Genomic DNA, 55,943 nt, shown 5'->3' on the forward strand with positions numbered 1-55,943 from the left:
GGCGCACGGCCGGGCTGTCGCCGCGGCTGCCGAGCAGGCGGTGCAGGGTGCGCGCCTCCTCCGGCAGCAGCGCCTTGAGGTGATCGGCCAGCGGCAGATCAGCCTTGGCGTTGCGGATGGCCTCGGCCATGCGTGCCGCCGCCTTGCCGGTCGGTGCAGCCAGGCCGATGGCCAGGCGCTCGCCACCAGGCTGCTCCAAGAGTGCGGCCAGCAGGCGCACCACGGTGGTGGTCTTGCCGGTGCCGGGGCCACCGGAGATCACTGCCAGGCGCCGACGTACCGCCTGCGCGGCAGCCAGGCGCTGCCAGTCCGGCTGCTGCCGGTTGAAGGCGAACAGGCGCGCCAGGCTCTCGCTCAGCAGCACCTCGTCCACTGCCGGGCGCTCGGCGGACAGCGCCAGCAGACGCTCGGCCAGGCGCTGCTCGTAGGCCTGGTAGCGCGCCAGGTACAGCCGCTCGCCGTCGAGGATCAGCGGGGCAAAGCGGCCGGGTGCGCCGACCAGCGCGGAGCCTGAAAGCAGGGTACACAACTCGGCCAGCGGCGGCAGGGCGAAGTCGAATTCCGCCCAGGGCCGGCGACCGGCCACCCGCGCCAGCGGCAGGCACACGTCACCCGCGGCCAGGGCCTCGCTGCACAGGGCGGCGCAGGCCAGTACGGCGGGCTCGGCCTGCGGCTCCAGGCGCTGCAGGCTCGCCAGCAGGGCGCGTTCCAGCGGGCCGAGGGGCAGCTTGCCTAGGCTCATCGGGCAGACTCCCTCAGCCAGGGCGCGTGGGGGTACTCGCTCGACGTCTCCATGGCAGACGTAGCCCGGATGCAATCCGGGAAGGCCCGCCCCCGGATTACATCCGGGCTACTGCCTGAGCGCATCACTTCCCCTCCGTGAACAGTTTATCCAGCGCATCCAGCAGCGCATCGCTGGGCCGGGCGAAGTACACCCCGGCCGTCGGCATGCCGCGCAGGAACAGGTACCAGGCGCCGCCCAGCTGCGCGTCGCTGAAATCGGCTAGGCGCGTGCGCAGGAAACGGCGCAGCGCCACCAGGTAGATCAGGTACTGCAGGTGGTAGTGCTCGGCGGCGATGGCCTGCTCCAGCCGCTCGGCGCCGTAGTGGGCGGCGGTCGGGCCGAGCCAGTTGGACTTGTAGTCGAGGATGTACCAGCGCCCGGCGTGCTCGAAGGTCAGGTCGATAAAGCCTTTCAGGTAGCCCTTCAGCTCGTCGAACTGCAGGCGCTCGGCGGCCTGGCGCATGGGTTCGGGCAAGCCAAAGACCGGATCGGCCAGCAGCGCACGCAGACGCTCTACATCGAGCCGTTCGACCGGGAAGGTGAAGCCCAGCTCGGGCAGCCGCCGATTGGCCTGCAGCGCCGACAGACGCAGGCCCTGGCCATCCAGGTCGGTGTCCAGCACCGCCTGCAGCTGGGCGATGGCGATCGCGCCCCACAGCTCGGCGTCGATGCCATGCTCCTGCAGGGCGAGCGGCACCAGCTGCTCCAGGCTGCCCTTGCCGCGCATCCAGTCTTCGAGGATGGCGTGTAGGCAGGTACCGGCGCGGGCGCCACGCGGGAAGGCGAAGAAGCCGGCGCCCGGCTCGCTGGCATCGACCAGGGCCAGGGCATCGCGGTCCGGCGCCTCCATGTGCAGGCCGGCGGCCAGCCCCGAGAAGCTGCCGATGCGCCAGGCGCTATGCAGGCTGCGCTCGAACAGCTGCTGGGCCTGGGGCGACTCGGCGCGGCCCGTGCCGGCGGCCTGGGCTTCCTCGGTGAGCGGGGCGAGGCGGGCGATCTGGCCGGCGCTGCTGCCGGCCAGCTCGTCCAGTTCGCCAGCCAGGGCCGGGCCTTCCTGGCCCGCCAGATAAGTGGCCAGCTCGCCCAGGGCATCCTCGCCGGGCAGCTCGCGGCCGTGCAGCAGCCAGGCCAGGGCGCTGCTGTGCAGGCCCTCGTCGGGCAGCGAACCGTCCTTCTTCGGCTTGGGCAGGGCGGCCGGGCACCAGTGCAGCCATAGGCGATGCTCAGCTCGCGTGAGAGCCACATAGGTCAGGCGCAGCTTTTCGGCGAAGCTTTCGCGCCGCGCCGCCTGCAGGCGCTGGTCCAGGCGTGCGCTACCCAGGTCGAGCAGCGGCTGGCCATCCTCGTCGTGGCAGCGCGCGCTGTCGGTATGCTGGCCGAGCAGGCGGCCGTCCCACAGGAAGGGGCAGAACACCAGCGGGTATTCCAGGCCCTTGGAGGTGTGGATGGTGACGATCTGCACCCGCTCGGCATCGCTTTCCAGGCGCAGCAAGGCGTCCTCGCCAGCGCCCTCGCTACCGCGCTGGGCGGCGAACCAGGCCAGCAGCGGCTCCAGCCCCGGGCGTTGCAGGCTCTCGGCCTGCAGCAGCTCGCCCAGGTGCAGCAGGTTGGTCAGCCGCCGCTCGCCGTCGATGCCGGCCAGCAGGCGCTCGGCCACCCGCTCCTGGTCCAGCCAGGCCCTGAACACGCGCATGAAGCCCTGCTGCTGCCACAGCTGGTGGTACTGCTCGGCAGCGGCGCGTTCGCGGTCCCATTCCTGCTCGACCTCCTGGCAGCGGGCGATCTGCGCCGCGTCGCGCCCCAGCAGGCGGGTGGCCAGGGCATAGCGCAGCACGCCCTCGCGGCCCGGCTCGGCATAGGCCGCCAGCACCGCCGCCAGCTCGGCGGCCTCTTCGCTGTGCCACACGCTGTCACGGCCACGGCGCACACTGGGCACGCCGCGCGCGGCCAGCTCGGCGGCAACGCTGGCGGCCTCGCGGTGGTTGCTGACCAGCACGGCGATATCGCCACCTTTCAGCGGCTTTCTGCCGCCATCGTCTTCGAAGTAGGCCTTGCCCTGGGCGCTGGCGGCGAGCAGCGAAGCGATCCTGCGCGCCGTATCCAACGCCGCCAGCTCGCCGGCATGGGCCTTGTTCAGGCCCTCATCACCGAGCCAGACCAGGCCCAGCGGCGCGCCGCAGTCCTGCTCGGGCAGCACCAGCGTGGCGCGCGCCTTCTGGCCGGCGCTGACCGGCGGGTAGCTCAGCCCATCCTCGGCGAACGGCTGCGGGCGGGCGAACAGCTGGTTCAGCGCCTTGATCAGCGCGGGCGTGGAGCGGTAGTTGAAGGGCAGGTCGTACTGCCGCTCGGCGTCGTCGCGGGCCTGCAGGTAGGTGGCCAGGTCGGCACCGCGGAAGGCATAGATGGCCTGCTTGGGGTCGCCGACAAAGCAAAGGTCTCCACCGTCGCGGTAGACCCGGTCGAAGATGGCGTACTGGATCGGGTCGGTGTCCTGGAACTCGTCGATCAGCGCCAGCGGGTACTGCTCGCGCAGGCGCGCGGCCAGGTCGTCGCCAGCCGCGCTGTGCAGGGCCTGGTCGAGGTTGTTGAGCAGGTCGTCGAAAGCCAGCAGGCGCTGCGCCGCCTTGCGCTGCGGCAGCTCAACGTTGAGGCGGTCGAGCAGTTCGACCTGCAGGGCGATCAGCTTCTGCCGGCCGGCCGGCAGGGCGCATTCCAGCGCCGCGCCGAGAGCATCCAGAGCCTCGGCGACAGCGCTGTGCGGTGCCTCGAAGTTCTTCTTGGTGGCCTTGAGCAGGGCGGCGGCGCCCAGCTTGGTCAGGCCGTCCGGCGCCTCGAACAGCGCCGCCGGGTCGGCGAAATAGGCGTCCAGCTCGGCCGACCACAGCGGCAGCTTGGCCGCCTTGTGCGTGCTCTGACTGAGGCCGCCGTGCTCGCGCAGCACCTCGACCCAGGCATAACCCTCGGCCCGCCACAGCTCGGCGGCTTCCTGCCAGGCGGCGCTGGCAGCCTGCAGCTCGGCCTCGCCCACGCGCTCGCGCGGCTCGACGCGCAGGTAGGGTTTGCCCAGGTGGCTGCGCAGGGCCTGGCGCAGGGTCGCGGGGGTGACTTTCTGCTTGGCCAGGTAGCGCGCCCAGGCCGGGTCGGCGCCGGCCAGCACATGGCGCCAGGCGTCGCCGAGCAGGGCGTCGAGCACCTCGCGGTCGTCCTGGGTCAGCTCGGCATCGAAGTCGCCGCCGGCCTCGAAGGCAGAGTCCTGCAGGGCGCGCTGGCAGAAGCCGTGAATGGTGAAAATGGCCGCCTCGTCGAAGCCGTGCACGGCCAGCAGCAGGCGCCGCCGTGCCGCTTCGCCGGGATGGCGGCGGTGCAGCTCGACGAGGAAGGCATCGGTGCTGCTGCCGCCCTCGTAGAGCGCCAGCAACTCGGCCAGACGGGCGCGGATACGTTCCCTCAATTCGGCAGTGGCGGCGGTGGTGTAGGTGACTACCAGGATCTGCCCGACCGACAGCTCGCGCTCCAGCAGCAGGCGTGCGTACAGCGCGGTCAGGGTCCAGGTCTTGCCGGTGCCGGCGCTGGCCTCGATCAGCGAGCGGCCATTGAACGGCGAGTCGTGCAGATTGAGGTCGTTCATTCGCCGTCCTCCTCGCCGCCAGCCAGGGCCTGCAGCGCCGGGCCCAGCAACTGCTCGGCCAGCTGCTCGAAGCGTTCGCCAAGCGGCTCGCGCTCTCGGAAGGCCAGGGCATACCAGGGGTCGAAGACTTCGCCGGCCAGCGGGCTGAACTCGGCGCCGAGCCAGGCGGCCTGGGCCTTGTCGCGGGCGGCGGCGATGGGTTCCTTGCGGCTCTTGGCGCTGGGCGTGACCAGCGCCTTGGCGAAGTCGTAGCTGCTGCGGGTGATGAACGGCAGCGGCTCGCACAGTGCCTCGCGGTAGGCGGCCAGCCAGGGTTCGAGCAGTGCTGCGGGGTTGTCCAGCGGGCCGAGCTGCCAGTCGCCGGCCGGCGAAACCAGCAGGCTCTCGCGGGCGATGTCCGGAGTGGCGGCGATGTTGAGCAGCAGGTGGCGCAGCCAGAAGCCGGGCAGGTCGCGCGAGTCCGGCGCGCGCAGGCGCCAGTCGAACAGGCCGCTGGAGGTCACCCCATCCAGCCAGCCGTGCAGGCGCACGCCGGCCAGCTGGATATCCACCAGCAGCGGCTCGGGGCTCTCTTCCGGACGCGCCTCGAACAGCCGTGGGGCGAAGGCACGCACCGGGCCGCGCTGCTTGCCCCACAGGGCATGGCCCAGCTCGCCGGGCGGCAGCCAGCCGGCGGCGCGGGCCACGCGGCGCTCCTGTTCCTCGCTCCAGCCGCGCTCCACCGCCTGCAGCGCCAGCTGGCGCAGGCCGAGGTAGGCCGAGCGCTCCAGGCTGAACGGTTCGTCGGCGGCGATGCCTTCCTCGGCATCGGCCAGGCGCAGGCCCAGGCGTTGTTCGAGGAGGAAGCGCGCCGGGTGCTTGAAGCAATAGAGCAGCTGGCTGGGCTCGAGGGTCAGCCAATCGTCATTAGCCTCCGGCAGGCGCTGGATAAAGGCCGGAGCCTCGGCCGGGGCTTCGGCCAGACGCTGGGCGGCGCGGAACCAGGCGCCGGCGAAGCCCTGGCGCGGGCCGCTGCGCTCGAAATTGCCGGGGGCGAAAGGCTGCAGCGGGTGTTCGACGGTGATGCGGGCGCTGGCCTTGTACTCACCCTCAGTCGCGGTCAGATCAACCGCCTCCAGCAGCTCGCTGACCAGCACCGAGGGCGGCAGCTCGGCGTTGTCGCGCGGGTCGCGGCCGACATAGCTCAAATACAAACCATCGCGGGCGCTAAGCAGCGTCTCGAGGAACAGGTAGCGGTCGTCCAGACGCCGCGCGCGGTCGCCACGGCGTGGGCGCTTGGCGATCAGGTCGAAGCCGGCGGCCGGGGTACGCCGGGGCAGGGCGCCATCGTCCAGGCCGAGCAGGCAGACCAGGCGGAACGGCAGGCTGCGCATCGGCACCATGGTGCAGAAGGTCACCGCGCCGGTGAGGAAGCCCGAAGCGCCGCTGCCGCTCTCCAGCGCCGCGCCGAGCTGCTGACGCACCAGCGCCAGTTCCACCGGGCGGACGATGCCGGCGTCCGTGGCCTGGCGGCCCAGCGCCGCGCAGGCCTGGCTAAGCAGCAATAAGGTATCTCCCGCCTCGCGCTCGTCGAACAGCGCATCGACCAGGCCCTGCAGGTCCAGCGCCCAGTCGGCCAGCGGGCGGGCGCGCTGCAGGCGCTCGGCCAGGCCGGCGAGCAGCTCGACAAAGGCACACAGGCGCCCGAGCAACTGCGCGCGCGCGCCTTCCAGGGCATCCAGCGGCCAGCTGTCACCCAGCAGCGGCAGGCCGTCGCCGGCCAGCTGTGGCGGTGCGGCAAAGCCCAGCAGCAGGCGATCCAGGCCCTGGCGCCAGGTGAAGGCATCGTCGGCCGGCAGGTCGAGCGCGGCGCGGTGCTGGCCGTCGCGGCCCCAGCGCACACCGGCCTGGCGCAGCCAGTCGCGCAGCAGCGGCAGGTCCTCGGGCTCGATGCCAGCGCGGCGGGCGATGGCCGGCTGTTCCAGCCAGGCAAGAATTTCCTCGGCGGCGAAGCGGCTTTCCGGCAGGCTGAGCAGGCCGAGGAAGGCCTCGATCAGCGGCGTCTCGGCGCGCAGGCTGCGGTCGGCCAGGCTGTAGGGCACGTAGGGGGCGCCTTCGCGGCGAGCGAAGACGGCCTCGATGAAGGGCGCATAGCGCTCGATGTCCGGGGTCAGCACCACCACCTGGTCCGGGCTCAGGCGCGGGTCGGCGGCAAAGCGTGCCAGCAGCTGGTCATGCAGGATTTCCACTTCGCGCAGCGGCGAGTGGGCGATGTGCAGCTCCAGCGAGCGGTCGTCGGCGCGCAGCACCAGGCGCTCATCGGGGGTGCGGGTGCGCAGGCGCAGGATGTCGTTCTGCAGCGCATGCAGCAGGCTGTCGTCAGCCAGCTCGGCGTCCTGCGGGTAGATGCCGTGCTCCTCGGCGATCTGCCCGAGCAGGCTGTCGAAGAAGTCGCGGCCCTGCTTGCCCAGGCTGGCCAGCAGCGGGTGGCCGACGTCGAGGTACCAATCGTCGGGGCTGACCTCGGAGTGGGCCAGCTCGCGCACATCGCGGATCTCGCCCCAGGCCTCGCGGCAGGGGTTGAGGGCACAGATCACCACGTCGGTGTGCCGCGCCAGCCCTTCCAGCACACGCAGGTGGTGCGGTGGCAGCGAGCTGATGCCGAACACCAGCAGGCGCTCGGGCAGGCCCTCGATGGGCGCATCGCCATGCAACCGCGCCAGCAGTTCGCCGAGCAGGCGCGCGCGGTGCGGGTGGCCGTCCTTGGTCAGCTCGGCCCAGAGCAGCGCCTGCCAGGCCTCGTCCGGGCCCAGGTCGCACAGCTCGCCGTGCTCCCAGGCGGCCAGCCAATCGTCGCGATAGAGCAGGTACTGGTCGAACACGTCGGCGATCTTCGCCGCCAGGGCCAGGCGGCGGCGCTCGTCAGCGCCTTGCAGATAACGCTCGAGGCGCTCGGCGCGGGCCAGGTTGGCCGGCTCGCACAGCCAGTCGTAGAGGCGCCAGGTCATCGCCTGCGGGTTGAACGCCGACTGCTCCGGCAAGGCGCCGAGCACCTGGCGCGCCAGGGCCCAGACGAAGCTGGACGGCAGCTGCACCTCCAGGTGCATGGCGATGCCCTGCTCGCGCGCCAGCTGCAGGGTCAGCCAGCGACCGATGCCCTGGCTCGGCACCACCACCCGCGCCGGCGCCAGCACATCGGCCTGCGGCTGGGCGAGCAGGCGGCAGGCGAGGGCGCCGAGGGTTTCCAGGTCGGGGGCGTGGTACAGGCTGAGCATGGGCGGGCTTCCGGACAATGGCCGCTAGGGTAGCAGGGTCGCGGAGCCGGGGCAGCCGGGGCTATCCTTGCCCGGCCAACCGATGCGGAGCCCGCCCATGTCCGAGCCCAGCCTGGATGTCTTCGACTACCTGCAGCGCATGCGCGAGCTGCAGGCCTCCGACCTGTTCCTCAGCGTCGGCGCGCCGGCCCACGCCAAGGTCGAAGGGCACAGCCAGGCCCTCGACGAACGCGTGCTGGGCCCCGGCGAGGTCAAGCAGATGGCCTACCAGCTGCTCAGCCAGAAGCAGATCGCCGAGTTCGAGCGCGACCTGGAGCTGGACCTGGCAGTGAGCATGAGCAATCAGGGGCGCTTTCGCGCCAACCTGTACTACCAGCGCGGCGAAGTGGCCATGGTGATTCGCCTGATCAAGAGCGAGATTCCCGACTTCGAGCACCTCGGCCTGCCGAAGATGCTGGAAAAACTGGCCATGCAGGACCGCGGCCTGATCCTGGTGGTCGGCGCCGCCGGCTCCGGCAAGTCGACCACGCTGGCGGCGATGATCGACTTCCGCAACCGCCACAAGGGCGGCCATATCCTGTGCATCGAGGACCCCATCGAGTTCCTCCACAGCCACCAGCTGTCCATCGTCGACCAGCGCGAGGTCGGCCTCGACACCCACAGTTTCGAGGAGGCCCTGCGCCACGTGCTGCGCGAAGCGCCGGACGTGATCATGCTCGGCGAGATCCGCGACGCCGCGACCATGCAGCACGCCCTGCACTACGCCGAGACCGGCCACCTGTGCCTGGCCACCCTGCACGCCACCAGCAGCAGCCACGCCATCGAGCGTATCGTGCGCTTCTTCCCCGACGGCGCGCGCAAGCAGGTGCTGGCCGACCTCGCGCACAACCTCCTGGCGGTGGTCGGCCAGCGTCTGGTGCCGGGCCTGGCGCAGAAGCGCGTGGCGGCGGTGGAGCTGATGCTCGGCACACCCTATATCCGCGACCTGATCCAGCGCGACGAACTGGAGCAGCTGCGCGAGGCCACCGCGCGCGCGGCCGAGCAGGGCCTGCAGACCTTCGACCAGCACCTGTTCGCCCTGGTCGAGGGCAAGCGCATCGGCCTGGCCGAGGCGCTCAAGTTCGCCGACTCGCGCACCGACCTGAGCCTGCGCTTCAAGCTGGAACGCGGCTTCGGCGCCGACGACAGCGAGCGCAAGGTGCTGCGCGACGGCTGATTGGCGTGCCGTTGACCCCGATCAATGGCCCTTCGCCAGCAGCGGCTATGGTGCGCGCTCCCTGGACCACATCGCCCACCGCCATGCCCTGCCCGACCGCGCGCATCGCCTGCAGCGACCCGCAACTGGCCACGCACCTGCGCCGCCTGTTCGGTGACTGCGAGGTGATCGAAGATCCCCGCCACTGCAGCCAGGCACCGCTGTGCCGTTGGCTGGACGATGCCCCGCTGGGCCCCGCCGGCGAAGTGCAGGCCGCCCTGGCGGAAGCCGTCGCTACCCTGGAACGTACCCGCCACGCCTTCCGCTCGCCCGAGCTGGGCCAGCTGCGCCGGCGCCTGGAGCAGCTGCTGGTCGAATTGTCAGCGCCCACCGAATAAGGTAGAAACGGCACAGATCGAGGTTCCGCCACAGGCGGGAACCGGCTTTGCCGGGCAGGACGAACGGGCCTGCAAGACGAAGCGCCGCGACGTCGCATTCAGCCGAATGCGCCGTGCGGCGCTTTTTTTGTGCCCGCAGAAAAACAACAACGCAAAAAGGGAATGTCATGGATTCAGCGCAAGTACTGCGCCAGCTGATGCGCCGCATCGGCCTGGACCGCGAGGAAGTCGACGAGCGCTGCCGCCTGCTCGACTGGCAGGCGCGCGATGGCGAGCGGCTGAACCAGGCCGCGGCGGCCATGGACGGGGCGCACCGGCAGTTCGTCGAGCGCCTCTACCAGCACCTCGGGACCTTCCCCGGGCCGGCCGGCCTGCTCGCCGCCGAACAGGTGCTGACGCGCCTCAAGCACCGCCAGCTCGACTACTACCAGCGCCTGTGGCACGGCCCCTACGACCGCGACTACCTGACCGGGCGCCTGCATGTCGGCCTGATCCACCAGCGCGCCGGGGTCGAGCCCAAGTGGTACCTGGCCGCCTACCGCCTGTACCTGGAGCAGATGAGCCACGCGCTGTTCGCCGCCCACCCGCAGCAGGCGCTGTTCGCCAGCCTGCTCAAGGCGGTGTTCTTCGACATGACCCTGGCCATCGACACCTACGGCGCCGCCCAGCGTCAGGCCCTGGAAGACAGCGAGGCGCGCTTTGCCCGCGCCCTGCGCGGCGCCCACGACGGTCTGTGGGACTGGCACCTGGAACATGACCGGCTGTACGTCTCGGAGCGCTGGGCCGGCATGCTCGGCCTCAGCCGCGACAGCCTCGGCGAGGGCAGCGCGGCCTGGTTCTCGCGCGTGCACCCGGACGACCTGCCGGGCCTGCGTCAGGCCATCGACACCCACCTGGCCGGCAGCACCGCGCAGCTGCACCACGAATACCGCCTGCGCCGCCAGGATGGCGGCTATCTCTGGGTGCTGGCCCGCGGCGTCGCCGAGCGCGACCACGAAGGCCAGCGGCGCATGGCCGGCTCGCAGAGCGACATCAGCGCGCGCAAGGCGGTGGAACAGCAGCTGCGCCACGCCGCCCGCCACGATCCGCTGACCGGCCTGGCCAACCGCCTGCGCCTGGACGAGCTGCTGCAGCAGGCCCTGCAGCAGCTCGGCAAGCCCGGTGCGCGCGAGGCCGCGCTGCTGTTCGTCGACCTCGACCGCTTCAAGCTGATCAACGACAGCCTCGGCCATCAGACCGGCGACCGCGTGCTGGTGGAAGTCGGCCGGCGCCTGCAGCAGTGCCTGCGCCCCGGCGATCACCTGGCGCGCTTCGGCGGCGACGAGTTCGTCGTGCTGCTCACCGACCTGGCCTGCGGCGGCGATGCCGAGCAGGTCGCCCAGCGCATGCTCGACACCCTGCACCAGCCGCTGCACCTGGGCGAGCAGACCCTGGTGGTCAGCGCCAGCATCGGCATCGCCACGCTGCCGGCGCACACCGCCGCCGAGCAGGCGCTGCAGGCCGCCGACCTGGCGCTGTACCGCGCCAAGCAGGCCGGCAAGGCGCAGTACGCCCGCTACAGCCAGGAGCTGCAGGCCGCCGCGCGGCGCCAGCTGGAACTGGAGAGCGCACTGGGCCAGGCCCTGGCGCACGACGAATTCGTCCTGCACTACCAGCCGATCTGCCGCTTCGACCAGGGCCAGCCACGCCTGGTCGGGGTCGAGGCGCTGCTGCGCTGGCGGCATGCCGGTCGGCTGATCGCGCCGCAGGAGTTCATCGCCTCGCTGGAGGGATCCGGCGAGATCCTCCGTGTCGGCGACTGGGTGCTGCGCCAGGCCTGCCGCCAGGTGCGTGCCTGGCAGCTGGCCGGGCAGGGCCAGCTGCGCTGCGCGGTCAACCTGTCCAGCCGCCAGCTGCAGCAGGAGGACTTCGTCGCCCGCCTCACCGACATCCTCATGGACAGTGGCCTGGCGCCGGCCAGCCTGGTGCTGGAGATCACCGAGAGCCAGCTGATGCAGGACTGCACCGCCACCCTGATCGCCCTGCGCGAGCTGGGCAGCCTGGGCGTGCGCCTGGCGCTGGACGACTTCGGCACCGGCTACTCGGCGCTGGGCTACCTCAAGCGCTTCCCGCTGCACATCCTCAAGGTCGACAAGAGTTTCATCGGCGGCAGCGATGCCGAGTCCTGGGCCATCGGCCGCGCCATCATCGGCCTCGGCCGCAGCCTGGGCCTGGAAGTGGTGGCAGAGGGCGTGGAGCAGGCCGCGCAGCTCGACATCCTGCGCGCCGAGGGCTGCCAGCTGGCCCAGGGCTACTGGTTCAGCCGGCCGCGCCCAGCCGCCGAGCTGGAGCGCCTGTTCCGCGGCGAGGACTGCTTCGAGGGCCTCTGGTGCCTGCTCGCCGAGGGCGCCGAGCCACACAGCAAACGGGAGACCCGCGCATGAAGATCAACCTGCCGGTGAGCCAGCGCGAGGTGGCGGTGCCCGCCAGCGCCAACATCCTCTCCACCACCGACCTCAAGGGCGCGGTGACCTACGTCAACCCGGACTTCGTCGCCATCAGCGGCTTCAACGAGGCCGAGCTGCTCGGCCGCAACCACAACCTGGTGCGCCATCCGGACATGCCGCCGGCGGCCTTCGCCGACCTGTGGCGCACGCTCAAGGCCGGGCGCTCGTGGATGGGTCTGGTGAAGAACCGCTGCAAGAACGGCGACCACTACTGGGTCAGCGCCTTCGCCACCCCGGTGGTGCGCGGCGGCGCGGTGGTGGAGTACCAGTCGGTGCGCAGCCGCGCCGCCCCCGAGCTGGTGGCGCGGGCCGTGCCGCTGTACGCCGCGCTGGCCGCGGGGCAAACCCCGCGAGTGCTGCGCCGGCCGCGCCTGGAGCTGGTGCCGCGGCTGATGCTGCTGGGCGCAGGCCTGCCGCTGCTGGCCGGGCTCGGCCTGGGCCTGGGCGGTGTGCTGCCCGGGCTGCCGGCGCTGCTCGGCGGCGCGGCCGGCGGCGGCCTGCTGGCAGCCCTGCTCGGCTGGCAGCTGCGCCCGCTGGCGAGGCTGGCGCGCCAGGCCCGCGGAATCGCCGACAACCCGCTGAGCCAGTGGGTGTACTGCGGGCGCAACGACGCCCTGGGGCAGATCGCCTTCGCCCTGCGCAGCCTGGAGGCCGAGGCCGGCGCGGTGGTCGGGCGCATCGCCGACTCGGCGCGCCAGCTCAGCGAGGACGCCGGCGAGCTGGCCGCGGCGGTGGACTGCAGCCAGGGCGCCAGCCTGCAGCAGCAGGCCGAGACCGAGCAGGTGGCCAGCGCCGTCGACCAGCTGGCCGCCAGCGTGCAGGAGGTGGCGCGCCACGCCCAGCTCAGCGCCAGCGCCGCCGCCGAGGCCAACCAGGCCACCGACAGCGGCCTGCAGCAGGTCGAGCAGACGCGCCGGCAGATCGCCGCGCTGGCCGCCGAGGTGGAGCAGGGCAACCGGGTGATCGGCCAGCTGCAGGCGCACAGCCAGGAGATCGACCAGGTGATCGAGGTGATCCACGGCATCGCCGAGCAGACCAACCTGCTGGCGCTCAATGCCGCCATCGAGGCGGCACGCGCCGGCGAGGCTGGGCGCGGCTTCGCCGTGGTGGCCGACGAGGTACGCGGCCTGGCCACCCGCACCCAGCAGTCCACCGCGCAGATCCAGGCCCTCATCGAGCGCCTGCAGCAGGGCACCACGGCGGCGGTGGCGGCCATGCAGCGCAGCCAGGCGCAGGCTCGCGACAGCGTCAGCAATGCCATGCAGGCGGCCGACGCGCTGCACGGCATCAACCGCCAGGTCGAGGCGATCAGCGGCATGAACCTGCAGATCGCCACCGCCGTGGAGGAGCAGAGCGCGGTCGGCGAGGACATCCAGCGCAACCTCGACGGCATCCGCCAGGCCGGCACCAGCAGCGTCGCCGCCAGCGGGCGCAGCCGCCACAGTGCCGAGCACGTCGCCAGCCTGGCCGAGCGCCTGCAACTGCTGGCCGAGCAGTTCCGCGCGCTGGGCCGGCAGACCTGAGCTGGCGCGCGCGGCGAACTGCGGCCAAGCTGAACAGCAGGGGCGCCGGGCGGCGCCCACGACAACGAGCGTGCCCGACGAGGCTGCGCCATGCTGACCCTGCTCAACCTGCTGTCTGCCATCGCCCTGCTGGTGTGGGGCACCCACATCGTGCGTACCGGCATCCTGCGCGTGTACGGCTCGCAGCTGCGGCGCATCCTCAGCCACAGCGTGGCCAAGCGGCCGCAGGCGTTCGCCGCCGGCATCGGCGTCACCGCCCTGGTGCAGAGCAGCAACGCCACCGCCCTGCTGGTCACCTCCTTCGTCGCCCAGGGCCTGATGGCGCTGCCGCCGGCGCTGGCCATCATGCTCGGCGCCGACGTCGGCACGGCGCTGATGGCACGGGTGCTGACCCTCGACCTGGCCTGGCTGTCGCCGCTGCTGATTCTCGCCGGGGTGGTCCTGTTCCTCTCGCGCAAGCAGCGCCGCGCCGGGCAGATCGGCCGCGTGGCGATCGGCCTCGGCCTGCTCCTGCTGGCCCTGCAGCTGATCGTCGAGGCCGCGCGGCCGATCGCCGAGTCGCACGGCTTCGAGGCGCTGTTCGCCTCGCTGACCGGCGACCTGCTGCTCGATGCCCTAGTCGGCGCGCTGTTCGCCATCCTCACCTACTCCAGCCTGGCCGCCGTGCTGCTCACCGCGACCCTGGCCGGCAGCGGCGTGATCGGCCTGCCGGTGGCCATCGGCCTGGTCATCGGCGCCAATATCGGCAGCGGCGTGCTGGCCCTGCTGAGCAGCAGCATGCAGTCCGCCGCCGGCCGTCGGGTGGCCCTCGGCAGCCTGCTGTACAAGCTGCTCGGCCTGCTCCTGGTGCTGCCCCTGGTGCAGCCGCTGGTGGACTGGATGGGGCGCCTGGAATGGTCGGCGGCGACCCTGGTGATCGCCTTCCACCTGGCCTACAACAGCCTGCGCTGCCTGCTGCTGTTGCCCACGGTGGGGCCGATGGCCAGGCTGTGCAGCCTGCTGCTGCCGGAGCGCGCGCGCGACGACGGGGTGGCCCGGCCGCGCCACCTCGACCGCGCCGCCCTGGACACGCCGAGCCTGGCGCTGGCCAACGCGGTGCGCGAGACCCTGCGCATCGGCGACCTGGTGGAACAGATGCTGGCCCACCTGCTGGAGGTGCTGCGCGACGGCTCCGCCGAGGCCGGCCAGCAGCTGCGCCGCCTGGACGACGACGTCGACGCGCTGTACGGCGCGGTCAAGCTGTATCTGGCGCAGATGCCGCGCGACTACCTGGCCGTCCACGACAGCCGGCGCTGGGCCGAGATCATCGAGCTGGCGGTGAATCTGGAGCACGCCGGCGACCTGATCGAGCAGATGGCCGGCAAGCTGGACAGCCACAAGCGCACCCGCCACCACTTTTCCGCCGAGGGCCTGGCCGAGCTGACCACCCTGCACGGCCTGCTGGCCGCCAACCTGCGCCTGGGCCTCAACGTGTTCCTCAACGGCAACCGCGACAACGCCCGCCGCCTGCTGGAGGAAAAGCAGCGCTTCCGCCAGGAGGAACGCCGCCTGGCCCACGCCCATGTCGATCGCCTGGCCCAGCAGGTGGTGCAGAGCATCGAGACCAGCGCCCTGCACCTGGAGCTGATCGCCGACATGAAGCGCCTCAACTCGCTGTTCTGCAGCAGCGCCTACGCCCAGCTGGAGGCCCACGAAGGCGCCCCCGCGCAGGCCCCGCAAGGCTCCGCGGAGCCCCTGCCGGCGGAACAGCCGACCCGGCACTGACGTCCGCCCGGGCGCCATGCGATGATGCGCGCCCCGCAACGACCCCGCTCCAGCCTCGATGCCGCACTGGAAACCGCACCTGCTGCGCCTGCTCGCCCTGTTGCAGCGCTACCCCGGGCTGATCGCCGCCTTCGGCTTCTGCTCCGGCGTGGCCAGCTTCCTGCTGGTCGACCGCCAGGAAGGCGTGGGCAAGGTGATCGCCGTGCTGATGCTGCTGAGCTGGGCCTGGCTGCTGCTCGAGGGCCTGCTGACGCGCGGCGCGGCACGCTGGCTGGGCATCGAGGTGCCGCCGCTGCTGCTGCGCTACCTGACCCAGCTGATCCACCAGGAAAGCCTGTTCTTCGCCCTGCCGTTCTTCTTCGTCACCACCGCCTGGAACAGCGGCCAGGCGCTGTTCACCGGCCTGCTCGGCGCCGCCGCCCTGCTGGCCATCACCGACCCGCTCTACTACCGGTGGCTGGCCGCGCGGCGCTGGCTGTACCTGAGCTTCCACACCCTGGCGCTGTTCGCCGTGCTGCTGGTGGCGCTGCCGCTGATCGTCCACCTGACCACCGCCGAGAGCTACCGCCTGGCCCTCGGCGTGGCCCTGGTGGTGGCCCTGCCCAGCCTCGGCAGCAGCCTGCGCATCCAGCGCTGGTGGCGCTGGCCGCTGCTCGCCGGCCTGCTCCTGGCGCTGGGCCTGGGCGCCTGGCTGGCACGGCCCTGGGTGCCGCCGGCGACCCTGTGGCTGAGCCAGGTGGCGGTCACCGCGCAGCTGCAGGCGCGCAACCCCGGGCAGAGCCTGGAGCGGGTCGCCAGCGCCCAGCTGCGCGACGCCGGGCTCTATGCCTTCACCGCGATCAGCGCGCCGCGCGGGCTGGGCGAGCGCATCTACCACGTGTGGCGCCACCAGGGCCGCGAGGTCGACCGCATCGCCCTGGACATCCACGGCGGGCGCCAGGCCGGCTACCGCGCCTGGAGCCACAAGCGCAACTTCCCGGCGCAGGCCGCCGGCGCCTGGCAGGTGCAGGTGGTCACCGAGGCCGGCCAGCAGATCGGCGTGCTGCGCTTCACGGTCGTCGACTAGCCGGCGGGCGCGCCGTCGGGCAAGCTGCCGACCTGGCAACTCGCAAGGAACGCATCATGCTCAGAGCCCTCACCTGCCTGCTCGCCGCCCTGCTGCTGGCGGGCTGCGACAGCCGCACGCAGCCGGATGCCCGGGAGCGCGCGCTGCTGCTGACCGCCGCCGACTTCGGCGAGCCGGAAGCTCCCGGCCAGGCACGCCTGCGCCGTGAAACCAACTACCTGACCAGGCGCATCGACATCAGCTACGACTACCGGCAGACACCGGGATTCTTTCTGCACAGCGGGGTGTCGCTGATGCCCAATGCGACCGATGCGGTCGTGAGCAGCTTCGCCGCCATCCAGGGTGCGGGTATCGGCATCAGCAACGCCGACGGGGATGTGACCCAGGAGACGCTGGCGCTGAGCCGTGAGCTCGGCAGCCATGCCGAGCTGATACTGCTGCGCAGCGCAGGCGAGCCGGTCGGCAACATGTTCGCCGTCAGCATCGGCGAGAAGATGTTCTTCACGGTGTTCAGCGGCCGCCACCACTTCGCTTCGGCCACGGCCTTCGAGGACTTCATCGCGCCCAAGCTGGCGCTGCTCGAGGCCCACGACTACGACGACCCCTTCGTCGACTGGGGCAAGGGCCTGCTCGCCGAGCGCGCGCCGGAGGCCGAGAAGCCCGCCAAGCCCTGACTACAGGCGGAAGCGCTGCACCATGCCGTTGAGGTCGGTGGCCAGGCGCGCCAGCTGATCGCTGGCCACCGAAGTCTCGTGCGCACCAGTGGCGTTCTGCGCGGCGATGTCGCGGATGGCCACCAGGTTGCGGTCCACTTCGCGGGCCACCTGCGCCTGCTCCTCGGCGGCGCTGGCGATCACCAGGTTCATCTCGTTGATCTGGCTGACCCGCTGGGCGATCAGCTGCAGGGCACTGTCCGCCTCGCTGGCCAGCGCGCTGCTGCGGCTGGCGTACTCGCTGCTCTGGCCCATGGCCTCGACCGACTCGCGGCTGGCGCTCTGGATCGCGCTGATCATCCGCTCGATCTCCTGGGTCGAGCTCTGCGTGCGCTGCGCCAGGGCGCGCACCTCGTCGGCCACCACGGCGAAGCCACGGCCCTGGTCGCCGGCGCGCGCCGCCTCGATGGCGGCGTTGAGTGCCAGCAGGTTGGTCTGCTCGGCGATGGTGCGAATCACCTCCAGCACCCGGCCAATGGCGATGGCCTCCTCGGCCAGGCGGGCGATGGTGGTCGAGGTGATCTGCAGGCGCTGGCTGAGCTGCTCGATGGTGCCGCGCGTGGTGCTGACCTGCTGACGCCCGGCCTCGGCGGTCTGTTCCGCCTCGCGCGAGGAGTCCGAGGTGTGGTTGGCGTTGCGCGCCACTTCGTCGACCGCCGCCGACATCTCGGTCACCGCGGTGGCGGCCATCTCGATCTCGTCGTTCTGCCGGGTGATGCCGCGCGCCGCATCGTCGGTCACCGCATGCAGCTCCTCGGCCGCCGAAGCCAGCTGGGTGGCGGCGCCCTGGATGCCCTGCAGGGTGTCGCGCAGGTTCTCCTGCATCTGCTTGAAGGAGGCCTGCACTTCGCTGATCTCGTCGCGGCCGCTGCACTGCACCGGCTGGCTGAGGTCGCCGGCGGCGTTGCGCGCCACCACCTCGCGCAGTTCGGACAGGCGCAGGTTGATGCCGCGGCTCATCAGCCAGGCCTGCAGGCCGCCGCCGAGCAGCAGCACCGCCAGCAGCCCGGAGACTAGGGCGAAGTTGCGCTGGTACAGGGCCAGACCGGCCTGGTACTGGCGCTCGGACTCGTGCAGCTGGACCTCGATCAGCTCGGAGAACTTCGCCGACAGCGGGTCGATGACCGGGTACAGCTCGCCGGCGGTGAAGCTCGCCAGGGCCTGCCGGTCGCCGCCACGCAATATCGCCTTGAGCCGCTGCAGCGGTTCGCGGGCGGTCTGCATCAGCGGTTCGATCTGGGCGATCAGGCGCTTCTCGTCGTCGATCAGGCTGGTGGCCAGGTAGGCCTGCCAGACCTGCTGGATGCGGCCTTCCGCCTGCTCCACCTGGTTCGCCGCCTCGGCCGGCGCAAGGCCGCCGTCGCGCGCCTTGTGGCTGGCGTCGACGATATTCACCGCATACAGATCGGCGATCACCTTGAGATCGCGCAGCGGCACCACGCGATCCAGGTAGACGCTGTTGAGGCCGTCGAGCACGCCGCGCAGGCCGCTGAGGCCGGCGGCGCCGATCACCAGGCTGCCCGCCAGCATCAGGACGATGAGGACGAACAGCCTTGTCCGAATAGTCCAGTTGTTCATGGTAGGTCACCCGGTTCCGGCCAATACCTACCAGAAACATAGTCGCGTTTTGCCAGCAGTGCCGAGCGGCCTCAGTCCTCCAGGGCGGCCGCCGGGCCGAAGAACTCGTAGCGTGTCTGCGCCTCGGGCACCCCCAGCTCGCGCAGGTTGCGCTTGAGCGCGGCCATAAACGGCTTGGGCCCGAGGAAGTAGACGTCGAGGTCGCGCTCGGCCGGCAGCCAGCGCTGCAGCAGCTTGCGGCTCAGGCGGCCGTGGGCATCGGCGCCGTCGCCCGCGCGCGCTTCCTCCAGGCAGTAGAAACGCTGCAGCTGCGGATGGGCCGCGGCCAGGGCGTCGATGTGCGCGGCGAAGGCCTGCACCCCGGCATGCCGCGCGCAGTGGATGAAGCGGATCGGCCGGCCGCCAGGCAGCGCCGCCTCCAGCATGGTCAGCAGCGGGGTGATGCCGACCCCGGCGCTGATCAGCACCAGCGGCTTGCGCGAGTGGCCCAGGGTGAAGTCGCCGGCCGGGGCGAACAGCTCCAGCTCGTCGCCGGCGTGCACCTGGTCGTGCAGGTGGTTGGAGACCCGCCCGCCGGGCTCGCGCTTGACGCTGATGCGGTACTCGCGGCCGTTCGCCGCGGCGGACAGCGAGTAGTTGCGGCGCAGCTCCTCGCCGTCCAGCAGCAGGCGCAGGCCGATGTACTGGCCGGGGGCGAAGTCGAGCAGGGCGCCGCCGTCGCTCGGCTGCAGATGGAAGGAGGTGATCTCCTCGCTCTCCGCCTGCCGGCGCACCACGCGGAACCGCCGGCCGCCGCGCCAGCCGCCCAGGGCACGGGCATTGGCGGCGTACACCTCCTCTTCGGCGCCGATCAGCAGCTCGGCCAGCTGGCCGTAGGCGGCGCCCCAGGCGGCGAGCACCGCATCGGTGGCCACCTCGGCGCCGAGCACCTCGCGGATCGCCCGCAGCAGGCAGCTGCCGACGATCGGGTAGTGCTCGGGGAGGATCTGCAGCGATACGTGCTTGTTGACGATCTGCCCGACCAGCGGACCGAGCGCCTGCAGGCGGTCGATATGCCTGGCATACATCAGCACGCCGTTGGCCAGGGCACGCGGCTGGTCACCGCTGGCCTGGTGCGCCTGGTTGAACAGCGGACGCACCTGCGGGTATTCGCCGAGCATGATGCGGTAGAAGTGGGTAGTCAGCGCCTCGCCACCGGACTCCAGCAGCGGAACCGTGGCCTTGACGATGGCGATCTGTTCGGGTGACAACATGGGGTGACTCCTTTGCACGCAGGGATGTTTTTCCTGCTTATCTCAGGATTCGTGCCATGTTTTTTATTCAATAAAATCAGTTAGTTATATCTGTACATGTTGTTTTGACAGCAAATTGAAAGTTGTCCTATGAACAACCAGGAGTCTTGATGACAACCCATCCGCTGCTGTCGGCGCTGCTGCCGCTGGTCGACGATCTCAGCCGCGAGCTGGCCGAGGAGGAGCGTTACCGGCGCCTGCTGGCCGCCCTGCGCGCGCTGATCCCGAGCGACGCCACCGCCCTGCTGCGCCTGGACGGCGAGCAGCTGATCCCGCTGGCGGTCGACGGCCTCAGCGCGGACACCCTCGGCCGGCGCTTCGTGGTAGCCGAGCACCCGCGCTTCCAGGCCCTGCTGGCGCGCCGCGAGCCGACCCGCTTCGCCGCCGACAGCGGCCTGCCCGACCCCTACGACGGCCTGGTCGAGCAGCACGTCGGCCACCTGGAAGTGCACGACTGCCTGGGCTGCCCGCTGTTCATCGACGACCGCCCCTGGGGCCTGATCACCCTCGACAGCCTGCAGCCCGGCAGCTTCGCGCAGAGCGACCTGGACAACCTGGAGGCCTTCGCCCGCCTGGCCGCCGCCTCGGTCAAGGCCAACCAGCGCCTGCTCGGCCTGGCCCAGCGCGCAGCGGCCGAGCAGCAGCTGGCCGAACGCTTCCGCGAGGTGGCCGGCCAGGCCGGGCGTGCCGAGCTGATCGGCCAGAGCGCCGCGCACAAGCGCCTGCAGGCGGAGATCGACACGGTGGCCGGCAGCGACCTGACCGTGCTGATCGGCGGCGAGACCGGGGTCGGCAAGGAGCTGGTGGCGCAGGCCATCCACGCCCGCTCGCTGCGCGCCGGCCGGCCGCTGATCAGCCTGAACTGCGCGGCGCTGCCGGACCAGCTGGTGGAGAGCGAGCTGTTCGGCCATGTGCGCGGCGCCTTCACCGGCGCCAGCGGCGAGCGCAGCGGCAAGTTCGAGCTGGCCGACGGCGGCACCCTGTTCCTCGACGAGGTCGGCGAGCTGCCGCTGGCGGTGCAGGCCAAGCTGCTGCGCGTGCTGCAGAGCGGCCAGCTGCAGCGCCTGGGCTCGGACCGCGAGCACCGGGTGGACGTGCGCATCCTCGCCGCCAGCAACCGCGACCTGGCCGAGGAGGTGCGCGCCGGGCGTTTCCGCGCCGACCTCTACCACCGCCTGAGCGTCTACCCGCTGCTGGTGCCGCCGCTGCGCGAGCGCGGCCGCGATGTGCTGCTGCTGGCCGGGCACTTCCTCGAACAGAACCGCGCGCGCCTGCACCTGCGCGGCCTGCGCCTGAGCCCGGAGGCCCAGGCGGCGCTGCTGGCGCACACCTGGCCGGGCAACGTGCGCGAGCTGGAGCACCTGCTCGGCCGCGCCGCGCTCAAGGCCCTGGCGCGCCAGGCGCAGCGCCCGCGCATCCTCAGCCTGGAGGCCCAGGACCTCGACCTGGCCACCGCCGCGCCGGCCCAGCAGGCGCCGGCGCCAGCCGTGGCGGAAAGCGCCGCGCAACCGCTGCGCCCGGCGCTGGAGGCCTACCAGCGCCAGCTGATCCAGGCGGCGCTCAGGCGCAATGCCGACAACTGGGCCGCCGCCGCCCGCGAACTGGGCCTGGACCGCGCCAACCTGCACCGCCTGGCCGTGCGCCTGGGCTTGAAGTAGAGCGGGTGGGTCCCGCTCAGCCGAAGAACCAGTAGCACACGCCGATGGCCGCCAGCACCCCGGCCAGGTCGGCCAGCAGGGCGCAGCCCACCGCATGGCGGGCACGCTGGATGCCAACCGCGCCGAAGTACACGGCCAGCACGTAGAAGGTGGTCTCGGTGCTGCCCTGGATGGTCGCCGCCACCAGCGCCGGGAAACTGTCCACGCCGTGGGTCTGCATGGTCTCGATCAGCATGGCGCGCGCCGCGCTGCCGGAGAACGGCTTGACCAGCGCGGTGGGCAGGGCGTCGACGAAACGGGTGTCCCAGCCGGCCCACTCGATCAGCGCACGGATGCCGTCCAGGCCGAAGTCGAGGGCGCCTGAGGCGCGCAGCACGCCGATGGCGCAGAGCATGGCGACCAGGTACGGCAGCAGGTTCTTGGCCACGTCGAAGCCTTCCTTGGCGCCGTCGACGAAGGTCTCGTAGACCGGCACCTTGCGCAACCAGCCGACCAGCACGAAGAGGAAGATCAGGCCGAACAGGGTGAGGTTGCCGAGCAGCGCGGACAGCTCCTTCAGCGCCACCGCGCTAAGACCGGCCAGCAGCGCCATGAAGCCGCCCAACAACAAGGCGCCGGGAATCAGGTAGGCCAGCACCACCGGGTCCCACAGGCGCAGGCGCTGCATCAGCGCCACCGACAGCAGGCCGGCCAGGGTCGAGGCGCTGGTGGCCAGCAGGATCGGCAGGAACACCAGGGTCGGGTCCTCGGCGCCCTGCTGCACGCGGTACATGAAGATCGACACCGGCAGCAGGGTCAGCGACGAGGCGTTGAGCACCAGGAAGAGGATCTGCGCGTTGCTCGCCACCGTGGCGCTGGGGTTGAGCTCCTGCAGCGCCTTCATCGCCTTGAGGCCGATGGGCGTGGCGGCGTTGTCCAGGCCCAAGCCATTGGCGGCGAAGTTGAGGGTGATCAGCCCCAGCGCCGGGTGGCCGCGCGGCACCTCGGGCATCAGCCGGGCAAACAGCGGGCCGAGGGCGCGGCCGAGCAGATCGACCAGCCCGGCCTTCTCGGCGATGCGCAGAAAGCCCAGCCACAGGGTCAGGGTGCCGAACAGCACCACCATCAGCTCGACCGAGACCTTGGCCATGGCGAACAGGCTCTCGACCATGGCCGCCCATACCGTGACGTCGCCGCCGATCCAGCGCAGCGTGGCGGCCAGCGCGGCCACCACGAAGAATCCCAGCCACAGGCCGTTGAGCATGGTCAGTCCCCCGAACGATGGCGGCGATGATAGCCGGCGCCAGGCGCTTCACCAAACTGCAAGGCGCACCTGCCAGCCTGGGATAAGCGTCTAGAGTTAAAGCGTTTATCAATCCCTTAGGAGTGCAAGGATGAAATCCACCCTGATGCTGTCCCTCGGCCTCGCCGCCGGCCTGCTGCTGGCCGGCTGCGCCAGCAAGACCACCCAGCCCTCGCAGTATTCCGGCTTCCTCGGCGACTACTCGCAGCTGCAACCGGCCACCTCGGCCAGCGGCGCGCCGGTGCTGCGCTGGGTTTCGGCAGATTACAAGGCGAGCAACTACGGCTCGGTTTACATCGAGAAGCCGGTGTTCTATCCCGCGCCGACCCCCAGCGCCCAGGTCAGCCAGGCCACCCTCGACCAGGTCGCCAATTACCTGCACCAGTCCATGCGCCGCGAGCTGCAGAGCCGCATGACCGTGGTCGACCAGCCCAATGCGGACAGCCTGGTGCTGCGCAGCGCGATCACCGCGGTCAGCGTGTCCACCGAAGGCCTCAAGCCCTACGAGGTGATTCCCATCGCCCTGGTCCTGGCCGCCGCCAAGACCGCCGCCGGCACCCGCGACAAGAACACCGAGATCTACGTCGAGCTGGAGGCGCTGGACGCGCGCACCAGCCAGCCGATGGTGCGGGTGGTACGCAAGGGCCACGGCCTGGAGCTGGAGAACGACAGCGAACAGCTGTCGCTGAACACCCTCAAGCCGGCGCTGGACGTCTGGGCCCGCGACGCCCGCGCCTTCCAGCCCTGACGGGTGCGCCGCGCGGGTGGCGGGCCCGCGCGGCAAACTCCGGTAACAAGCCGGGCGGGAACCCGGCGCAAGGCGGAGCACTCTGTTGGCGATCCGCCACTATCGAGTAGTACCCCATGTCGCTTGCCGCCCTGGCTCCCGATACGTCCTCCCATCGCCTGCCCTGGTCCCTCGCCCTGCCGCGCCTGCTCCTGCTGAGCACCCTGAGCGCCGGCCTGCTGATGGCCGACGACTTCATCCAGCAACTCTTCACCAGCGCCAACCAGGCCGAACTCGAAGCGCGCTTCGTGGTGGTGGTCTGGCTGTTCGCCCTGGGCCTGTGGCTGTGCGGCATGCCGCGTCTGGTGGCGAGCCTGCTGGTGCTGCTGGCCGGCATGCAGCTGATCCAGCTCAGCCATGTGTCGTTCTTCGGCGAGCCGCTGGCGGCGCCGGACATCGTCAGCCTGTTCGCCGACTTCGCCGAGGTGCGCGAGACCGGCTGGGCCAGCTTCGCCGACCACTGGCACGTGCTGCCCACGGTGCTGCTGCCCTACGGCCTGCTGCTGGCCCTGCACCTGTGGCTGCCGCGGCGCCTGCGCCTGCCGCAGAGCCGCTGGGCCCTGCTGATCATCGTCCTGGTGCTGGCGGCCAAGCCCTGGCGCGCCACCTACCGCGACTACAGCTCCTTCCTCCCCGGGCCGACCCGCAGCGGCCTGCACAACAGCTTCAATGCCTTCGCCTTCTATGGCGTGCGCCTGGCCTTCCGCCCGGCCGAGGCGCTGCCCAGGGCGCCGTTCGTGCCCTACCGGGTCACCCCGGTGGCCAGCGGCGCCCGGCACGTCTGGGTGGTGGTGGCCGACTCGCTGCGTACCGACCGCCTCGGCCTGTTCGGCCACACGCGCGACACCACCCCGACCCTCAGCCGCCTGCACGCCGAAGGCGCACTGCTGGCAAGGCCGGGCATCGCCTCCGGGGTGGCCACGGCGGTCAGCCTGCCGATGCTGCTCAACCTGATCCGCGAACCCGGCCAGCCCGAGCTGCTGCGCCAGCAGCCGCACAACCTGTTCGCCCTGGCCCGCGCCAGCGGCTTCCGCACCCACTGGCTGTCGGCACAGGAGTCCAAGCTGCTCAGCCACCTGGGCAGCCGCCACCTGGACGTCAGCATCACCCGCGAGGACCACCCGCTGCTGTTCCTCAAGCGCCACGACCACGCCCTGGTCGACCTGCTCGGCGAGCAGCGCTGGGGCGAGCGCAATTTCGCGGTGATCAACCTGCGCACCGCGCACCTGCCCTACGAGGAAAATTACGACCAGCACAACGAGCCGCTGCCGAGCTGGCCGGTCGACCCGGCGCTGCCGCGCGAGGAACGCCAGCGCAACGCCTATGACAACGCCATCGGTTACCTGGATGACGTGCTCGCCGAGGTCATCGCCCGCTTCGACCAGCTGCAAGGCGAGCGCTACCTGCTGATCACCGGCGACCACGGCCAGCTGCTGGGCGAAGGCGGGCGCTGGGGCCACAACGACCTGCTGCCGCAGGTCGCCGAGGTGCCGGTGATGGTGCTGGCGCGCGAGGCGCCGCAGGCGGCACTGGAGTCGCTGCGCCAGGAGCAGTGGATCAGCCACCACGAGGCCGGGCTGTGGCTGGCCGAGCGCCTCGGCCAGCGGGTGGAGAATCCCAACCGGGTCGCCGGCGAGCACTTCGTGCAGGGCAAGCAGCTGTTCGGCGACAACATGATCCAGCGCGTACGGGAAACGCCCGCGGGCCTGGTGTTCGACGAGCCGCGCCTGCTCAGCCGCTGGCTGCGGGATCTGGGGGAAGCGCCATCCACGCCCTGAATGGCGCTTGCGACCGACCCGCCGGTAGCGGAGGCTGGGCAGCAAACCGATCAGGAGTCTGCCATGCCCAGCCTCAACCCCAGTCGCGAACAGTTGGCCGCCTTTGCCGAGCAGATGCCAGACGATGCACCGATCCTGATGCTCAACCTGCTGCGCTATCGCGAGGCGGCCGACTACCCGGCCGACAGTGAGCACGCCCCCTGCAGCGGACGCGAGGCCTATCGGCGCTACAGCCGCACGGCTCTGGCCAAGGTGCAGGGCGTGGGCGGCAGGGTCGAGCTGCTGGCGGCCGCGCAGGTGGCGCTGATCGCCCCCGCGGGCGAACAGTGGGACGAGCTGCTGCTGGTGCGCTATCCGTCCAAGGCGGCCTTCCTCGGCATGCTCGCCGACCCCGAATACCGCGCCGCCACCGTCCACCGCACGGCGGCCCTGGCCGACTCGCGGCTGATCGGCTGCCTGCCGCCGGGTTGACTCAGGCGCCCCGCTGACGCTCCACCAGGTGGCGAAACTGGCGGGCGGTCAGCGGCTTGGCGAACAGCCAGCCCTGGCCGCAGTGGGCGCCCTGCTCGGCGAGGAACAGGGCCTGGGCCTCGTGCTCGATGCCCTCGGCCACCACCTTCAGGCTCAGCTCGTGGGCCATGCGGATGATGTGCGGCGCCACCCCGCTGCTGGCGGCGTCGTGGCCGAGGGCATCGACGAACGACTTGTCGATCTTCAGCACGTCGGCCGGCAGCTCCTGCAGGTAGGCCAGGCTGGAATAGCCGGTGCCGAAGTCGTCGATCAGCACCCGGTGGCCGTTCTCGCGCAGCTGCGCCAGCACGCCCTTGGCCGCCTGGATGTCGGCCAGGCCGGACTCGGTGACCTCGAAGGCGATCTGCCCGGCGCCGACCCGGTATTGCAGCAGCAGGCGGCTGGCCAGCTCGCCGATGCGCGGCTCGGCGACGTCGCAGGCGGCCAGGTTGATCGACACGTACAGGCCCGGGTGCGCGCGCAGGAAATCGCCGAGCTGGGTCAGCACCTGCTCCAGCACGTAGTCGGTGATCTCGCGGATCTGCCCGCTGCTCTCGGCCATTGGGATGAAGTGGTCGGGGCCGAGCAGCTTGCCGTCGGCGCGACGCCAGCGCACCAGGGCCTCGGCGCCGACGCAGCGGCGGCTGGCCAGGTCGAAGATCGGCTGGTAGCGCACGCGTAGCGCGCGGCGGCGCAGGGCGGCCGGCAGCGAGCCGCCGAGGGACTGGCGATAGCGCACCTGGTAGAAGGTCAGCACGGCCGCCAGCAGGGCCAGCAGCACCGCCACCGGCAGCCAGCCCAGCAGACCCTGGCGCAGGCGCTGCTGCAGGGCGCTGCGGTCGGCGAACAGCACCAGATCGAAGTCCGGGCTGCGCGTGGGCATGCGATAGATCAGCTGGCGGGCCGTGAGCAACAGGGGCTCGTCCGCCGGCCAGCCACCGGCAGGTGGCCAGTCCTGGGCCGCCCCCAGCACCGGCAGGGCCCGGTCACTGGCCCGCGCCACGATCAGCAGGCTGCCGCCGGCGGGTAGCTCGACCATGTCGGCGAGGTGGCCACGGGAGGTGGACAGGCGGAAATAGCCGCGCCCCACCACCAGGGCGGCCAGGTCGTCATCGGGTTGCGTCGAGGTGTTCAGCCAGTAGCGCTGCCGCCGTCCTTCGATATCCGGCGGGCGCTCCGGGCCCAGGGAGCTGCGCCGCGGCGAGGAGGAGCAGCGCTGGTCGCCACCGATGAAGGCCGCCTCGTAGACGAAGCGGTGCTGGAACACCACCCGCCGCAGGGTCTCCACCATGGCCAGGTCGCAGCCGCGCAGGGGCTGCTGCTCCAGTTCGTCGAGGGCGTCGCCGAGCTGGCCGAAGACCTGCTCGATGCGTTGCAGGAAGCGCTGGCCCTGGGCCTGCAGGCGTTCGCTCTCGGCCTGCTGGGCCTGGCGGTTGGCCAGCCACAGCCCCAGCGCACCAAACAGCAGGGCGGCGAGCAGGCCGACCAGCAGGGCCGCCGGCCAGGGGCGGAACAGGGCGCGGCGCAGCCGCGGCAACCGGGGCGACATGGGCCGGACTCCAGACTGGGGTCCCTCAGGTATAGCCCACTCAGGACGACTGGTTGAGCACCTGCAGGATGGCCGCGCTCTCGGCATCCGGCTCGCCGTCGTAGCGCGCCGGGCGGTACTTCATCTGGAATGCCGCCAGCACGTTGCGCGTGGCCTGGTCCAGTTCGCCGCTCTGCGGCGTCGGGTAGCCGAGCTGCTCGAGCTGGCGCTGGAACCAGGCGATATCCGGCAGGGCGGCGGCGAAGCGGGCCCGCTCGCGGGCCACCGCGGCGGCCTGCGGCCAGCGGATCAGCCCGGCCTCGGCCAGGCGCTGCCAGGGGAACAGCGGGCCCGGGTCGACCTTGCGCTGCGGGGCGATGTCGCTGTGGCCGATGATGCTGTCGATCGGCAGGTCATGGCGCTTGACCAGGTCCTGCAGCAGAGCGATCAGCGCCTGGATCTGCGCCTCGCCGTAGGGTTGCCAGTAGCGCCCGGCGGGGCCGTCGTAATAGCCCTGGTTGACCAGCTCGATGCCGATGGTGCTGGCGTTCAGCCAGGTACGCCCCTGCCACTCGCTTTCCCCGGCATGCCAGGCTCGGCGGTTCTCGTCGACCAGGCGGTAGACCCTGGCCGAGCCGTCGGCGATCAGGTAGTGGGCGCTGACCTCGCCCTGGGTGAGCAGGGCCAGGGAGTGCTGCAGGTCGGTGGAGGTGTAGTGCAGCACGATGTACTGCACCCGGCTGCTCTGCCCGCGGGAGCTGAAGCTGTCGTCAATGCGCGGGCCGCCGGCGCAGCCGGCGAGCAACAGGGCGGAAAGGAGAAGGGCGGCGAATCTCATGGGTTCGGGACACGGCGGATCGGAGGCGCAGTGTAACCCCGCTGCAGCCGTGTCGCGAACCGCCTCAGGGGGCGATGTGGAAGACGCTCTGCAGGTTGTCCAGCAGCATGTCGACGCTGAGCATGATCAGCAGCATGCCGGTCAGCCGCTCCACCGCGGTGAGGCCGCGCTGGCCGAGGAACTTCTGCAGCCAGGAGGCCTGCAGCAGGATGCTGGCGGTGGCCAGCCAGGCCAGGCCGACCGCCAGGTACAGCTCCCACAGCGGGCCGTCGTGGGTGCTGCGCAGGGTCATCAGCACGGCCAGCGCCGAGGGTCCGGCCACCGCCGGGGTGGCCAGCGGCACCAGCAGCGGCTCGCCGTCCGGCAGGTCGCCCAGCACGCCCTCGGGACGCGGGAAGATCAGGCGCATGGCGATGACGAAGAGGATGATGCCGCCGGCAATGGCGGTGGACTCGCGCGACAGGCCCAGGCCGCTGAGGATCTTGTCGCCGAAGCTGAGGAACAGCATCAGCAGGGCCAGGGCCAGCAGCAGCTCGCGCAGGGCCACGCGCATGCGCCGCTCGGGGGCGACGTTCTTCAGAGCGGCGAGGTAGATGGCGATGTTGCCGAAGGGATCGGTGACCAGAAACACCAGGACGGCGATGCCGAAGATTTCCATGCGAGGCTCCTTGGGGAATGCCTACAGTTTATCCGGCGCCGCCGCTGGCGTCCCGGCATCGCGTTTCGCCACCCGGAGACGGACGACAGGACAAACGGCCGTCCGCTGCAGCCAGGGCGGCATACTCTTAAGTGCAGGTTGACCCCGAGGATCTTTGCCATGCGCCGAGTGCTGTTGTGGTTCAAACAGGATCTGCGTCTCGACGATCACCCGGCCGTGCAGGCCGCCCTGGACGCCGACCGGCTGCTGCCGCTGTACGTCTTCGACCCGGCGCTGCTGCGCCCCTGCGCCTACGGCAACCGCCGCCTGGGCGTGCACCGTGCGCGCTTCCTGCTGGAGAGCCTGGCGGCCCTGGATGGCGAGCTGCGCCAGCGCGGCTCCGGGCTGCTGGTGCTGCAGGGCGATCCGGCGCAGCTGGTGGCGCGCCTGGCCGAGCAGCTGGACATCGACGAGGTACTGACGCTGGGGGAAATCGCCCCCGAAGAACGTGCCCAGCTCGCCGTCCTGCGTGCCCGCCTGGGGGCCGCCAGCCTGCGCGAACTGCCGGCCAACCACCTGCTGCGCATCGAGGAGCTGCCTTGCCCGGTGCAGGAGCTGCCGCTGGTATTCAGCCGCTTCCGCGAGCAGGTCGAGCAACGCCAGCCGGTATTCCAACCGCGCCCGGCACCGGCGCGCCTGCCGGCCCTGCCGGACAACGCCCACGCCTACTTCACCAGCCTGCCCAGCCTGTCCCAGCTGGGCCTGGGCGAGCCGCTGGTGGTACCCAACAGCGCTTTCCCCTTCTCCGGCGGTGAGCCGGCTGCGCAGGCGCGGCTGCGCGACTACCTGTGGCTGGGCCAGGGCGTGCGCCGCTACAAGGAGACGCGCAACGGCATGATCGGCAGCGAGTACTCGTCCAAGCTCTCGGCCTGGCTGGCCAACGGCAGCCTCTCGGCGCGGCGCGTGGTAGCCGAGCTGCGCCGCCACGAGTCGCAGTACGGGCGCAACGAATCAACCCAGGCGCTGTGGCTGGAACTGCTCTGGCGCGACTTCTTCCGCTGGACCCTGGTCCGCCACGGCGCTGCCCTGTTCCGTGCCGGCGGCCTGAAAGCCTCGCCTGCAGGCCCCCTGCGACTGGACGAGCGCTTCGACAGCTGGTGCCAGGGGCGCACCGGCATGCCGCTGGTAGATGCCTGCATGCGCGAGCTGGCAAGCACCGGCTTCATGTCCAACCGCGGCCGCCAGGTGGTGGCCAGCTACCTGGTCAACGACCTGCAGCAGGACTGGCGCCATGGTGCCGCCTGGTTCGAGGAGCACCTGCTGGACTACGACCCGGCCAGCAACTGGGGCAACTGGGCCTACCTCGCCGGAGTGGGCAACGACCCGCGCCAGCAGCGCCTGTTCAACGCCCTGCGCCAGGCCCGCCAGTACGATCCGGACGCCACCTATGTCAGCCTCTGGCTGCCGGAGCTGCGCGGCGTGCCACAGCACCTGCGACATACGCCCTTCCTGCTGCCGCACCTGCAGCTGGACAGCCTCGGCTATCCACGCCTGGAGCGCATCCCGGACAACTGGAAGCCCTACCTGCCCAGCGCGGCCTAGGCCGCCAGGCGCAACTGGGCGGCCTTAGCCGCTAGGCTCGTGCGATGCGGTTGCGCCCCTCGCGCTTGGCCCGGTATAGCGCCTGGTCGGCGCGCTCGAACGCGACCTCGGCGCTCTCACCGGCGGCGAAGGCGGTCAACCCGGCGGACAGGGTGATGGTCACCGGCTCGCCGCGGAAGTGGAAAGGGCAGGCCTCGATGGCGCCCCGCAGCGTTTCCAGCAGCTGCAGCCCACCCTCCGGTGGAGTGCCGGGCACCAGCAGAACGAATTCCTCGCCACCGAAGCGGGCGAGAAAATCGGTCTTGCGCAGGCGCCTGGCCAGCTCACCGGCGATGATCTTCAGCACCTTGTCGCCGGCCAGGTGACCATAGCCGTCGTTGATCCGCTTGAAGTGGTCGATGTCCAGCACCGCCAGCAACAGGTCGCCGCCATAGCGCTTCCAGCGCGCCACCTCCAGCTCCAGGCGTTCGCTCCAGCCGGCGCGGTTGGCCAGGCCGGTGAGCGGATCGGTGAGGGCCTTCTGCCGCTGCTCCTCGATATGCTCGCGAAAGCCCTGGGCCTCCTGCTCCATCTCGCTGACCTTCTGCGCCAGGGCCTGCAGGCGCCGGGCAACTTCCTCCTCGCGCCCCTCGCGCTGGCGCTGGTGCTCGACCACCGTGCTGAGCAGGCCGTCCAGACGCTGCTCCAGGGCCTGCTTGAGGCTGGCCAGGTCAACCGCCTCCTGCACGCTGGCCTGCAGGTCGCTGACCTGCTCGCGCAGCTCGCGGTTGAAGCTGCGCGCGCTCTCCACCGACTCGCTGTAGCCCTCATGGGCCTGGCCGAGGGTGTCGAGGAAGGCGGCCAGGCGCTCGTTGAGCTGCTTGAGGTAGCCGGCGAACTCGCGCTGGCCGCTGTCGGTGACGGCCAGCACCAGCACGGCCAGGTCGTCCAGCACCGGCACCAGTTCGTACCAGTTCAGCCCGCCCTGCATGCGCTCGCGCAGGGCCTGGCCCTGGGGTTGGTGATGCGGCGGCAGCTCCAGTTCGTCGAGCAGCCCCAGCAGGCTCTCCGCCACGTGCGGCGCCACCGCGCTGTAGCCGGGCTCGGGGCGCTCGGGCAGGGAGAATTCGGGGTTGCCCTCGCCAATCAGGATGCGCGCATCCAGCGGCAGGCTGTCCAGGCTGGTCGGCACGACGGTCGGCGCCACGCGGGTGGTGACTGCCGCGGGCGGGGCGACTTCGACAGCGACCGCGGCGGGCCCGGGCGCCGGCTCAGCCGTGGCGACTGGCGCCGGGGCAAGCCGCTCGTCCTCGTCCACATCAGGCGCGGCGTGGTCCTGGGGCGGCTGGGCGGCAGCAGCCGGCGCCTCTTCGCGGCCACTGCCGAACAGACGCTGCAGCAGGCCGGGGCGCGCCGCCTGCTCGCTGCCCAGCACGGCCAGAGTCTTCTCCTGCAGGCTGCTCAGCTCCGCCAGCAGGGCCGGCAGCTCGCGCGGCTGGCTGGCGCGCTCGTCGATCCGCTTGGCGAACTGCTTGAGCGCCTTGCGCACCTCGCGCGGCGGCTCCAGGGCCAGCAGCTGTTGGGTCAGCCCGTTGAGGCCGGCGATGTTCTGCTCGACGCGCTGCTGGCGGCGCTGCTCGGAGTCCAGCACGGCCTTCTCCAGGCGCGGGATCAGCGCGGACAGGCCGGCGTCCATCTGCTCGCCACGGATCAACTCGCGCAGCTCCTGCATGCACTGGTCCACCGCCTTGTCGCTGCCTTCGGCCGCCAGGGAGCTGCGCACCAGGCCGCGGCGCAGCAGGTCGAGGCGCTCGTTCCAGCGCAGCTCCTGCAGCTCCTGCTGCTCCAGGCTCTGCAGGTACTTGGCTTTCCAGCGCTGGGCTTCATCGGTCATGGTGGCGATCCAGTGGCAAAGCCACTACAGCATAGGCAGGTTGAGGGCACCCGGCAGGCGGATCTCCACCGCCACCGGCAGATGATCGGAAATCGGCTGGCTGAGTACCGCGACCCGTTCCAGCACCAGCTCCGAGCTCAGCAGGATGTGGTCCAGACAGCGCTGCGGGCGCCAGCTGGGGAAGGTCGCAGCGACCTGTGGCGCGACCAGACCGAGATCGCGCAGCGGCGAGTGCTGCAGCAGGTCGGTGGCGTGAGTATTCATGTCGCCCATCAGCACCACGTGGCGATAGCCGCCGATCAGTTCGCGGATGTAGGCGAGCTGGCGGGTGCGGGTACGGGCGCCGAGGGCCAGGTGCATGTTGACCACCACCAGCGCCTCGGCGCCTTCGCCGAAGCGCAGCAGCACGGCACCACGACCAGGCGGGCCGGGCAACGGATGGTCCTCCAGCAGGCTCGGCTGCAGGCGGCTGAGCACGCCGTTGCTGTGCTGCGCCAGGCGCCCGAGGTTGCGGTTGAGCTGCTGGTACCAGTAGGGAAAGGCGCCCAGCTCGGCCAGCTGCTCGACCTGGTTGACGTAGCCGGAGCGCAGGCTGCCACCGTCGACTTCCTGCAGGGCGACCAGATCGTAGTCGCCGAGCAGCGCGCCGATGCGCTGCAGGTTGCCGGCACGCCCCGGGTGCGGCAGCAGGTGCTGCCAGCCGCGGGTCAGATAGTGGTGATAGCGCTCGGTGCGGATGCCGACCTGGATATTGAAGCTGAGCAGGCGCAGGCGGCCTTCGGCATGGCCGCCGGAGTCCGCACAGCGGCCGTTGACCTGCGCCTGGCGCAGGCCCGCGGTTCGCCCGGAACTCCAGCGGCGCAGCATGGCGGGTGCCTCAGTTGGCGACCGTCGCCTTCTCTGTCGCGCTGCCGGAAGCGGCACGCTCCTTGTCGATCAGGAAGTCGGCCACCTGCAGGGCCTGCTGCGGACCGCCGGAGGAGGTGATGTCGAAACGGTACTTGCCGTTGACCACCAGCACCGGCACGCCGGTGATCTGGTAGGACATCGCCAGCTTCTTGGCCTTGGCCATCTGGCCCTTCACCGCGAAGGAGTTGAAGGTGCTGAGGAACTTGTCCTTGTCCACACCCTGGCCGGCGAGGAACTCGGCCATTTCCTGCGGGTCGGCCAGCTTGCGCTTCTCCTGGTGAATGGCGCGGAACACGGCGTCGTGCACCCGCTGCTCCACGCCCATGGATTCCAGGGTGATAAACAGCTGGCCGTGTACGTCCCAGATGCCGCCGAACAGCGCCGGCACGCGCACGAAGTTGACGTCGGCCGGCAGCTTCTCGACCCAGGGGTTGAGGGTCGGCTCGAACTGGTAGCAGTGCGGGCAGCCATACCAGAACAGCTCGACCACTTCGATCTTGTCGGGCTGCGACACCGGTACCTGCTGCTTCAGCTCGACGTACTGGCGGCCGGCCTCGATGCTGTCGGCCTGGGCGCTGACGCCGAGCAGGCTGAGGGTGGCGAAGGCGGCACTGAGAATCAGGTTACGCATGCAGAACTCCTTGGCGATGAGGGCCGCGCGGGGCGCGCGGTTCGATTCGACCGGCAGCGCCACGACGGGTTCCGGCATTGTAGCGGCAGCACCAACGAAAAAGGGTGGCCATGGCCACCCTTTTGTTTCCGCCGGTCAGCGCCCGATCAGTGCAGGCCCTGCACATAGCTGGACACCGCTTCGATGTCCTTGTTGCTCAGCTTGGCGGCGATGGCACGCATGATCATGGCGTCGCCGTCGTTGGTGCGATTGCCCTCGCGGAAGTCGGTCAGCTGCTTGGCCACGTAGGCAGCGTGCTGACCACCGAGCTTGGGATAGCCGGCCGCGGCCAAACCAGCGCCATCCGGAGAGTGGCAGCCGGTGCAGGCCGGCATGCCCTCGGCCAGCTTGCCGCCGCGGAACAGGGCCTCGCCACGCTCGACCATGGCCGGGTCGGCCGCGCCGACGCTCATTTTCTGACTGGCAAAGTAGGCGGCGATGTCGGCCAGGTCCTGATCGCTCAGGTTGGTCAGCATCCCCGTCATCTCGACGATCTGCCGCTTGCCGGACTTCACGTCATGCAACTGCTTGAGCAGGTATTTCTCACCCTGGCCAGCCAGTTTCGGGAAGTTCGGCGCGGCACTGTTGCCATCGGCGCCATGGCAGGCGCCACAGACGGCAACCTTGGCCTTGCCGGCTTCGGCATCACCCACGATCGGGTTGGCAGCTTGCGCGGCCGCGGAGACGCCCAGGCTCAACAGCAGACTCACGAGTACTTTGTTCATCAGCTAATCCAATAACGGCTAGAGGTAATTAGGTTTTCTTTCGGGACTACTCGCTCATCACCTTGATGACGGCCTGGTAGTCCTCGGCACTGCAATCCATGCACAGGCCACGGGGTGGCATGGCATTCAGACCGTTGGTGACGCTCTGTACCAGCGCATCCATGCCCTTGGCCAGTCGTGGCTCCCAGGCCGCCTTGTCGCCCCGCTTGGGCGCCATCGGCAACTGACCATTGTGGCAGGCCGCACAGGCCTTGGCATAAACCGCTTCCGGATCCTGCGCCGCATTCGCGGCACCCGACAACCACAGCAATGCTGCACTGACGACCAGCACTTTCTTCATAGCCAAACCTCGATCAGGGAGGGAACGGCCTGCGTCTAGTCGCGCAGCGGGTTATGTCGCGTTCCCGGCAGAAGGACAAAGCGCACACAAAATCTGCGGCATTATATACTGGCGTCGCTGAAACGGAAGCGACAGCATGCCGCGCCCCCCGGCGCCGCCACGCGCTCCGGCTCCCCGCCCACACGGACTCCCCATGTCATCCAAGAACCCCATTCTCGGCCTGTGTCAGCAGGCCAGCTTCATGATCAGCGCGGCCAAGGTCGAACAATGCCCGGACGACCAGGGCATGGAAGTGGCCTTCGCCGGCCGCTCCAATGCCGGCAAGTCGAGCGCGCTGAACACCCTGACCCATGCCAGCCTGGCACGCACCTCGAAGACCCCCGGGCGCACCCAGCTGCTCAACTTCTTCCGCCTGGACGACGAGCGCCGCCTGGTCGACCTGCCCGGCTACGGCTATGCCAAGGTGCCGATCCCGCTCAAGCAGCACTGGCAGAAGCACCTGGAAGCCTATCTGGGCAGCCGCGAGAGCCTGTGCGGGCTGATCCTGCTGATGGACATCCGCCACCCGCTGACCGAGTTCGACAGCATGATGCTGGACTGGGCCAAGGCCAGCGGCATGCCGCTGCACATCCTGCTGACCAAGGCGGACAAGCTGGCCTTCGGCGCGGCGAAGAACGCCCTGCTCAAGGTGCGCCAGGAGATCCGCAAGGGCTGGGGTGACGAGGTCGCCAGCATCCAGCTGTTCTCGGCGCCCAAGCGCCAGGGCGTGGAGGAAGCGCAGCTGGTGCTGGCGCAGTGGCTGGGGCTGATCGAGGACGAGGAAGAGGCCGGCGAAGAAGCCTGAAGCCTGGGCAAGTGATGGCCCGGAGCGATTGCTGCACTCACTTGCACGCCCCGATGGGTTTTCGCCAGGCAAAAAAAACCCCGGCTTCGTATGGGGAGGGAGAAGTCCGGGGTTCAATTCTGAACCGCTAGGGCGGGGTTCAGAGATCTGCCAACACTAAAACACAGGAGCATCGAAGGGCTTCGTTGCCATTCACTATCTCTGACCGCCCTCCCGAACCAATAGTTCAGATTTTTTTAAATCGCATTGCGATAAGGCCACCGGCTTTTAGTCGTAAGCCTCAAAAGGCTGCGACCTTATGCCGCAATGCCTCAGTGCGCCTCATCCCAGTTGTCGCCCACCCCGGCCTCGACCACCAGCGGCACGTCCAGCTCGGCGGCGCCGCTCATCAGCGGCAGCAGGCCGGCGCGCAGCGCCTCGACCTGATCCTCGCGAATCTCCAGCACCAGTTCGTCGTGCACCTGCAGTATGACTTTCGCATCCAGGCCGGACTGCGGCAGCCACTGGTCCACGGCGATCATCGCGCGCTTCATGATGTCCGCCGCGGTGCCCTGCATCGGCGCGTTGATCGCCGTGCGTTCGGCGCCCTTGCGCAGGGCCGGGTTCTTCGCGTGGATGTCCGGCAGGTACAGGCGGCGGCCGAACAGGGTCTCGACATAGCCCTGCTGAGTCGCCTGCTCGCGGGTGCGCTCCATGTAGGCAAGCACGCCGGGGTAGCGGGCGAAGTAGGTGTCGATATAGGCCTGCGCCTGCTTGCGGTCGACGCCGATCTGCTTGGCCAGGCCGAAGGCGCTCATGCCGTAGATCAGGCCGAAGTTGATCGCCTTGGCGCTACGGCGCTGGTCGGAGCTGACCTGCTCCAGCGGCACGCCGAACACCTCGGCGGCCGTGGCGCGGTGCACGTCGCGGTCGTGGCGGAAGGCGTCCAGCAGGCCCTCGTCCTTGGCCAGGTGAGCCATGATGCGCAGCTCGATCTGCGAGTAGTCCGCCGACATCAGCTTGTAGCCTGCGGGCGCGACGAAGGACTGGCGGATACGCCGGCCCTCGGCCGTGCGGATCGGAATGTTCTGTAGGTTCGGGTCGGTCGACGACAACCGCCCGGTGGCTGCTACCGCCTGGTGGTAGCTGGTGTGGATGCGCCCGGTGCGCGGGTTGATCTGCTCCGGCAGCTTGTCGGTGTAGGTGCTCTTCAGCTTGCTCAGGCTGCGATATTCCATCAGCAGCTTGGGCAGCGCGTGGTCCTGCTCGGCCAGCTCCGCCAGCACGTTCTCCGCGGTGGACGGCTGGCCGGTGGCGGTCTTGCTCAGCACCGGCAGTCCGAGCTTGTCATAGAGGATGGCGCCGAGCTGCTTGGGCGAACCGAGGTTGAACTCCTGGCCGGCCAGCTCATAGGCCTGGCGCTCCAGCGCCACCAGCCGCTCGCCCAGCTCCAGACTCTGCTGGCCGAGCAGCTTGGCATCGACCAGCGCGCCGTTGCGCTCGATGCGCGCCAGCACCGGCACCAGCGGCATCTCGATGTCCTTGAGCACCCTGGCCAGGCTCGGCGTGGCCTGCAGCCTGGCCCATAGGGTCTGGTGCAGGCGCAGCGTCACGTCGGCGTCTTCCGCTGCGTAGGGGCCGGCCTGCTCCAGGGCGATCTGGTCGAAGGTCAGCTGCTTGGCGCCCTTGCCGGCGATGTCCTCGAAGCGGATGGTGCTGTGCTCCAGGTACTTCATGGCCAGGCTGTCCATGTCGTGGCGGGTCGCCGTGGAATCCAGCACATAGGATTCCAGCATGGTGTCGAAGGCCACGCCCTGCACCTCGATCGGCGTGGTCGCGTGGGCCAGCACGTTCATGTCGTACTTGGCGTGCTGGCCGACCTTGGCCTTGGCCGGGTCTTCCAGGATCGGCTTGAGCGCGCGCAGCACCGCGTCGCGGTCCAGCTGCGCCGGCACGCCCATGTAGGAGTGGGCCAGCGGCACATAGGCGGCCTCGCCGGCCTCGACGGCGAAGGACACGCCGACCACCTGGGCCTGCTGCGGGTCGAGACTGGTGGTCTCGGTGTCGAAGGCGATCAGTTCGGCGGCTTCCAGCTTCTTCAGCCAGGCGTCGAAGCGCGCCTGCTCCAGCACCGTCTCATAGCGCGATTCGCTGGCCGGTTGGGCGGTGGCAGCGGGCTCGGGCGCATCGAACAGGCCACCAGTCGGCGCCGCCACCGTGGCCGGGCGGGCCTTGGGCTGCTGGCGCTGCAGCTCGTCGAGCCAGCCCTTGAATTCCAGCTCGGTATACAGGGCGACCAGCGCGGCGCGGTCCGGCTCGCCGGGGTGCAGGTCGTCGACGCCGACGTCCAGCTCGACATCGGTCTTGATGGTCGCCAGCTGGTAGGACAGGAACGCCATGTCCTTGTGCTCGGCGAGCTTGGCCGGCAGGGTCTTGGCGCCGCGGATCGGCAGCTCGGGGACCTTGTCCAGGCTGGCATAGAGCACGTCGAGACCGCCGCCGACGCCGACCAGCAGGCCCAGCGCGGTCTTCTCGCCGACCCCCGGCACGCCGGGAATGTTGTCGACCTTGTCGCCCATCAGGGCCAGGTAGTCGATGATCAGCTCGGGACCGACGCCGAACTTCTCGCGCACGCCCTCGATGTCGTAGACGCTGCCGGTCATGGTGTTGACCAGGGTGACGTGCGGGCAGACCAGTTGGGCCATGTCCTTGTCGCCGGTGGAGATCACCACGTCGCGGCCGAGCGCGGCGGTCTGCCGGGCCAGGGTGCCGATCACGTCGTCGGCCTCCACGCCTTCCACGCACAGCAGCGGGTAGCCGAGGGCGCGCACGGCGGCGTGCAGCGGCTCGACCTGGCCGCGCAGCTCCTCGGGCATCGGCGGGCGGTGCGCCTTATAGTGCTCGAACATCTCGTCGCGGAAGGTCGGGCCCTTGGCGTCGAACACCACCGCGAAGGGGCTGTCCGGGTACTGCTTGCGCAGGCTCTTGAGCATGTTCAGCACGCCCTTCACCGCGCCGGTCTGCAGGCCTTTGGAGTTGGCCAGTGGCGGCAGGGCGTGGAAGGCGCGGTACAGGTAGGAGGAACCGTCGACCAGAACGAGAGGGGCATTGGACATGCTTGGGATCAACCTTTTGCCGGGTGCGAGCGCTAGAATGGCTGCATCAACCTGAAGAAAGGGACAAGGTTACCATGCGCCTGCTCACCCGCCTGACCCTGGCCGCCCTGCTGGCCGCCAGCCCGATGCTCGCCCTGGCCGAGGAAGAAGTCACCGGCGATCCGGACGTGACCATCCGCCAGGACGGCGACAAGACCATCACCGAGTACCGGCAGAACGGCTTCCTCTACGCCATCAAGGTCACGCCGAAGAACGGCAAGCCCTATTTCCTGGTGCGCGCCGACGGCAGCGAGGGCAACTTCATCCGCTCCGACCAGCCGGACATGCTGATTCCCGCCTGGGAAATCTTCAGCTGGTAAGCCCATGTCCGTCTTCACACCCCTTGAACGCCATGAGCTGGAAGCCTTCCTCGAACCCTACGGGCTCGGCCGCCTGAAGGACTTCCAGGGCATCGCCGCCGGCAGCGAGAACAGCAACTTCTTCATCAGCCTGGAGGGCGGCGAGTTCGTCCTCACCCTGGTGGAGCGCGGCCCGCGCGCCGACATGCCGTTCTTCGTCGAACTGCTGGAGCGCCTGCACCAGGCCGGCCTACCAGTGCCCTATGCGGTGCCGACGCAAAGCGGCGAAGCCCTGCGCGAACTGGCCGGCAAGCCGGCGCTGCTGCAGCCGCGCCTGGCCGGCAAGCATGTCGACCAGCCCAACGCTCACCACTGCGCGGAAATCGGCACCTGGCTGGCGCGCCTGCACCTGGCCACCCGCGAGCATATTCTGGAACGCCGCAGCGACCGCGGCCTCGACTGGATGCTGGAGGAAGGCCCGGTGCTGGCCCTGGAGCTGCACGACGAGCAGCTGCCGCTGCTACGCGACAGCCTGCACGAGGTGGCCGAGCTGAAGGCGCGCATCCTCGCCCTGCCGCGCGCCAACCTGCACGCCGACCTGTTCATCGACAATGCGCTGTTCGACGGCAACCACCTGACCGGGGTGATCGACTTCTACAACGCCTGCTCCGGGCCGATGCTCTACGACCTGGCGATCACCCTCAACGACTGGTGCTCGCTGGCCGACCAGCGCCTCGATCTGCCACGCGCCCAGGCGCTGCTCGGCGCCTATGCCGCGCTGCGGCCCTTCACCCGCGCCGAGGCCGAGCTGTGGCCGGCCATGCTGCGCATCGCCTGCCTGCGCTTCTGGCTGTCCAGGCTGATCGCCGCGCGGCGCTTCCAGGGCCGCGATGTGCTGGTCAAGGACCCCGGCGAGTTCCAGCGCCGCCTGGCGCAACGGCAGCAGGTCAGTCTGGCGCTGCCCTTCGCCCTCTGAGGCGGTCGCAGGCTAGAGGCTTTCCAGGCAGCCGGCCAGCTGCCCGGCCAGCGCCTCCAGCAACTGCTCGTAGCTGCGCGCCTCGACGCCCAGGGCATCCAGCTCGGCCAGCCGGACCGGCAGGCCGGCGGAGAGGGTCTCGGCCAGGCGCGGACGCAGCGGCGGCTCGCTGAACACGCAGGCTGCGCCGGCCGCCTTGAGCCGCTCACGCATCGCCGCGACATGCCGGGCGCCGGGCTGCAACTCGCTGGCGGCGGTGAACACGCCGGCATGCTGCAGGCCGTAGGCGCTCTCGAAATAGTCGAAGGCCTGGTGGAAGACGAAGAACGGCTTGCCGGCCAGCGGCGCCAGGCGCGTCTTGAGACGACCATCCAGTGCGCTCAGGCGCTGCTCGAAGGCCCGCAGGTTGGCCTGGTACAGCGGGGCATTGGCCGGGTCGGCCGCAGACAGGTCGGCGGCCATCCTGGCGGCGATCACCCGCGCATTGGCCGGCAGCAGCCAGAGGTGCGCGTCCAGGCTGCCGGGGCGGTGGTCGTGGTCATGATCGTCGTGACCATGCGCGTCGTGATGCTCGTCCTCGCCGCTCTCGGCCTGGCCAAAGTGGCGCAGGGTCATGCCCGGCAGCTCCTGCACCGCCACGCTGGGCTTGTCGCGACCCGCCAGTACGCGCGGCAGGAAACCTTCCAGGTCCGGGCCGACCCAGTACAGCAGGTCGACGTCCGCGACCCGGCGCACATCGGACGGGCGCAGGGCGAAGTGATGCGGCGAGGCGCCCGGCGGCAGCAGCACTTCGGGGCTGCCGGCGCCCTCCTGCACGGCCGCGGCGATCAGTTGCAGCGGCTTGATGCTGGTCAGCACCCGCACTTCAGCGCGGGCGGAAAGGGCGGTAAGACTGAGCAGGAGCAGAACGAGGAGGCGCGACACGGAACAACACTCGGCGGGCAAAGGGTAATAGAATAACGTCTCTTCACCCGGACGTCCCCGTCATGTTCAAGCGCCTGACCAGCAACACACCGCTCGCCTGCCTGCCACACGACCATTCGCGCTGCGTGGCCGATGCCCTGGCCGAGGCCGAGTCGCTGTGCGCGAAGCAGGGCACGCGCCTGACCACGCTGCGCAAGCGCGTGCTGGAGCTGGTCTGGGCCAGCCACAAGCCGCTGGGCGCCTATGACATCCTCGGCGTGCTGAGCGAGGAAGACGGCCGCCGCGCCGCGCCGCCCACCGTCTACCGGGCGCTGGATTTCCTCCTGGAGAACGGCCTGGTGCACCGTATCGCCTCGCTCAATGCCTTCATCGGCTGCGTGCACCCGGGCGAACTGCACCAGGGCCAGTTCCTCATCTGCAAGGCCTGCCATGCGGCCATCGAACTGGAGCTGCCGGCCATCAGCCAATCCATAGTCGCGGGCGCCGCCGCCGTTGGTTTCGCCGTGGAGAGCCAGACGGTGGAAGTGGTCGGCCTGTGCGCCGGCTGCCAGAGGGCGGCATGAGCGATGCGCTGATTCGCCTCGACGGCGTCAGTGTCGGCTTCGCCGGCCAGGACGTGCTGCAGGACGTGCAACTGAGCCTGCGCGCCGGCGAAATCGTCACCCTGATCGGCCCCAACGGCGCCGGCAAGACCACCCTGGTGCGCACCGTGCTCGGCCTGCTCAAGCCGGACCGCGGCAGCGTGCAGCGCAAGCCGCGCCTGCGCATCGGCTACATGCCGCAGAAGCTGCATGTCGATCCGACCCTGCCGCTCTCGGTGCTGCGCTTCCTGCGCCTGGTTCCGGGGGTCGACCGCAGCGCGGCGGCCGCAGCGCTGGCCGAAGTCGGCGCCAGCCAGGTGATCGACAGCCCGTTGCAGAGCATTTCCGGTGGCGAGCTGCAGCGCGTGCTGCTGGCCCGCGCCCTGCTGCGCGAGCCCGAGCTGCTGGTGCTCGACGAGCCGGTGCAGGGCGTCGACGTCGCCGGCCAGGCCGAGCTGTACCGCCTGATCAGCCAGCTGCGCGACCGCCATGGCTGCGGCGTGCTGATGGTGTCGCATGACCTGCACCTGGTGATGAGCGCCACCGACCAGGTGGTCTGCCTGAATCGCCACGTGTGCTGCTCCGGTCATCCGGAGCAGGTCAGCAACGACCCGGCCTTCGTCGAGCTGTTCGGCCAGGACGCCAAGAGCCTGGCCATCTACCACCACCACCACGACCACAGCCACGATCTGCATGGCACGGTGGTCGCCGAACCCGGCCTGCGTATACACGGTCCGGCCCATGCCCACGGCCCGGGGTGCAAGCACTGATGCCCGATTTCCTGCTCAACGCCCTGCTCGCCGGCCTGGCCCTGGCCCTGGTAGCCGGCCCGCTCGGCTCCTTCGTGGTGTGGCGGCGCATGGCCTATTTCGGCGACACCCTGTCCCACGCCGCGCTGCTCGGCGTGGCCCTGGGCTTCCTGCTCGACCTCAGCCCGACCCTGGCGGTGACCGTCGGCTGCCTGCTGCTGGCCGTGCTGCTGGTCACCCTGCAGCAGCGCCAGCCGCTGGCCTCCGACACCCTGCTGGGCATCCTGGCGCCAACCACTCTGTCGCTGGGGCTCGTCGTCCTGAGCTTTATGGACGAGGTGCGCGTCGACCTGATGGCTTACCTGTTCGGTGATCTGCTGGCCGTCAGCCATGAGGACCTGCTGTGGATCCTCGGCGGCGCCGCGCTGGTCATGGCCCTGCTGCTGCCCTTGTGGCGACGCCTGCTGGCGATCACCGTGCACGAGGAGCTGGCACGGGTCGAGGGCCTGCCGGTGGCCGTCCTGCGCCTGGCGCTGATGCTGCTGATCGCCGTGGTCATTGCCGTGGCGATGAAGATCGTCGGGGTGCTGCTGATCACCTCGCTGCTGATCATTCCGGCCGCCGCCGCCCAGCGCCATGCGCGCACGCCGGAGCAGATGGCCATCGGCGCCAGTTTCCTCGGCATGCTCGCCGTCTGTACCGGGCTGGCCCTGTCCTGGTACCAGGACACTCCGGCGGGGCCGTCCATCGTGGTCAGCGCGGCCGGGCTTTTTCTGCTGGGCTTTGCTCTGCCTCGCCGAGCCCGCTAGGATTGGGCGTTTTTTGCCCAACCCGAAACGCCACGAAACCGACGAGTCGAAAAATGAACACTAAAACCCTTACATGTCTCGCCGCGTTTGCCCTCGGCCTGCTGCATAACCCCGCCCATGCCGAATACTGGACGGTCGACGCGCTGGTGAAGGAGTTCAACCAGGTCTCCGCGCAGATTGCCCGCGGCGAGCTGCAGGCCGCCGAGCAGAGCCTGAACGCCCTGCGCCAGCACACTACCAGCAACGACGTGCGCCTCGACCAGTACCGTCGCGAGCTGGCCAACGCCTACCTACAGCAGGGCCGCCAGCAGCTGCAGGCCGGCGATGATGCCGCCGCGGCAGTCACCCTGAGCCAAGGTGAGCAGCATCTGGTGGCAGCATCCCCTGCACTGAAAGTGCAGTACCAGGCCAGCCTGGAGGCCGCGACGGCCGAACGCCGTCAGGCCGAAGCCGCGGCAGAGCAGGCTCGCCAGGCTGCCGAACGCGAGCGCCAGCAGAAACTGGCCGAGCAGCGCGCTGCCGCCGAGCGCGCTGCCCAGCAGGCTGCAGCGGCCCAGGTCAAGCCCGCGCCGGCAGTGGCCGCCAAGGTCGAGGAACCCAAGCCCGCCGTGGCCGCCGCGCCGCGGGCGCGCCTGATCGACCCGAGCGCCGCCAGCAGCAGCGTGCCCATGCCCATGCTCGACGCCAACGATCGCGACAGCCTGCGCGAGCTGCTCGACCAGGTCGCCGCCGACGTGGTGGCCTTCGACTGCGCGGTGCGCCTGCAGGTGCGCGAGGCCAAGGACTACCCCTTCGTCGCCGCCCTGCTGTCGGCGCGGATCAAGAAGCTCGCCCCCGGCTTCGCCCCGCAGTTCTCCCCGGTGCTCAAGCCGGATCAGGAGCCGCGACTGGTGCTGAGCCCGCAGAGCAACAGCTGAGCTGCTGCGCCAGCACAAGGCCGCCCACGGGCGGCCGTTTCGTTCTTATGCTCGTTTGAATGCAATTCAGGCCAATAAAGACTAAGAGCGCATAAACAAACCGGCTAAAATGCGCGGCTTTCGGCTAACCGCCTAGGCTAGAGGGAATGTCGCGCCGACCGGATCGCGACCACCACTCCCACGTACCCACAAGGTTCGCTCCGTGATCGAGTTCCACCACGTCAACAAGACCTACCGGGTCGCCGGGCGCGACGTGCCCGCCCTGCAGCCGACCGACCTGCGCGTCGAGCGCGGCCAGGTGTTCGGCCTGATCGGCCATTCCGGCGCCGGCAAGAGCACCCTGCTGCGCCTGATCAACCGCCTCGAGGAGCCCAGCGGCGGGCGCATCCTGATCGACGGCGAGGACTTCACCGCCCTCGATGCCGATGGCCTGCGCCGCTTCCGCCGCCAGGTCGGGATGATCTTCCAGCACTTCAACCTGCTGTCGTCGAAGACCGTGGCGGCCAACGTCGCCATGCCGCTGGAGCTGGCCGGCGAGCTGGGCCGTGCCGAGATCGACCGGCGTGTCGCCGAGCTGCTGGAACGCGTCGGCCTCAGCGAGCATGCCAACAAGTACCCGGCGCAGCTCTCCGGCGGCCAGAAGCAGCGCGTCGGCATCGCCCGCGCGCTGTCGACCAGCCCGAAGATCCTCCTGTGCGACGAGGCCACCAGCGCGCTGGACCCGCAGACCACCGCGCAGGTCCTGCAGCTGCTGGCCGAGATCAACCGCGAGCTGGGCCTGACCATCGTCCTGATCACCCACGAGATGGATGTGATCCGCCGGGTCTGCGACCAGGTGGCGGTGATGGATGGTGGCTCCATAGTCGAGCAGGGCCCGGTGGCGCAGGTGTTCCTCCACCCGCAACACCCGACCACCCGGCGCTTCGTCCAGGAGGACGAGCACATCGACGAGAACGAGCAGCACGACGACTTCGCCCATGTCAGCGGCAGGATCCTGCGCCTGACCTTCCAGGGCGAGGCCACCTACGCGCCGCTGCTCGGCACCGTGGCGCGCGAGACCGGGGTGGACTACAGCATCCTCGCCGGGCGCATCGACCGCATCAAGGACACCCCCTACGGCCAGCTAACCCTGGCCCTGACCGGCGGCGACATCGACGCCGCGCTGGCGCGCTTCCAGGCCGCCGACGTGCACCTGGAGGTGCTGCGATGATCGAGTCCCTGCTGGCCCGCTGGCTGCCCAATGTCGACTGGCAGGAGATCGGCTACGCCAGTCTCGACACCCTCAACATGCTCGGTGGCGCCACCCTGTTCACCGTACTCCTGGGCCTTCCCCTGGGTGTGCTGCTGTTCCTCACCGGCCCGCGGCAGATGTTCGAGCAGCGCGCGCTGTATGCCGTGCTGTCGCTGCTGGTCAACGTGCTGCGCTCTGTGCCCTTCGTCATCCTGCTGATCCTGATGATCCCGCTGACCGTGCTGATCACCGGTACCTCGCTGGGCGTGGCCGGCGCCATCCCGCCGCTGGTGGTGGGCGCCACGCCGTTCTTCGCGCGCCTGGTGGAGACCGCCCTGCGCGAGGTGGACCGCGGCATCATCGAGGCGACCCAGGCGATGGGCGCGACCACCCTGCAGATCATCTTCCGCGCCCTGCTGCCGGAAGCCCTGCCGGGACTGATCGCGGCGACCACGGTGACCGCCATCACCCTGGTCTCCTACACCGCCATGAGCGGCCTGATCGGCGGCGGCGGCCTCGGCGACCTGGCCGTGCGCTACGGCTACCAGCGCTACCAGCCGGACGTGATGGCGGTCACCGTGATCCTCCTGCTGGTGTTGGTGCAGGTGCTGCAGATGGTCGGCGACCGCCTGGTGATCCATTTTTCCCGCAAGTAATCCCGAGAACAGCGGGCGACCGGCTACCCGTCGGACCCCGCGCCCAAATCCCACAAGGAGCTGTACATGAAGAAACTGCTGACTGCCCTGGCCGCCGCCGCGGCCCTGACTTCCGCTACCGCCCAGGCCGCCGACTCGATTAGTGTCGCCGCCACCGCCGTGCCGCACGCGGAGATCCTCGAATTCATCAAGCCGGCCCTGGCCAAGGACGGCGTCGAGCTCAAGGTCAAGGTCTTCACCGACTACGTGCAGCCCAACGTGCAGGTCGCCGAGGGCCGGCTGGACGCCAACTTTTTCCAGCACCAGCCGTACCTGGACGAGTTCAATGCCTCCCGTGGCACCCAGTTGGTGAGCATCGCCGGCGTCCATGTCGAGCCCTTCGGCGCCTACTCCAGCAAGATCAAGACCCTGGCCGAGCTGCCGGAAGGCGCCCAGGTGGTGATCCCCAACGACGCCACCAACGGCGGCCGCGCCCTGCTGCTGCTGCAGAAGGCCGGCGTGATCAAGCTGAAGGACGGCGCCGGCATCACCGCCACCGTCAAGGACATCGCCGAGAACCCCAAGGCCATCAAGGTGCGTGAGCTGGAAGCAGCCACCCTGCCGCGCGTGCTGGCCCAGGTCGACCTGGCCCTGATCAACACCAACTACGCCCTGGAAGCCGGCCTCAACCCGACCAAGGACGCCCTGGTGATCGAGGGTGCCGACTCGCCCTACGTCAATATCCTGGTGACCACCGCCGAGCAGAAGGACAACGCCGCCCTGCAGAAGCTGGCCAAGGCCCTGCATACTCCGGAAGTGAAGAAGTTCATTGCCGACAAGTACCAGGGTGCCGTGGTACCGGCGTTCTGATCGCCCGCCCGATGCCCAAGAAAAAGCCCGCTCATTGAGCGGGCTTTTTCTTGCTTTGCTTTTGTAGCCCGGATGCAATCCGGGAAGGGAGTCGCCTGTGCCCCGGATTGCATCCGGGCTACGGCTATTTCGCGTCAAGCAGGCTCGGCAGCTGCGCCGCCAGCTTGTCGTTGTTCAGCGGCGCGCGGATGAAACCGCGCTGGCTGCCGTCCGGGCCGATGACCACCAGGTTGCCGCTGTGGTCGACGGTGTAGTTCTCCTGGCTGGTATCGGCCGGGATGTAGGGAATGCTCACCGCGCTGGCCAGCTTCTGGATGTCGTCCTGGGCGCCGGTCAGGCCCTGGAAGCCGGCGTCGAAGAAGCTCAGGTACTTCTTCAGCTGCTCCGGGGTATCGCGCTGCGGGTCGACCGTCACCAGCACCACGCGCAACTGGTCCTTGGCCGCGGCCGGCAGCATGCCCTGCAGCTGGCGCAGCTGCGCCAGGGTCGCCGGGCAGATGTCCGGGCAGAAGGTGTAGCCGAAGAACAGCAGGCTCCACTTGTCCTTGAGCTGATCGACCCGCACCGCCTGGCCGTCCTGATTGGTCAGCGCCAGCTCCGGCAGGCTGCGGCTCTGCGGCAGCAGGACGATGCCGGCATCGAGCAGCGCCACCTTGTCGGTGCCGTCGCCCTTGCTGTTCAGCACCTTGTTGACGGTGAGGCCCAGCACCAGGGCGACGAAGGCGGCGAGGACGATGACGGTCTTCTGCGTACGGCTCATGAAATCTCTCTTGGGTTCGGCGAGTGCTACAGGTTGAGCAGCAGGTAGTGGTCGGCCAGCAGGGCGATGAACAGCAGGAACAGGTACCAGATACTGTACTTGAAGGTGTTGATCGCCGCGTGCGGTCGGCTGTCACGGTACAGCACCCAGGCCCAGAACATGAAGCGCCCGCCGAGCAGCAAGGCAGCCGCGAGATAGAGCGGTCCGCTCATGTGGATGGCGTAGGGCAGCAGGGTCACGGCCAGCATCACGGCGGTGTACAGCAGGATGTGCACCTTGGTGTAGTGCTCGCCGTGGGTCACCGGCAGCATGGGGATGTCGGCCTTGGCATATTCCTCCTTGCGGTGGATGGCCAGGGCCCAGAAGTGCGGCGGCGTCCAGGCGAAGATGATCAGCACCAGCAGCAGCGGCTCGGCGCTCAGGTGCCCGGTGGCGGCGACCCAGCCGAGCAGCGGCGGCGCGGCGCCGGCCAGGCCGCCGATGACGATGTTCTGCGGCGTGGCGCGCTTGAGGAAGCCGGTGTAGAGCACCGCGTAGCCGAGCAGCGAGGCCAGGGTCAGCCAGGCGGTCAGCTCGTTGGTAAAGGTCAGCAGCAGCCCCTGGCCGATCACCGCCAGGAGCAGGGCGAAGCCCAGCGCCGCCGGTACCGAGACGCGGCCGGCGGTGACCGGGCGCTTGTGGGTGCGGGCCATGATCGAGTCGATGCGCCGGTCGACCACGTGGTTGACCGCCGCCGCCGCGCCGGCGCACAGGCCGATGCCGAGGTTGCCGAAGACCAGCACGGTCCAGGGTACGCCGGCACGGGTCGCGAGGAACATGCCGACCAGCGAGGTGATCAGCATCAGCAGCACCACCCTGGGCTTGGTCAGCTCCAGGTAGTCGCGCCAGCTGGCGGATTCGGAGTGGGCGCGCAGCACTGTAGCCATGACATCTCTCCTTCTTATTTGCCGGCCGGCGCCAGGACACTGGCGACGGTCGCCGCGTCTGCCTCGCGAGCGGTGCTCGCGACGCTGCGCAGTCGGTAGTTGATCAGAACCAGCACCAGCAGCAGGGCGGCGCCGCCACCGTTGTGCGCCACTGCCACGGCCAGCGGCAGGTGCAGCAGCACATTGCTCACGCCCAGACTGACCTGCACGGCCAGGGCCAGCAGCAGCAGGCCGGCCAGGCGAGCGAGGCCGGCGGCACGCAGGCGCCAGGCCAGCAGCAGCAGGACCAGGCTGAGCACCAGCGCACCCAGGCGGTGGGTCATGTGGATGGCGGTACGCGCGTCGCTGTCGAGCTGGCCGCCGAGGTAGTTGGGGCCGATGTGCTGGGTCAGGTGGAAGCCGTTGGCGAAGTCCATCGCCGGCCACCACTCGCCGTGGCAGGTCGGCAGGTCGACGCAGGCCACCGCCGCGTAGTTGGAGCTGACCCAGCCGCCCAGGGCGATCTGGCCGATCGCCAGGAGCAGGGCCAGGCCAGCCAGCGCCCGCAGGCGCAACGAAACCGCCGGCAGGGCCGGCAGCGCGCCGGACAGGCGCAGGCACAGGAGGAACAGCAGCGACAGGGTGGCGAAGCCGCCGAGCAGGTGGGCGGTGACCACCTGCGGCCACAGCTTGAGGGTCACCGTCCACATGCCGAAGGCGGCCTGGGCGATGACCACGCCGAGCAGCAGCAGCGGCAGCCTCAGCGGCTGGCCATCCTGGCCGCGGCGGCGCAGGGCCTGCACGGCCAGGCCGAGGATGAGCAGGCCGAGACTGCCGGCGAAGTAGCGGTGGACCATCTCGTTCCAGCCCTTCTCCACCTCCACCGGCGCCTCGGGGAAGCGCGCCTCGGCCAGGCTCTGCTTGTGCTCGCTCATCGGCACGCCGATGAAGCCATAGCAGCCCGGCCAGTCCGGGCAGCCGAGGCCGGCGTGGGTCAGCCGGGTGTAGGCGCCGAGCAGCACCACGACCACCGCCAGGGCGGTGGCGAACAGGGCCAGGCGGTAGCCGGGCAGGGGCTTGCGTTCACTCATCCGGGGCCTCTCTTGTTGTTGTGCGGGCCGTCATGGGGTGCTAGCCGATCTGCGACAGCTTCAGCAGCAGGCGCAGGTCGGTGAGGATGTCCTTGCCCTTGCTCTTGGCGTCGTAACGCAGCACCAGGTTGCCGTGCGGGTCGACTATCCACAGCTGGGCACCCTGGCCGGCCGGCACAGCCTGGTCGTACTTCAGGCTGTCCAGCGCGTAGCGGCCGAGCTGCGGGTATTCGCGCTGCAGCTGCTGCTCATAGTCGGCCGCCAGCGGGCGGCCCACGGCCAGGCCATGGACGGCGCGGGATGCTTCGCGATTGAGGCCGATATGGATCTGCCGGGCGGCGTAGACCAGCTGGCGACAATCCTCGGCGCAGTCGCCGGGGGTAGTGACCAGCAGTTGCCAGCGCGCCTGGGCGGCGCCCTGCACGCCGATATCGGCCAGCTGGCTGCCGTCGCCGATCAGGGTGCCGTGGTAGTTGCGGCTGTCCGGCACCCAGAAGCGCCACTGGTACATGGCGGTGGCGAGGATCATCGGGCCGATGGCCACCAGCAGCAGCAGGATCAGCTGCCAGCGCCCGCGGGCGCGCGGCGCCTCAGGGGTGGAAAGGGCCGGATTCATGGCTGGGCTCATGCGATTTCTCCCGCGCGGATTGTCTGGAGTTGTGGATGCCGAGGTAGAGGTAGAGGCCGAGCAGGGCGGCGGCCAGGGCGAACCACTGCACGGCGTAGCCGGTGTGCTTGTCCGGGCTCATGGCCAGCAGCGGCCACTCGGCCTGGTAGGCGGCAGGGCCGGGTTCGAGGCGCACCTCGTAGCCCAGGCCGCCGCGCCCTAGCTGCTGCCACAGGCGCTCCGGCTCGACGGCAGTGACCAAGCGCGGCCAGTCGCCAGCGGCCGGGTCGGCCTGCAGCTGGAAGGGCTCGCCGGCCGGCACATGCACCCGCGCCAGCAGCTCCAGCGATTGCTCGGGGGTGCTGAACTGCGGCGGCGTACGCCGGTCCGGCCAGGGCAGCCAGCCGCGGTTGACCAGCAGCCACAGGCCGGAGGCCTGATCGTAGAAGGGTTGCAGCAGCTCGACGCCGACCTTGCCGCCGCGCTGGCGATTGTCCAGCAGCAGGCTGTGGCGCTCGTCGAACTGGCCGTACAGGCGCACCCGCAGATGGGCCAGGTCGGCGCGCCGCTCCAGTTCGTTGAGGTCGATGGGCGCCGCGTGCTGGCGAGCGGCGAAGCCTTCCTGCAGGGCGCGCTTCTCCTCGGCCCGCGTCAACTGCCACAGGCCGAGACCGAGCAGCAGCGGCAGCAGCAAGGCCACCGCGATGCTGGGCAACCAGCCCGGGCGAAAACCGCTCACGGCCTGCCCCCGAATCGTCTGGCTATACTGAAACTGCACACCATCTCCCCCATCCCCCGGAGTCACGCATGCTCAAGGCCGCGATCATCCTCCTGCTGCTGGCCACCCTGGTCAGCCTGTTCAGTGGCCTGTTCTTCCTGGTCAAGGACGAAGGCCACGGCTCGCGAGTGGTCAATTCGCTGAGCGTCCGCGTGATCCTCACCGCCCTGACCGTGGCGCTGATCGCCTGGGGCTTCTACAGCGGCCAGCTGGTCAGCCACGTGACCTGGTGATCCCCCTAGAGCACGTAGACGAAGATAAACAGCCCCAGCCAGACCACGTCGACGAAGTGCCAGTACCAGCTGGCCGCCTCGAAGCCGAAGTGCTTGTCGCCATCGAAATGGCCCTTGAGGATGCGCACCAGCATCACCGTGAGGATGATCGCACCGAGGGTCACGTGGGCGCCGTGAAAGCCGGTGAGCATGAAGAAGGTGGCGCCGTAGATGCCCGAGCCGAGGGTCAGCCCCAGTTCGGTGTAGGCCTCGATGTATTCCTCGACCTGCAGCACCAGGAAGGCCACACCCAGCAGAATGGTCAGCGCCAGCCAGGCCTTGAGCGGGCCGCGCTGGTTCTTCTTCAGCGCGTGGTGAGCGAAGGTCACGGTGAAGCTGGAGGAGACCAGCAGGATGGTGTTGATCAGCGGCAGGTGCCAGGGATCGATCACCGCCGTCGGCGGCGGGAACAGCTTGGAGTCGGGGTTGTTGAGCAGCGGCCAGCTGTACTCGAAGCCCTGCCAGAGCATGTTGCTCACGCCCTTGTCGCCCTCGCCGCCGAGCCAGGGGCCGGCGAAGGTGCGGATGTAGAACAGCGCGCCGAAGAAGGCGGCGAAGAACATCACCTCGGAGAAGATGAACCAGCTCATTCCCCAGCGGAACGAGCGGTCCATCTGCGCGCTATACAGGCCGCCGCGGCTCTCCTTGATCACGTTGCCGAACCAGCCGAACAGCATCCAGGCGAGCAGCAGGCCGCCGACGAAGAAGATCAGCGGGCCATGGGACTCGGCACGCTCGGCCTTCATGTCGTTGAACCAGGTGCCGACCCCGTAGACCGAGATCAGCATGCCCAGGGTGGCGATGATCGGCCACTTGCTCTGGGCGGGAACGTAGTAGTTCTCATGACTCGACATTTCTTATTCTCCTTATGGAGCCGCCCGGTCAGGGGCTGTCTGGGCAAGAGTCGCCTGCGCGACGGGCGGTTTGCGCGCAGTGATATCGAACAGGGTGTAGGCCAGGGTCAGGTGCTTCACGTCCTCGGGCAGGTCGCGGTCGACGATGAAGCGCACCGGCATCTCGATGCGCTCGCCCGGCTGCAGCACCTGCTGGGTGAAGCAGAAGCACTCGGTCTTGTGGAAGAAGGCCGCGGCCTTGGACGGCGCCACGCTGGGGATGGCCTGGGCGGTCATCGGCTTGTCCGTCGGGTTGTAGGCGACGAACAGCATGTCGCTCGGCTGCCCGGGATTGACCACCAGCTCGTCGGCCTGGGGGCCGAACTCCCAGACCATGCCGGCGGCGTTGGTGGCGAGGAACTGCACGCGCACCTGGCGTGCCTCGTCCACCGTCTGGCTGCCCTGATAGGCCCCGGCGGTCTTGCCGTTGATGCCGAAGGCCTGGCACATCACGTCGTAGATCGGCACCAGGGCGAAGCCGAAGGCGAACATGCCGGCCACCACCAGCAGCAGGCGGACGACCAGGCGCCGATTGTCCGAGGCGGCACTCACGAGCGCGCTCCTACTTCACTTCCGGCGGCGTGCTGAAGGTATGGTAGGGCGCCGGCGAGGGCACCGTCCACTCCAGCCCCTCGGCGCCGTCCCAGGGCTTGGCCGGAGCGGGCTTGCCGCTGCGGATGCACTTGATGACGATGAACAGGAAGAGGAACTGGGTCGCACCGAAGGTGAAGGCGCCGATCGACGAGAGCATGTTGAAGTCGGCGAACTGCAGGTTGTAGTCCGGGATGCGCCGCGGCATGCCGGCCAGGCCGACGAAGTGCATCGGGAAGAACGCCAGGTTCATGCCGATGAAGCTCAGCCAGAAGTGCAGCTTGCCGAGGGTCTCGTCGTACATGTGGCCGGTCCACTTGGGCAGCCAGTAGTAGGCCGAGGCGAAGATGCCGAAGATCGCTCCGGGCACCAGCACGTAGTGGAAGTGCGCTACCACGAAGTAGGTGTCGTGGTACTGGAAGTCCGCCGGGGCGATGGCCAACATCAGGCCGGAGAAGCCGCCGATGGTGAACAGGATGACGAAGGCCACGGCGAACAGCATTGGCGTCTCGAAGGTCATCGAGCCCTGCCACATGGTGGTCACCCAGTTGAATACCTTCACCCCGGTGGGCACGGCGATCAGCATGGTGGCGTACATGAAGAACAGTTCGCCCGTGAGGGGTATCCCTACGGTGAACATATGGTGGGCCCAGACGATGAACGACAGGAAGGCGATCGAGGCGGTGGCATAGACCATCGAGGTGTAGCCGAACAGCGGCTTGCGCGCGAAGGCCGGGATGATCGAGCTGACGGCGCCGAAGGCCGGCAGGATCATGATGTACACCTCGGGGTGGCCGAAGAACCAGAACACGTGCTGGAACAGCACCGGGTCGCCGCCGCCGGCCGCGTTGAAGAAGCTGGTGCCGAAGTGGATGTCCATCAGCATCATGGTCACGCAGCCGGCCAGTACCGGCATCACCGCGATCAACAGGAAGGCGGTGATCAGCCAGGTCCAGACGAACAGCGGCATCTTCATCAGGGTCATGCCGGGAGCGCGCAGGTTGAGGATGGTGGCGATCACGTTGATCGCGCCCATGATCGAGCTGATGCCCATCAGGTGCACGGCGAAGATGAAGAAGGTCACCGACTCCGGCGCGTAGGTGGTCGACAGCGGCGCGTAGAAGGTCCAGCCGAAGTTCGGCCCGCCACCCTCGCTGAACAGGGTCGAGACCAGCAGCAGGAAGGCCGCGGGCAGCAGCCAGAAGCTGAAGTTGTTCATCCGCGGCAGGGCCATGTCCGGCGCGCCGACCATCAGCGGGATCATCCAGTTGGCCAGGCCGACGAAGGCCGGCATCACCGCGCCGAACACCATGATCAGGCCGTGCATGGTGGTCATCTGGTTGAAGAATTCCGGCTGCACGATCTGCAGGCCGGGCTGGAACAGTTCGGCGCGGATCACCATGGCCATGGACCCGCCGAGCAGGAACATGGCGAAGCTGAACCACAGGTACATGGTGCCGATGTCCTTGTGGTTGGTGGTCAGCACCCAGCGCATCAGGCCCTTGGCCGGGCCATGGTGATGGTCATGTCCGGCATGACCGTGGCCAGCGTGGCCCGGATCGATCACTGCACTCATGTCCTTACTCCTGAGCCTGCTTGAACGCGAGGATGTCCTTGGGCGTGACCATGTCGTTCATGGCGTTGCCCCAGGCGTTGCGCTCGTAGGTGATGATGGCGGCGATATCGACTTCCGACAGTTGCTTGCCGAAGGCGGCCATGGAGGTGCCCGGCTTGCCGTTGACCACGATCTCGATATGGCCCTGGGCCGGACCGGTGGCGATGGCCGAGCCCTTGAGCGCCGGGAACATCGGCGGCAACCCCTCGCCGTTCGGCTGGTGACAGGCCGCGCAACTGGTCTGGTAGGCCTTCTCGCCACGCGCCACCAGCTCCTCGCGGGTCCATTCCTTGCTGGTCAGTTCCTTGATCTTGGCGGCCTCTTCCTTGCGCACGGCCAGCCACTTGGCGAAGTCTTCCTTGCTCTTGGCCTCGACCACCACCGGCATGAAGCCGTGGTCCTTGCCGCACAGCTCGGTGCACTGGCCACGGTAGATGCCGGGCTCCTCGATGCGCGTCCAGGATTCGTTGACGAAGCCGGGGATGGCGTCCTTCTTCACCGCCAGGGCCGGCACCCACCAGGAGTGGATCACGTCGGCGGCGGTGATCAGGAAGCGCACCTTGGTACCCACCGGCACCACCAGCGGCTCGTCCACCTCCAGCAGGTAGTGCTCACCCTTCTCGGCCTGGTTGTTGATCTGCGCGGCCGGAGTAGCCAGGTTGCTGAAGAACTCGACGTCCTGGCCCAGGTACTTGTAGTGCCACTTCCACTGGTAGCCGGTGATCTGGATGTCCAGTTCCGACTCGGAAGTGTCGTAGATCTCGATCAGCGTCTTGGTCGCCGGCACCGCCATCACCACCAGGATGACGAAAGGCACCACGGTCCAGAGGATCTCCACCGTGGTGCTTTCATGGAAGTGGGCGGGCTTCTGGCCGGTGGAACGGCGGTGGATCAGCATCGACCAGAACATCACGCCGAATACCACCACGCCGATCACGACGCAGATCCAGAAAATGATCATGTGCAGGTCGAAGACTGAACGGCTGACCTCGGTGACACCCGGCAGCATGTTCACTGCCCACTCGGCCTGCGCCGAGCCGAATGCCAACCACAGCAGGAGGCCCATCCAGACTCGTGGATGTCGCATCATTGCGGGTTCCCCTCGTTGTTCTTGTTATCCCGCCGGCTAAAGCCCGCGGCTAGGGATCGACCATGCCGATACTGCTGGCTACCGCTGTCGAAACCTCTCCGTGCCGCAGCCCGTCCGGTTCCATCAGGTAACGCCTTGCGATTTCGAGTATAGCCAGCGACCGCGCCAGCACAACGCAGTCAGAAAAATAACGCCCGATTTCCATGCACACCGCGCAGGCCTAGGGCGGCGTGGGATGGCGGACGTGATCAAGCGGGTCGATATAGCCCCGATGCATAAACATGAATTAATTATGACAATCCGATCTTAGTCATCGCCCTCGGCCAGCTAAGATGAATTCTCGTTTGCCACCCTCATGTCCCGTTCCGGAGCCGTCATGAATACCCCCGCCCTGCGCGAACAGATCCAGCGCGCCCTTGCCCACGAAACCAGCAGCGGCGACCTGGCGCGTCAGCTGGAAAGCCAGCTCGACCGCCTGCACCCGACCATCCAGCTGCCCGCCAGCGATGCCCGCGGCGTACTCGCACGCTTCGTCGCCGCCTATGTCGAGCAGG

At 69.5% G+C, this 55,943-nt stretch carries 49 protein-coding genes (2 of these 49 running past the window's edge); 24 read left to right on the top strand and 25 right to left on the bottom strand.

Going from position 1 to position 55,943, the window contains the following annotated elements:
• From recD to recC, 3 genes are all read right to left on the bottom strand, one after another.
• Positions 1-742: the 5' portion of an exodeoxyribonuclease V subunit alpha gene (gene recD / locus DMO17_RS01280; protein ID WP_110680501.1), read on the bottom strand. Its footprint begins 1,091 nt before the window's first position; 742 of the gene's 1,833 nt are visible here — the first part of the coding sequence; its start codon is at positions 740-742; the stop codon falls past the left edge of the window.
• A 124-nt stretch (positions 743-866) separates the two neighbouring features.
• Positions 867-4,412 carry an exodeoxyribonuclease V subunit beta gene (gene recB, locus DMO17_RS01285; protein ID WP_110680502.1) on the bottom strand — a complete coding sequence of 1,182 codons (3,546 nt, stop codon included), beginning with the start codon at positions 4,410-4,412 and terminating at the stop codon, positions 867-869.
• On the bottom strand, positions 4,409-7,666 hold the full coding sequence (gene recC / locus DMO17_RS01290) for an exodeoxyribonuclease V subunit gamma (RefSeq protein ID WP_110680503.1): 3,258 nt from the start codon (positions 7,664-7,666) through the stop codon (positions 4,409-4,411). Before recC ends, recB begins: the two co-directional genes overlap by 4 nt.
• A gap of 97 nt (positions 7,667-7,763) precedes the next feature.
• Here recC and DMO17_RS01295 point away from each other — a divergent pair, with 97 nt between their 5' ends.
• From DMO17_RS01295 to DMO17_RS01325, 7 genes are all read left to right on the top strand, one after another.
• Positions 7,764-8,882: a PilT/PilU family type 4a pilus ATPase gene (locus tag DMO17_RS01295; RefSeq protein WP_110680504.1), complete on the top strand. Its 1,119-nt coding sequence runs from the start codon at positions 7,764-7,766 to the stop codon at positions 8,880-8,882.
• A 47-nt stretch (positions 8,883-8,929) separates the two neighbouring features.
• Positions 8,930-9,259 (top strand): hypothetical protein, encoded by a 330-nt coding sequence (locus tag DMO17_RS01300; protein ID WP_258371060.1) that lies wholly within the window; start codon positions 8,930-8,932, stop codon positions 9,257-9,259.
• 167 nt (positions 9,260-9,426) lie between these two features.
• Complete coding sequence (locus DMO17_RS01305) at positions 9,427-11,682, top strand: putative bifunctional diguanylate cyclase/phosphodiesterase (protein ID WP_110680505.1); 2,256 nt, start codon at positions 9,427-9,429, stop codon at positions 11,680-11,682.
• Entirely contained in the window at positions 11,679-13,268 is a 1,590-nt protein-coding gene (locus tag DMO17_RS01310; protein ID WP_110680506.1) for a methyl-accepting chemotaxis protein, read from the top strand. Before DMO17_RS01305 ends, DMO17_RS01310 begins: the two co-directional genes overlap by 4 nt.
• Before the next feature lie 90 nt (positions 13,269-13,358).
• Positions 13,359-15,032 carry a Na/Pi cotransporter family protein gene (locus tag DMO17_RS01315; protein ID WP_110680507.1) on the top strand — a complete coding sequence of 558 codons (1,674 nt, stop codon included), beginning with the start codon at positions 13,359-13,361 and terminating at the stop codon, positions 15,030-15,032.
• Between the two features lie 58 nt (positions 15,033-15,090).
• Entirely contained in the window at positions 15,091-16,098 is a 1,008-nt protein-coding gene (locus DMO17_RS01320) for a DUF5924 family protein (RefSeq protein WP_110680508.1), read from the top strand.
• A 56-nt stretch (positions 16,099-16,154) separates the two neighbouring features.
• Entirely contained in the window at positions 16,155-16,772 is a 618-nt protein-coding gene (locus DMO17_RS01325) for a hypothetical protein (RefSeq protein ID WP_110680509.1), read from the top strand.
• Here the strand turns inward: DMO17_RS01325 and DMO17_RS01330 are convergent, their stop codons facing one another.
• The gene (locus DMO17_RS01330; protein WP_110680510.1) at positions 16,773-18,389 is read right to left on the bottom strand and encodes a methyl-accepting chemotaxis protein; all 1,617 of its coding nucleotides are present in this window, start codon (positions 18,387-18,389) and stop codon (positions 16,773-16,775) included. It lies immediately after the preceding gene.
• Between the two features lie 71 nt (positions 18,390-18,460).
• A complete protein-coding gene (hmpA, locus tag DMO17_RS01335) occupies positions 18,461-19,642 on the bottom strand; it encodes an NO-inducible flavohemoprotein (protein ID WP_110680511.1) in 1,182 nt (393 codons plus the stop codon).
• Between the two features lie 149 nt (positions 19,643-19,791).
• On the opposite strand from hmpA, the gene norR reads away from it, so the two are divergent.
• The gene (gene norR, locus DMO17_RS01340) at positions 19,792-21,339 is read left to right on the top strand and encodes a nitric oxide reductase transcriptional regulator NorR (RefSeq protein WP_110680512.1); all 1,548 of its coding nucleotides are present in this window, start codon (positions 19,792-19,794) and stop codon (positions 21,337-21,339) included.
• Positions 21,340-21,355: 16 nt separating this feature from the next.
• On the opposite strand, the gene DMO17_RS01345 is transcribed toward norR, so the two are convergent.
• Entirely contained in the window at positions 21,356-22,582 is a 1,227-nt protein-coding gene (locus DMO17_RS01345) for a nucleoside recognition domain-containing protein (RefSeq protein WP_110680513.1), read from the bottom strand.
• 130 nt (positions 22,583-22,712) lie between these two features.
• Here DMO17_RS01345 and DMO17_RS01350 point away from each other — a divergent pair, with 130 nt between their 5' ends.
• The 3 genes from DMO17_RS01350 to DMO17_RS01360 all read left to right on the top strand — a co-directional run bounded on the left by DMO17_RS01350 (position 22,713) and on the right by DMO17_RS01360 (position 25,657).
• On the top strand, positions 22,713-23,369 hold the full coding sequence (locus DMO17_RS01350) for a DUF3313 domain-containing protein (RefSeq protein ID WP_110680514.1): 657 nt from the start codon (positions 22,713-22,715) through the stop codon (positions 23,367-23,369).
• 116 nt (positions 23,370-23,485) lie between these two features.
• On the top strand, positions 23,486-25,186 hold the full coding sequence (locus DMO17_RS01355; protein ID WP_110680515.1) for a sulfatase-like hydrolase/transferase: 1,701 nt from the start codon (positions 23,486-23,488) through the stop codon (positions 25,184-25,186).
• Between the two features lie 63 nt (positions 25,187-25,249).
• Positions 25,250-25,657, top strand: coding sequence for a DUF1330 domain-containing protein (locus tag DMO17_RS01360; protein ID WP_110680516.1), 408 nt, complete (start codon positions 25,250-25,252; stop codon positions 25,655-25,657).
• 1 nt (position 25,658) lies between these two features.
• On the opposite strand, the gene DMO17_RS01365 is transcribed toward DMO17_RS01360, so the two are convergent.
• The 3 genes from DMO17_RS01365 to DMO17_RS01375 form a co-directional block, all read right to left on the bottom strand.
• The gene (locus DMO17_RS01365; RefSeq protein WP_110680517.1) at positions 25,659-27,245 is read right to left on the bottom strand and encodes an EAL domain-containing protein; all 1,587 of its coding nucleotides are present in this window, start codon (positions 27,243-27,245) and stop codon (positions 25,659-25,661) included.
• 40 nt (positions 27,246-27,285) lie between these two features.
• Entirely contained in the window at positions 27,286-28,062 is a 777-nt protein-coding gene (locus DMO17_RS01370; RefSeq protein WP_110680518.1) for an N-acetylmuramoyl-L-alanine amidase, read from the bottom strand.
• Between the two features lie 64 nt (positions 28,063-28,126).
• A complete protein-coding gene (locus DMO17_RS01375) occupies positions 28,127-28,720 on the bottom strand; it encodes a MarC family protein (RefSeq protein ID WP_110680519.1) in 594 nt (197 codons plus the stop codon).
• Between the two features lie 159 nt (positions 28,721-28,879).
• Between DMO17_RS01375 and DMO17_RS01380 the strand changes: the two genes are divergently transcribed.
• Positions 28,880-30,301, top strand: coding sequence for a DASH family cryptochrome (locus tag DMO17_RS01380; protein WP_110680520.1), 1,422 nt, complete (start codon positions 28,880-28,882; stop codon positions 30,299-30,301).
• 31 nt (positions 30,302-30,332) lie between these two features.
• On the opposite strand, the gene DMO17_RS01385 is transcribed toward DMO17_RS01380, so the two are convergent.
• The 5 genes from DMO17_RS01385 to DMO17_RS01405 form a co-directional block, all read right to left on the bottom strand.
• Positions 30,333-32,174 carry a GGDEF domain-containing protein gene (locus tag DMO17_RS01385; protein WP_110680521.1) on the bottom strand — a complete coding sequence of 614 codons (1,842 nt, stop codon included), beginning with the start codon at positions 32,172-32,174 and terminating at the stop codon, positions 30,333-30,335.
• Between the two features lie 24 nt (positions 32,175-32,198).
• Positions 32,199-33,041: an endonuclease/exonuclease/phosphatase family protein gene (locus DMO17_RS01390; RefSeq protein ID WP_181418709.1), complete on the bottom strand. Its 843-nt coding sequence runs from the start codon at positions 33,039-33,041 to the stop codon at positions 32,199-32,201.
• Positions 33,042-33,051: 10 nt separating this feature from the next.
• Positions 33,052-33,714, bottom strand: coding sequence for a thiol:disulfide interchange protein DsbA/DsbL (locus DMO17_RS01395; protein WP_110680769.1), 663 nt, complete (start codon positions 33,712-33,714; stop codon positions 33,052-33,054).
• Positions 33,715-33,860: 146 nt separating this feature from the next.
• Entirely contained in the window at positions 33,861-34,478 is a 618-nt protein-coding gene (locus tag DMO17_RS01400) for a c-type cytochrome (protein ID WP_110680522.1), read from the bottom strand.
• Between the two features lie 46 nt (positions 34,479-34,524).
• A complete protein-coding gene (locus DMO17_RS01405) occupies positions 34,525-34,818 on the bottom strand; it encodes a c-type cytochrome (RefSeq protein ID WP_110680523.1) in 294 nt (97 codons plus the stop codon).
• A gap of 193 nt (positions 34,819-35,011) precedes the next feature.
• Here DMO17_RS01405 and yihA point away from each other — a divergent pair, with 193 nt between their 5' ends.
• Positions 35,012-35,662, top strand: coding sequence for a ribosome biogenesis GTP-binding protein YihA/YsxC (yihA, locus tag DMO17_RS01410; protein WP_110680524.1), 651 nt, complete (start codon positions 35,012-35,014; stop codon positions 35,660-35,662).
• A gap of 311 nt (positions 35,663-35,973) precedes the next feature.
• Here the strand turns inward: yihA and polA are convergent, their stop codons facing one another.
• The gene (gene polA, locus DMO17_RS01415; protein ID WP_110680525.1) at positions 35,974-38,757 is read right to left on the bottom strand and encodes a DNA polymerase I; all 2,784 of its coding nucleotides are present in this window, start codon (positions 38,755-38,757) and stop codon (positions 35,974-35,976) included.
• A gap of 74 nt (positions 38,758-38,831) precedes the next feature.
• Here polA and DMO17_RS01420 point away from each other — a divergent pair, with 74 nt between their 5' ends.
• A complete protein-coding gene (locus tag DMO17_RS01420) occupies positions 38,832-39,116 on the top strand; it encodes a DUF2782 domain-containing protein (RefSeq protein ID WP_061902892.1) in 285 nt (94 codons plus the stop codon).
• A gap of 4 nt (positions 39,117-39,120) precedes the next feature.
• Positions 39,121-40,071: a homoserine kinase gene (locus DMO17_RS01425; protein ID WP_110680526.1), complete on the top strand. Its 951-nt coding sequence runs from the start codon at positions 39,121-39,123 to the stop codon at positions 40,069-40,071.
• Between the two features lie 12 nt (positions 40,072-40,083).
• On the opposite strand, the gene DMO17_RS01430 is transcribed toward DMO17_RS01425, so the two are convergent.
• Positions 40,084-40,995, bottom strand: coding sequence for a zinc ABC transporter substrate-binding protein (locus tag DMO17_RS01430; protein ID WP_110680527.1), 912 nt, complete (start codon positions 40,993-40,995; stop codon positions 40,084-40,086).
• Between the two features lie 62 nt (positions 40,996-41,057).
• On the opposite strand from DMO17_RS01430, the gene DMO17_RS01435 reads away from it, so the two are divergent.
• The 7 genes from DMO17_RS01435 (at position 41,058) to DMO17_RS01465 (ending at position 46,787) form a co-directional block, all read left to right on the top strand.
• On the top strand, positions 41,058-41,558 hold the full coding sequence (locus DMO17_RS01435) for a Fur family transcriptional regulator (protein ID WP_110680528.1): 501 nt from the start codon (positions 41,058-41,060) through the stop codon (positions 41,556-41,558).
• On the top strand, positions 41,555-42,346 hold the full coding sequence (gene znuC, locus DMO17_RS01440; protein WP_110680529.1) for a zinc ABC transporter ATP-binding protein ZnuC: 792 nt from the start codon (positions 41,555-41,557) through the stop codon (positions 42,344-42,346). Before DMO17_RS01435 ends, znuC begins: the two co-directional genes overlap by 4 nt.
• On the top strand, positions 42,346-43,134 hold the full coding sequence (gene znuB / locus DMO17_RS01445) for a zinc ABC transporter permease subunit ZnuB (RefSeq protein ID WP_110680530.1): 789 nt from the start codon (positions 42,346-42,348) through the stop codon (positions 43,132-43,134). The genes znuC and znuB overlap by 1 nt, the downstream gene beginning before the upstream one ends.
• Positions 43,135-43,187: 53 nt before the next feature.
• Positions 43,188-44,051, top strand: coding sequence for a hypothetical protein (locus DMO17_RS01450; RefSeq protein WP_110680531.1), 864 nt, complete (start codon positions 43,188-43,190; stop codon positions 44,049-44,051).
• 202 nt (positions 44,052-44,253) lie between these two features.
• Positions 44,254-45,261 (top strand): methionine ABC transporter ATP-binding protein, encoded by a 1,008-nt coding sequence (locus tag DMO17_RS01455; protein WP_110680532.1) that lies wholly within the window; start codon positions 44,254-44,256, stop codon positions 45,259-45,261.
• Positions 45,258-45,938 carry a methionine ABC transporter permease gene (locus tag DMO17_RS01460; RefSeq protein WP_110680533.1) on the top strand — a complete coding sequence of 227 codons (681 nt, stop codon included), beginning with the start codon at positions 45,258-45,260 and terminating at the stop codon, positions 45,936-45,938. The genes DMO17_RS01455 and DMO17_RS01460 overlap by 4 nt, the downstream gene beginning before the upstream one ends.
• A gap of 66 nt (positions 45,939-46,004) precedes the next feature.
• Positions 46,005-46,787 carry a MetQ/NlpA family ABC transporter substrate-binding protein gene (locus DMO17_RS01465; protein WP_110680534.1) on the top strand — a complete coding sequence of 261 codons (783 nt, stop codon included), beginning with the start codon at positions 46,005-46,007 and terminating at the stop codon, positions 46,785-46,787.
• 124 nt (positions 46,788-46,911) lie between these two features.
• Here the strand turns inward: DMO17_RS01465 and DMO17_RS01470 are convergent, their stop codons facing one another.
• From DMO17_RS01470 to DMO17_RS01490, 5 genes are read right to left on the bottom strand one after another with little or no spacing between them, the layout of a single operon-like run.
• On the bottom strand, positions 46,912-47,547 hold the full coding sequence (locus DMO17_RS01470; protein ID WP_110680535.1) for an SCO family protein: 636 nt from the start codon (positions 47,545-47,547) through the stop codon (positions 46,912-46,914).
• Between the two features lie 26 nt (positions 47,548-47,573).
• A complete protein-coding gene (gene cyoE / locus DMO17_RS01475; RefSeq protein WP_110680536.1) occupies positions 47,574-48,473 on the bottom strand; it encodes a heme o synthase in 900 nt (299 codons plus the stop codon).
• Between the two features lie 14 nt (positions 48,474-48,487).
• The gene (locus DMO17_RS01480; RefSeq protein WP_110680537.1) at positions 48,488-49,543 is read right to left on the bottom strand and encodes a COX15/CtaA family protein; all 1,056 of its coding nucleotides are present in this window, start codon (positions 49,541-49,543) and stop codon (positions 48,488-48,490) included.
• Between the two features lie 40 nt (positions 49,544-49,583).
• Positions 49,584-50,159 carry a hypothetical protein gene (locus DMO17_RS01485; RefSeq protein ID WP_110680538.1) on the bottom strand — a complete coding sequence of 192 codons (576 nt, stop codon included), beginning with the start codon at positions 50,157-50,159 and terminating at the stop codon, positions 49,584-49,586.
• Entirely contained in the window at positions 50,134-50,889 is a 756-nt protein-coding gene (locus DMO17_RS01490) for an SURF1 family protein (protein ID WP_110680539.1), read from the bottom strand. Before DMO17_RS01490 ends, DMO17_RS01485 begins: the two co-directional genes overlap by 26 nt.
• Before the next feature lie 68 nt (positions 50,890-50,957).
• Between DMO17_RS01490 and DMO17_RS01495 the strand changes: the two genes are divergently transcribed.
• Positions 50,958-51,161: a twin transmembrane helix small protein gene (locus DMO17_RS01495; protein ID WP_110680540.1), complete on the top strand. Its 204-nt coding sequence runs from the start codon at positions 50,958-50,960 to the stop codon at positions 51,159-51,161.
• A gap of 5 nt (positions 51,162-51,166) precedes the next feature.
• On the opposite strand, the gene DMO17_RS01500 is transcribed toward DMO17_RS01495, so the two are convergent.
• Genes DMO17_RS01500 through coxB form a run of 4 tightly spaced genes read right to left on the bottom strand, consistent with a single transcriptional unit; the run spans position 51,167 to position 55,389 of the window.
• Positions 51,167-52,054 (bottom strand): cytochrome c oxidase subunit 3, encoded by an 888-nt coding sequence (locus DMO17_RS01500; protein ID WP_110680541.1) that lies wholly within the window; start codon positions 52,052-52,054, stop codon positions 51,167-51,169.
• A 12-nt stretch (positions 52,055-52,066) separates the two neighbouring features.
• On the bottom strand, positions 52,067-52,645 hold the full coding sequence (locus DMO17_RS01505; RefSeq protein WP_110680542.1) for a cytochrome c oxidase assembly protein: 579 nt from the start codon (positions 52,643-52,645) through the stop codon (positions 52,067-52,069).
• A 10-nt stretch (positions 52,646-52,655) separates the two neighbouring features.
• Positions 52,656-54,260 carry a cytochrome c oxidase subunit I gene (gene ctaD / locus DMO17_RS01510; RefSeq protein WP_110680543.1) on the bottom strand — a complete coding sequence of 535 codons (1,605 nt, stop codon included), beginning with the start codon at positions 54,258-54,260 and terminating at the stop codon, positions 52,656-52,658.
• A gap of 4 nt (positions 54,261-54,264) precedes the next feature.
• Complete coding sequence (gene coxB, locus DMO17_RS01515; RefSeq protein WP_181418711.1) at positions 54,265-55,389, bottom strand: cytochrome c oxidase subunit II; 1,125 nt, start codon at positions 55,387-55,389, stop codon at positions 54,265-54,267.
• A 376-nt stretch (positions 55,390-55,765) separates the two neighbouring features.
• On the opposite strand from coxB, the gene DMO17_RS01520 reads away from it, so the two are divergent.
• Positions 55,766-55,943 carry the beginning of a hypothetical protein gene (locus DMO17_RS01520; protein ID WP_110680545.1) on the top strand. Its footprint extends 470 nt past the window's final position, so 178 of the gene's 648 nt are visible here — the first part of the coding sequence; its start codon is at positions 55,766-55,768; its stop codon lies off the right edge, out of view.

Source organism: Aquipseudomonas alcaligenes, assembly GCF_003205495.1.
Lineage (GTDB): Bacteria > Pseudomonadota > Gammaproteobacteria > Pseudomonadales > Pseudomonadaceae > Aquipseudomonas > Aquipseudomonas alcaligenes_B.

What these genes read in the sequence shown, in the direction of transcription:
- recB (WP_110680502.1), bottom strand. Translation starts at nt 4,412, where the DNA reads ATGAACGACCTCAATCTGCACGACTCGCCGTTCAATGGCCGCTCGCTG.
- recC (WP_110680503.1), bottom strand. Translation starts at nt 7,666, where the DNA reads ATGCTCAGCCTGTACCACGCCCCCGACCTGGAAACCCTCGGCGCCCTC.
- DMO17_RS01295 (WP_110680504.1), top strand. Translation starts at nt 7,764, where the DNA reads ATGTCCGAGCCCAGCCTGGATGTCTTCGACTACCTGCAGCGCATGCGC.
- DMO17_RS01300 (WP_258371060.1), top strand. Translation starts at nt 8,930, where the DNA reads ATGGTGCGCGCTCCCTGGACCACATCGCCCACCGCCATGCCCTGCCCG.
- DMO17_RS01305 (WP_110680505.1), top strand. Translation starts at nt 9,427, where the DNA reads ATGGATTCAGCGCAAGTACTGCGCCAGCTGATGCGCCGCATCGGCCTG.
- DMO17_RS01310 (WP_110680506.1), top strand. Translation starts at nt 11,679, where the DNA reads ATGAAGATCAACCTGCCGGTGAGCCAGCGCGAGGTGGCGGTGCCCGCC.
- DMO17_RS01315 (WP_110680507.1), top strand. Translation starts at nt 13,359, where the DNA reads ATGCTGACCCTGCTCAACCTGCTGTCTGCCATCGCCCTGCTGGTGTGG.
- DMO17_RS01320 (WP_110680508.1), top strand. Translation starts at nt 15,091, where the DNA reads ATGCCGCACTGGAAACCGCACCTGCTGCGCCTGCTCGCCCTGTTGCAG.
- DMO17_RS01325 (WP_110680509.1), top strand. Translation starts at nt 16,155, where the DNA reads ATGCTCAGAGCCCTCACCTGCCTGCTCGCCGCCCTGCTGCTGGCGGGC.
- DMO17_RS01330 (WP_110680510.1), bottom strand. Translation starts at nt 18,389, where the DNA reads ATGAACAACTGGACTATTCGGACAAGGCTGTTCGTCCTCATCGTCCTG.
- hmpA (WP_110680511.1), bottom strand. Translation starts at nt 19,642, where the DNA reads ATGTTGTCACCCGAACAGATCGCCATCGTCAAGGCCACGGTTCCGCTG.
- norR (WP_110680512.1), top strand. Translation starts at nt 19,792, where the DNA reads ATGACAACCCATCCGCTGCTGTCGGCGCTGCTGCCGCTGGTCGACGAT.
- DMO17_RS01345 (WP_110680513.1), bottom strand. Translation starts at nt 22,582, where the DNA reads ATGCTCAACGGCCTGTGGCTGGGATTCTTCGTGGTGGCCGCGCTGGCC.
- DMO17_RS01350 (WP_110680514.1), top strand. Translation starts at nt 22,713, where the DNA reads ATGAAATCCACCCTGATGCTGTCCCTCGGCCTCGCCGCCGGCCTGCTG.
- DMO17_RS01355 (WP_110680515.1), top strand. Translation starts at nt 23,486, where the DNA reads ATGTCGCTTGCCGCCCTGGCTCCCGATACGTCCTCCCATCGCCTGCCC.
- DMO17_RS01360 (WP_110680516.1), top strand. Translation starts at nt 25,250, where the DNA reads ATGCCCAGCCTCAACCCCAGTCGCGAACAGTTGGCCGCCTTTGCCGAG.
- DMO17_RS01365 (WP_110680517.1), bottom strand. Translation starts at nt 27,245, where the DNA reads ATGTCGCCCCGGTTGCCGCGGCTGCGCCGCGCCCTGTTCCGCCCCTGG.
- DMO17_RS01370 (WP_110680518.1), bottom strand. Translation starts at nt 28,062, where the DNA reads ATGAGATTCGCCGCCCTTCTCCTTTCCGCCCTGTTGCTCGCCGGCTGC.
- DMO17_RS01375 (WP_110680519.1), bottom strand. Translation starts at nt 28,720, where the DNA reads ATGGAAATCTTCGGCATCGCCGTCCTGGTGTTTCTGGTCACCGATCCC.
- DMO17_RS01380 (WP_110680520.1), top strand. Translation starts at nt 28,880, where the DNA reads ATGCGCCGAGTGCTGTTGTGGTTCAAACAGGATCTGCGTCTCGACGAT.
- DMO17_RS01385 (WP_110680521.1), bottom strand. Translation starts at nt 32,174, where the DNA reads ATGACCGATGAAGCCCAGCGCTGGAAAGCCAAGTACCTGCAGAGCCTG.
- DMO17_RS01390 (WP_181418709.1), bottom strand. Translation starts at nt 33,041, where the DNA reads ATGCTGCGCCGCTGGAGTTCCGGGCGAACCGCGGGCCTGCGCCAGGCG.
- DMO17_RS01395 (WP_110680769.1), bottom strand. Translation starts at nt 33,714, where the DNA reads ATGCGTAACCTGATTCTCAGTGCCGCCTTCGCCACCCTCAGCCTGCTC.
- DMO17_RS01400 (WP_110680522.1), bottom strand. Translation starts at nt 34,478, where the DNA reads ATGAACAAAGTACTCGTGAGTCTGCTGTTGAGCCTGGGCGTCTCCGCG.
- DMO17_RS01405 (WP_110680523.1), bottom strand. Translation starts at nt 34,818, where the DNA reads ATGAAGAAAGTGCTGGTCGTCAGTGCAGCATTGCTGTGGTTGTCGGGT.
- yihA (WP_110680524.1), top strand. Translation starts at nt 35,012, where the DNA reads ATGTCATCCAAGAACCCCATTCTCGGCCTGTGTCAGCAGGCCAGCTTC.
- polA (WP_110680525.1), bottom strand. Translation starts at nt 38,757, where the DNA reads ATGTCCAATGCCCCTCTCGTTCTGGTCGACGGTTCCTCCTACCTGTAC.
- DMO17_RS01420 (WP_061902892.1), top strand. Translation starts at nt 38,832, where the DNA reads ATGCGCCTGCTCACCCGCCTGACCCTGGCCGCCCTGCTGGCCGCCAGC.
- DMO17_RS01425 (WP_110680526.1), top strand. Translation starts at nt 39,121, where the DNA reads ATGTCCGTCTTCACACCCCTTGAACGCCATGAGCTGGAAGCCTTCCTC.
- DMO17_RS01435 (WP_110680528.1), top strand. Translation starts at nt 41,058, where the DNA reads ATGTTCAAGCGCCTGACCAGCAACACACCGCTCGCCTGCCTGCCACAC.
- znuC (WP_110680529.1), top strand. Translation starts at nt 41,555, where the DNA reads ATGAGCGATGCGCTGATTCGCCTCGACGGCGTCAGTGTCGGCTTCGCC.
- znuB (WP_110680530.1), top strand. Translation starts at nt 42,346, where the DNA reads ATGCCCGATTTCCTGCTCAACGCCCTGCTCGCCGGCCTGGCCCTGGCC.
- DMO17_RS01450 (WP_110680531.1), top strand. Translation starts at nt 43,188, where the DNA reads ATGAACACTAAAACCCTTACATGTCTCGCCGCGTTTGCCCTCGGCCTG.
- DMO17_RS01460 (WP_110680533.1), top strand. Translation starts at nt 45,258, where the DNA reads ATGATCGAGTCCCTGCTGGCCCGCTGGCTGCCCAATGTCGACTGGCAG.
- DMO17_RS01465 (WP_110680534.1), top strand. Translation starts at nt 46,005, where the DNA reads ATGAAGAAACTGCTGACTGCCCTGGCCGCCGCCGCGGCCCTGACTTCC.
- DMO17_RS01470 (WP_110680535.1), bottom strand. Translation starts at nt 47,547, where the DNA reads ATGAGCCGTACGCAGAAGACCGTCATCGTCCTCGCCGCCTTCGTCGCC.
- cyoE (WP_110680536.1), bottom strand. Translation starts at nt 48,473, where the DNA reads ATGGCTACAGTGCTGCGCGCCCACTCCGAATCCGCCAGCTGGCGCGAC.
- DMO17_RS01480 (WP_110680537.1), bottom strand. Translation starts at nt 49,543, where the DNA reads ATGAGTGAACGCAAGCCCCTGCCCGGCTACCGCCTGGCCCTGTTCGCC.
- DMO17_RS01485 (WP_110680538.1), bottom strand. Translation starts at nt 50,159, where the DNA reads ATGAATCCGGCCCTTTCCACCCCTGAGGCGCCGCGCGCCCGCGGGCGC.
- DMO17_RS01495 (WP_110680540.1), top strand. Translation starts at nt 50,958, where the DNA reads ATGCTCAAGGCCGCGATCATCCTCCTGCTGCTGGCCACCCTGGTCAGC.
- DMO17_RS01500 (WP_110680541.1), bottom strand. Translation starts at nt 52,054, where the DNA reads ATGTCGAGTCATGAGAACTACTACGTTCCCGCCCAGAGCAAGTGGCCG.
- ctaD (WP_110680543.1), bottom strand. Translation starts at nt 54,260, where the DNA reads ATGAGTGCAGTGATCGATCCGGGCCACGCTGGCCACGGTCATGCCGGA.
- coxB (WP_181418711.1), bottom strand. Translation starts at nt 55,389, where the DNA reads ATGATGCGACATCCACGAGTCTGGATGGGCCTCCTGCTGTGGTTGGCA.